The sequence below is a fragment of the Lysinibacillus sp. NPDC093216 genome (assembly GCF_050280325.1).
Lineage (GTDB): Bacteria > Bacillota > Bacilli > Bacillales_A > Planococcaceae > Lysinibacillus.
On record NZ_JBNNVB010000006.1, the window covers coordinates 118,757 to 176,427 of the forward strand.

Genomic DNA, 57,671 nt, shown 5'->3' on the forward strand with positions numbered 1-57,671 from the left:
GCTACTGGGGCTACTGGGGCTACTGGGGCTACTGGGGCTACTGGGGCTACTGGGGCTACTGGGGCTACTGGGGCTACTGGGGCTACTGGGGCTACTGGGGCTACTGGGGCTACCGGTTCTACTGGGGCTACTGGCTCTGCTGGTGCGACTGGGGCTACCGGCTCTACTGGTGTGACTGGTTCTACTGGTTCTACCGGGGCTCCTGGTGTTACTGGTGTTACTGGTGACACTGGAGCTACTGGTTCTTCCGGAGTTACCGGTTCTACCGGGGCTACCGGGGCTACCGGGGCTACGGGAGCTACTGGCTCTACTGGCGTTACTGGTGACACTGGAGCTACCGGCTCTACTGGGGCTACTGGGGCTACTGGAGCTACCGGCTCTACTGGGGCTACTGGTTCTACTGGCGTTACTGGTGACACTGGAACTACCGGCTCTACTGGGGCTACTGGGGCTACTGGGGCTACTGGTTCTTTCGGAGTTACCGGTTCTACTGGTTCTACCGGGGCTACTGGAGTTACTGGCTCTACTGGCGTTACTGGAGCTACTGGTTCTACCGGAGTTACCGGTTCTACTGGAGCTACTGGTTCTACCGGAGTTACCGGTTCTACTGGTTCTTCCGGGGCTACGGGAACTACTGGCTCTACTGGCGTTACTGGTGACACTGGAGCTACCGGCTCTACTGGGGCTACTGGTTCTACCGGAGTTACCGGTTCTACTGGAGCTACTGGTTCTTCCGGGGCTACGGGAACTACTGGCTCTACTGGCGTTACTGGTGACACTGGAGCTACCGGCTCTACTGGGGCTACTGGTTCTTCCGGAGTTACCGGTTCTACTGGAGCTACTGGTTCTTCCGGGGCTACGGGAGCTACTGGCTCTACTGGCGTTACTGGCTCTACTGGGGCTACTGGTTCTTCCGGAGTTACCGGTTCTACTGGCGTTACTGGATCTACTGGCGTTACTGGTGACACTGGAGCTACTGGAGCTACTGGTGTGACTGGTTCTACTGGCTCTACTGGCGTTACAGGTTCTACCGGGGCTACTGGAGCAACAGGCTCTACCGGAGCAACGGGCGCTACGGGAACAACAGGCTCTACTGGAGCAACAGGCTCTACTGGTGCTACTGGCTCTACTGGAGCAACAGGTACTACTGGAGCAACTGGGGCTACTGGAGCAACAGGTACTACTGGAGCTACTGGGGCTACTGGGGCTACTGGAGCAACAGGTGTTACTGGTGTTACTGGTTTCACTGGTGTTACTGGTTTCACTGGTGTTACCGGCTCTACCGGACCAGCATTTACAGAAGGTTTCTCAGCATTTGCTAATGCTTTAACAGTAAGTGCTTCTACCACAATTACTAACTGGAGTGTTGCAGCTCCATATTTCACAACGCCAGCATTCAATCCAACGACCGGAATTTTCACTGTTCCAACGACTGGAAGATATGCTTTTGAAGCTACAATCAACTACTCAACTACTGCAGCGATTACCATAAGCTTAGGTGCCGGTATCAATCCATCATTTGCTATTCGCCAAAACACTACCACAGATTTAATAAGTGGTTTATTCCCTGTATTAAATATAGCTGTAACCCTGTTAACCTTACGTGCTGTCCTTGGTAATGGGACAGTAACATTAGCTGGGGAAGCCGATTTAAATGCAGGTGATGTTATTGATTTATTCTACAATGCTAACGGTTTAACGTTAGGACTTACTCTTGGAGGAGCTAACTCCGGCGGTATTGTATGGTCATGTCACCGAATTTCATAGCATTAAGATCTTTACTGGGAAAGTAGAAACTTACTTTCCCAGTTTTTAATTTGAGTTATCTAACTTGTGCAATTTGTACTTTGTCCTATCAAATTTCAAAATAAAAAAGTAGTACAAACATTGATCTTCAAGTTTGTACTACTTACTGATAACCATTTATCCTTAAAAATCGCCAAACATTTCCTTTAATGTTTCGTCAGCAATATTTTTACCTTGCTCAACGCACTCAGGTATTGATATTCCTTCGAAGGAACTCCCCGAGAGCTTAACAGTCGGAAAATGTTCACGTAATTCTTGTTTTACTCGCTCTACCTTCGTTTCATGTCCTACCGTATACTGTGGCATAGCATTTTTCCAGCGGGAAACTACAGTCATTAACGGTTCTCCATTTACACCAATTGTTTTCATTAAATCCTGCAATACAGTCTTTTCAATTTCTGTATCAGATAACGCTACAATTGCCTCGTCACCGACTCGGCCAATATAACTGCGTAACAGCACATAATCATCTGGTGTTGTGCCTGGCCATTTGCGGTTAATCCAAGTACAAGAAGTTATTGAAAAATCACTATTTCGGGAGACAAAAAATGATAACGCATCTAGATCACCTAACTGATCTTTTTTAAATGCCATTGTCACAGTAGCAATAGTTGCTGCCTTCATCGTACTCAATTCATTTAATAGCTGGTGTTTACTGAACATTTTTCTTGCCACATTAAATGGTGTAGCAATAATAACAGCATCTGCTTTTAATTGTGTAAAATTGTTTAACACAACTTGGACTGTACCATCCTTACCATGTTCAATTTCCTCAACTTTAACACCCTTCATAACTGTCCCTGGAAGTAGTGATTCTTCAAGTTTTTCGATAAGTGACTCAAGACCATTATTAAATGTTTGAAAAATCCCCTTATCTTTCGTATTGAGTTTGTTACTTAAAAAATTCGCACCAGACTTTTTCATACCAATCAGTAGACTACGATATTTTTGCTCTAATCCATAGAGCTGTGGGAATGTTGAGCGCATGCTTAACTGCTCAATATCACCAGCAAATGTTCCTGCAAGTAATGGCTCTACTAGATTTTCTACAATTTCAGCACCGAATCTTCTTCTAAAAAATTGCCCTAATGGTTGGTCATCGTTCTGTGCAGACCGAGGGATGAAAAAATCCCCCGCCGCACGAACTTTCCCGCTAAGTGAAAACAAACCTGATGTAATAAATGACGAGACATGTGGTGTTGCTCCAGACAAAAGACTGCTCGGGATTGGATACAATTGACTACCAACGGCAACATAAGTCGGTCCTGTATTGCTTGTAATCATTTCCTGTTCAATGCCTAAATCCTTTGCCAAAGCATATACATAGTTCTCACGATCAAAAAAAGATTCTGGACCGCGCTCGATAATAAAGCCATCTTTTCTCAGTGTTTGTATTTTTCCGCCAAGACGTAATGACGACTCGACAAGTACGATATCTAACGGCAATTCTTTTGCGCTTGCTTCTTTTTGCAAATAGAACGCAGCTGTGAGGCCAGTAATGCCACCGCCTACAACAACTACCTTTCGTCTTTTTTGAGTCACCAACATCATCACTTTCTTTTCGCTTAGCTTAATTTTTTATGAATGGCATCAACCATTGCATCAATAAATAACGGGTGTGTATTTGGCATTGCTGGACGATAATATTTCGCGCCAAGTTCATCACAAACAACTTTACATTCATAATCGTTGTCATATAACACTTCTAAATGTTCTGTTACAAAGCCAACTGGTGTATAAACGAATGAACGGAAGCCCTTTTGCTCGTAAAGTTCACGCGTTAAGTCCTGAACATCTGGACCGATCCATGGCTCAGGTGTTTGACCTGCTGACTGCCAGCCAACTTCTACATTGTTTACACCTGTCGCTTCTTTAATTAATCGAGCCGTCTCAATTAATTGATCTTCATATGGATCGCCTAGCTCTTTAATTTTCTCTGGAAGTGAATGTGCAGACACGATTAAACATGCTTTTTCACGTTCTCCTTCAGACATTGCATTAAATGTTTCATTCACTTTCATTTTCCAATACTCAATGAACTTCGGCTCATCATACCAAGATTCTACAGAAGTAATTGTTAATCGATCTCCAGCCGCTTCTGTTGCACGACCATTATATGATTTAATAGAGAACGTTGAGAAGTGAGGAGCTAATACGATAGAAATCGCTTCTTTAATACCTTCCGCTACCATTCCTTCTACAGCATCTTCAATGAATGGGTGGATATGCTTTAATCCGATAAATAATTTATATTCCACATTATCTTGTACTTCATTTAAACGTGCACATAAAGCTTCAGCCTGCGCTTTAGTAGCAGCAGCAAGTGGCGATAAACCACCGATTGCTTCATAACGACTGCGTAAATCTTCTAAATGCTCTTCTGTTGGTTTGCGACCGTGGCGAATATGCGTATAGTAAGGTTCGATGTCTTCTTCTTTATAGGGTGTTCCGTATGCCATAACTAATAAGCCTTTAACTTCTTTCATTACCTTTTCACCTCTAAATAATAGTTAAATATATCTTTAATTATAGTATGTGACAAAAAGAAGCTGTCCAATTCATTAGGTTGGACAGCACCCTTTCTACGATGAAATCGAGATGTCATTCATAGAAAAGAAAATATTCTTGTTCATATCTATATTAAGAGCGTGCTTGGATTTGTTGAGCACTATACTCATGAATAAGAGCTGTTAAACGTTTTAACACTTCTGGGTCAACCTCTGGGAAGACACCATGACCTAAGTTAAAAATATGTCCTGGCATTTCTAAGCCTTGATCGATAATATCTTTCGTGCGTTTTTCAATAATTGACCAGTCAGCAAGTAATAGTGATGGATCTAAATTGCCTTGTACTGGTTTAGTTATACCGTTTGCACGCGCTTCTTTAATTGGTAAACGCCAATCTAAGCCAACTACATCAATCGGTAAATCATTCCATTCTTTTGCTAAATGACTTGCACCGACGCCAAACTGAATAAGTGGCACATTTTCTTTTTTCAGCTCAGCAAAAATACGTGTCATAATCGGTTTAATGAAAACACGATAGTCTTCAACATTTAAAGCACCTACCCAAGAGTCAAATATTTGGATAGCTTTTGCTCCCGCTTCGACTTGGGCAGAAACATCAGAAATAATCATGTCAGCTAATTTGTCCATTAATGCAAACCAAGCTTGAGGCTCTGATACCATAAATGACTTTGTTTTATTATAATTTCTTGAAGGACCACCTTCAATCATATAGCTTGCAAGGGTGAATGGCGCACCTGCAAAGCAGATTAAAGGTACATTTAGTTGTTCCTCTGTTAACATTTTTATCGTCTCTAAAACGTATGGTGTATGTTCTTTCGCATTAAATTCGCCTAATTTTTCTATATCAGCGACTGAGCGAATAGGATTTGAAATTACAGGACCTACGCCTGCTTTGATTTTCACATCTACCCCAATACCAGGGAGTGGAGTTACTATATCTTTGTATAAAATTGCCGCATCAACATTGTAATTTTCTACTGGTAATCGCGTTACATATGCACAAAGCTCAGGTTGAAGTGTAATTTCCTCTAAAGAATACTTTTCTTTAATCGCACGATATTCTGGCTGAGAGCGTCCTGCTTGTCGCATATACCATACTGGTGTATGCTCAGTTCTTTCTCCTCGTGCAGCACGTAGAAGAGTATCATTAAAAGTTGTCATGAATAGTTCCTTCCCCTCAATAAAATTCATATCGTAAAATTCTCTTGTTTATTCCGTTATTATTGATATCCGTTTTCAATAGTAAACGCTTCCTCTGTTATTGTATAGTTTTCATAGTGAAATGTCATAAAATTGTTCTTTCTAAGACATTTCTTTTTTGACAAAGCTTTAGACTTCCACTTAAATGGAGATAATCACGCTATATTACGAAAATTCATAAGGAGGTCAATTTTATGTATATTTATTTAACTTCTGGTACAGGTGATTTTTTAGAACAGATTAAGAATAAATATCCAAACGAGGCAATGATTTTAATACATGGAGAAGGGAACTCCGTGCTTATACACGAAACTGAAAGAAAATCAGTCTTTGCCACACCTCGTAAGTTTGAAGTGCTAGATTCAGTAAATGATTTAGAAGAACGCGGCTTCTTTGTATTCAACAATATTCCCGTTACAGATGAGGGTCGACCAGTTTTTGAACATCGCTTTTTAAATCGAGCAGGCGCTATAGAAGATGAGCCAGGCTTTGTAGCATTTCGACTACTTCGTCCATTAAATAGTGAAACATACATTGTCATGACACAATGGAACGGCCCTCATTCGTTTGAAGCATGGAAAAGCTCAAAGGCCTTTGCATCCGCACACGCTGAACGAAAAGAACCAACAGGTGTGAATCAACAAAATATTTTCTCAGCAGCTTCATATGTCACAACCTATAGCGCTGCTCCAAAGGAAGAAAATGAAGATTAGTTAGGGCGTGCAGGGATTCACTGCTTTCCACGGGTATCTCCCGGGTGCGAGGGTATTCGCTTTTCTTCCGCGAGTATTCGCTTCCCTTCCGCGAGTATTCTGCTCGGGTGCGCGAGTATCCACCAGGTGCGCGGGTATTCACTGCTCTTCCGCGAGTATTTCACTCAGATTCGCGAGTATTCGCTTCCCTTCCGCGAGTATTCTCCCCGGATTCGCGAGTATTCGCTTCTCTTCCGCGAGTATCCACCAGGTGCGGGGTACTCGATGTTCTTCCGCGGGTTTTCTACTCGGTTTCGCGGGTATTCACTGCTCTTCCGCGAGTATTCTCCGGGGGCGCGGGTATTCACTGCTCTTCCGCGAGTATTTCACTCAGATTCGCGAGTATTCGCTTCCCTTCCGCGAGTATTCTGCTCGGGTGCGCGAGTATCCACCAGGTGCAGGGTACTCGATGCTCTTCCGCGGGTATTCTCCCCGGATTCGCGGGTATCCACCGACCTTCCGGGGGCATTCTCCAGAACGCGGGGAATGCATTACTCTTGCCAAGAATATTCTTTTATGAGAAGTGCTGAACCGCTGTTTATCCAGTTTGTGAAACTATTATGTTACTAATAAAAATCTAGGATAATCTGTTTAAGGGGGTTTTACTGTGAACCAACGTTTACTTGAAAAGATTGATGCCCATTTTGATGAAATGGTGGCGATTCGTCGTCATCTACATATGCATCCGGAGCTGAGCTTTCTGGAGCAAGAAACCGCTAATTATATTATTCAATTTTATAAAAATCTAGGCATACCGGTTGAAGCTAATGTCAGTGGATACGGTTTAATTGCACGGATTAAGGGAAGCAAGCCTGGCAAAACGATTGCCTTACGAGCAGACTTTGATGCACTGCCTATACAAGATGAAAAAGACGTACCATACAAATCAACTGTATCTGGCGTTATGCATGCTTGCGGGCATGATGGTCATACAGCTACTTTGTTAATTGTCGGTAAGCTATTGTGGGAAATGCGCGATGAATTAGCAGGAGAATATGTACTGATTCATCAGCATGCTGAAGAGGCTGATCCAGGAGGAGCGATTGGGATGGTACAGGCTGGAGCTTTGGATGGCGTTGATGCTATTTTTGGTACACATCTATCTTCTAACCATCCAACAGGCATGATTGGCTACCGCGTCGGTCCAACGATGGCTGCTGTTGATAGTTTTGAAATGAAAATTCAAGGTCAAGGCGGTCACGGCGCTCATCCGGATCAAACAAAGGATGCAATCGTTATTGGCTCTCAGCTTGTTATGAATTTACAACAACTTGTCGCACGTCGAGTTGACCCAATCGAATCGGCTGTTTTATCAGTTGGTTCATTCGTAGCATCTAATGCTGACAATATTATTGCCGATACAGCCTATTTAAATGGTACAATTCGAACATTTGATAAGAATGTTCGTGAAACGATGGAGCGTGAGTTTAAACGGGTTATCCAAGGTACAGAAATTGCGCATGATTGTACAATTGAACTGAATTATCGTCGTGGCTACCCCGCAGTTGTAAATCATGAGAAAGAAACACTATTTGTGCGTGACATCGCACAGGATATTTGCGATGTTATGGAAGTTAAAGCAAGTATGGGGGCTGAAGATTTCGCTTACTACTTAGAAGAAAAACCAGGTACTTTCTTCTTTACTGGAGCCAGACCATCTGAATATGCACCACATCATCATCCAAAATTCGATATAGATGAAAAAGGTATGCTCATTGCTGCAAAGGTATTATTAACAGCAGCACTAGACTACCAATTAGTAGAATAGAAAATAAAGCTCATTTCTCCAATTCTTTTATCGGAGAAATGAGCTTTTGATTTCATTATCAAGATTTTGAGACCTTAGCAGTCAATTCACTTACAATCAGTATGATAATAAAAGTTACATAAAACATTGGCTGTGTGATACCACATAGACCAACTATAATAGCTTGAGTGATCATCGCAAGACGTACAATTTGATTGACTGCTACCTTACGTGCTTCATCAGGTAAAGGATAAAGCATGTCCATGCGGAACTCACCACTTGATAATAATGCCGACTTTAATTGTATAGTTGTAGCAAAGCTTAATGCACCTGCAACAATCCATGAAACGACTGGTATATCTACAAAGGCTGCAATAACAGCTGAAATCACTGTTAAACGGAACCATAAATAAAAATGATCATCTGTTCGGATGAATGTACGGTACACCAAGTATTTTTGAGTATTATCCTTGTTGTATGGAACAAATTTGTAAAGCCAGTCAAGCCAACCTCGACGACGGATGCTACCACGTAGATGTGGAACGTCTGTGAAATAATTAGCAAAACGATAGAAGCTCATCATGCGGTTTTGTTCAAGCTTTACGAAATGCTCGTATGGGACAGGTTCACCCGTGCATTTTTTTCTAAATATTACAATATACACACACCCAATTGCAGCAGCAACAATTGCTAAAATAAGCTGCATATGAAGCCCCATGTACACAGCAACACTAAAGATAACAGCTCGAATTAGCCTGTCCACCCATATCATTTGACCCCGTTCACTATAACGAAAGCTAAATTCGCCCTGAACGCTCAAATACTTCAATATAATAATAAGTAGGAACACTGACCAAATTTCAAATGTAGTTAATTCAGTAACAGCCTTTAGTAAAGGGATACTAACGATATAAACAATTGCCACAACCCACACCTGTGACCAAAACGTCCACGCTAACGCCTTTTTGAAATACTGCGACATTTTTGATTCTAAAGGTAATAAATACACTTGGTCTGGCTCTCTCAAAAGTGAAGTTGGACGACTAAATGCTAGTAAAATCCCTACAAATACTGCGATTAATACCTCTGCTGGAAAATCAGACTGTACAACTTTCAGCCATTCACTATATTGATAACCCCCTGCTCCGATAAGAAATACTAGTACAATCGCTAAATGCCCTGTAAAAATAAACCGCATATATTTTTGCACTTCACCTATATAGTGCATGAAGCGAGAGGACCATACATCACGCAAGTTCTTCATGGTCGCGCTCCTTTGTCATTGCAATATATAAATCATCCAATGTCGCATGTGGCATCGCAAATGCGTTGCGTAAATCCTCCATTGTTCCTTGTGCTCGCACACGTCCTTCATGCAATAAAATGATGCGGTCACAATGCTTTTCAGCGGTCGATAAAATATGCGTGGACATTAATATAGAAGCGCCCTCTTTTTTCTTTTCATCCATCTGATCAAGCAATGATTGAATCCCAAGTGGATCAAGACCCACAAAAGGCTCATCAATAATGTAAAGACTTGGATTGACTAAAAAGGCACACATAATCATAACCTTTTGACGCATTCCCTTTGAGAAATGCGAAGGGAACCAATTAAGTCGCTTTTCCATTCGAAATTCTTTTAATAATATTTCTGAACGAGCTGCGAGTGTTGCTTCATCTAAACCGTAAGCCATTGCGGTCAATTCTAAATGTTCACGTAATGTTAGCTCATCGTATAATACAGGTGTTTCAGGAATATAGGAAAATGCTGTACGATACTTGTCCGTATTTTCCTTTAACGTCACACCATTCAAACGAATGTCGCCTTCTTTCGGAAGCATTGTTCCGATGATATGCTTAATCGTTGTACTTTTCCCAGCGCCGTTCAAGCCTATTAAGCCAACAAGCTCTCCTTTTTCAATCGCAAATGATAAATCTTTAATAACAGGCTTTCTTGTATAACCACCTGTCACATGTTGTACTTCTAATACCGTCATGCCCTCACTCCTCTTCTAGTTTATATTTTATCAAAAATTAGCAAATGATACAGTTATGAGTGTGATAGAATGTACTTACATATAAAATAAGGAGGAATTTTCAAATGAGCGATTGCCTATTTTGCAAAATCATTGATGGATCTATTCCAAGCACAAAAATTTATGAAGACGAGCATGTCTATGCATTTACTGACATTTCGCCCGTTGCAAAAGGTCATACACTATTAATTCCAAAACATCACTGTAAGGATCTATTCGAAATGCCTGAGGATGTAGCTCGTAATTTATATGCAGTAGCACCGAAAATTGCAAATGCTATTAAAGCTGCTTTTAATCCAATCGGACTGAATACAATTAATAATAATGGTGCTGCAGCTGGACAAACTGTTTTCCACTATCACTTACATTTTATTCCACGTTACGATCAAAAAGAAGGCTTGGGCTTAATTTGGCAAACACAAAAATATACACCAGAGCAATTAACTGAAGTTGCTGAAAGCATTAAAGCTAACATTGAGACACTCTAATTGTCAGAATTGTGTGTTGCAATTTTTAAATTTATAGCGTACAATCACAAATAAGTTTCGCTAACGGTCATGAGGACACGTTAGGAGACAAAAAAGATTAGCATAGTCGAGGAGAGATTAGAAATGAATACAAAGAATTTAGTATTAATGGCACTTTTAGTTGGTGTTGGTGCTACCCTTTACGTGGTCACACCAGGTATGGTAAATGGCATGAAACCTGATTTCATGCTAACAATGATGTTTATTGGCATTTTATTGTTCCCTACTTTTAAAGAAACGTTCTTACTTTCTTTAGCAACAGGAGTACTTTCAGGATTGTTTACAACATTTCCAGCTGGCCTTGTTCCAAATATTATCGATAAAGCAGTAACAGGCTTTGTCTTTTTAGCTGTCTTAATGGTGCTAAAAAAATTGGCAAGCAATTTCGCAGTATCTGCTGGCTTAGTTGGTTTAGGAACAATTTTATCTGGAACGGTCTTTTTAGCAGTCGCACTTTTTGTTTTCAATGCAAATGTTGGTGCAACATTCGCTGTTCTATTTGTAGGCGTTGTATTACCTGCTGTAGTATTTAATGTTATTGCTTTTGCAATTATTTATCCTATAGTTGCAAAATTAGTGAAGCGTTCTAAATTCCAAACAGCTATTTCAATTTAATAAAAATACATGTTCATCTACAAAGGAAACTAAACAGTGATTCAAAATCACTCGTTTAGTTTCTTTTTTCTTTTTGTATTTGTACATTTCATGGTTTAATAGTAGGTAACACATGATCATTAAAGAAATGAGGTATTCAAAATGAAAGCAAAACCATTTTTATTTGGACTGGCAGCTGGGATTGTCGGCGGTACAATCGCTGTATTTTTTTCAACTCCTCAATCAGGACAACAATTACGTGCTAATTTGCGAGCAAATGCTGCAAGTACAAAGGACAAGCTTTTAGATGTAAAACAGCAAGCAGGCACAGTTAAACAATCCGTTAATTCACTCACAAATGAAATGAAAAATAATATACCACTAATAATAAATGATTTAAAACAAACTATTACTACATTTACTGAAGAAATCGAGCCGTCAAAAAATAACTTACAACAAGAAATAGAAGCATTACAGAATTCAATAAGCGAAATCGAGAAAAACGTTGCACAATTTACAGAAAAAAAGAAAAAACCGCAAGAAAAAGTTAGCGACTAAAGTCCTTGCACACTGATAAATAAACTGCATTTTTATCAATTTCAATCTATATAATGTTATTTTTCAACCACTTTTCAATTTTTTAATTTTTCTAACTTTAAACTTTTTTCCTTTATTGCTATAATATTTTTAAAATGTTAAAGAAAGCAGTAGGTGATGGCTTTGTCAGAGGAATTATACACTCAAAAAGAAGCGATGCTTTATAGTCAAAGAATTGCGCAATTATCAAAAGCCTTATGGAAAGCAGTGGAAAAAGATTGGCAGCAATGGATTAAACCCTACGATTTAAATATTAACGAACATCATATTTTATGGATTTCGTATCATTTAAAAGGGGCTTCAATTTCCGATGTGGCAAAATTCGGGGTTATGCACGTTTCTACAGCATTTAATTTTTCTAAAAAATTAGAAGAACGTGGATTCCTTAAGTTTTCAAAGCGGGATGACGATAAGCGTAATACGTATGTTGAGTTAACAGAAACAGGTACAGAACTTATTGTTGAAATGAATAGTAATTATCATAATACGTATCATTCTGTGCTAGAAGGCTCATTAGCTTTAAAAGACCTATACGGTCGCTTCCCAGAATTTTTAGACGTTATGGCTGTTATTCGCAATATATACGGTGAGGACTTCATCGACATTTTTGAGCGTTCCTTCCAACACTTCCGTGAGTCCTTTGATAAGGTAGAAGAACGTCCAACTGTAAAAGGATGAAAGTGAAAATAATAGGCTTTTAGGGTCGGTTGTTCGTAATCTGAGCTTAATGGCCTTAAAGCCTATAAATCATGCTAAAAGAGGTACTTCAGAAATTTTTCTGAGATACCTCCTTTTTCTTGCATTCTAGCAAAAATCAATTTACATTAGATAGGACCATTCATACTACGGAGTTGATAATCATGCATTGTTGGAAAATATTAAACCTTGAACATCATTACGGAAAAACGCGTATTATGATCATGGCTATATTTTCTTTTTTAACTGTATTCTCTCTTTCCTATGTAACATTTAATTTATTTAATGATGAGCACTATACAGATCGTTTGTTTTGGCTATTTGTAATTGCTGTATTTGCAATCTATCCAATCCACAAATGCTTACACTTTCTAGCATTGTATGATTTACGTCAACATTTAAAATTGCGTGTGCGTACCCAATTTTATGTTATTCCTGTGCTACACATGCGTATCCGTGAACCTTTATCGAAAAATCGTTATATTTTAGCTTTACTCACACCATTTATTGTTTTAAATACAAGCATTATATTAGGTACACTGCTATTCCCTGCGTATACACATTACGGCACTTTACTTTTAGCTTACCATTGTAGTCTATGTGTAATTGATATTCTATATGTGAAATATTTATTGAATTCACCTAAAGACTCCCAGGTTGAGGAGACGCCTAAGGGCTATGAAATTTTAGTGCCACCTACTATTCACTAAATTGCTTGTACTTGTGTTTTATTGACGTTTTTTGTTATGCTATTAATACTGAAAGAGGGGAGGAATAGACTTGCTGTTAATGATTGTAGTTCTATTCTCGGTGTTCTATTTATTTCAAATAAACCGCATGACTTATGCGCTGTGCATGCGACGTGAAATTCCCGAAGAAAAACAACCAAAAGTATTCCGAACTATAAATATACTTATAACAATATTACTTGTCTCATTTTATATTGAAGTTTTATATGCAGTATAGTAGATCAATTATGCCTCGGCATAATTCCGTGACATCCGCCGGAGGCTTTAACTTATTTCAGCGGATGTTTGGACACCTTTTGAAAGTTACTTAAATCCGCATTCATCTCGCCACCAATAGAGGTGGAAGATTTTTGTAGCTGGCGCTTCGCTTTCGCTACAAAAGTCATCTGCTGAAAGAAGTTAATAAGAAAAAGGCATCCACTTCCTTTTGGACACCTAATGTGATCACTTGGTCTGACCATATATTTGTGACGTGACCTCAAAACTGCGGTGTGGATGCCTTACATTGTAAAAAAAGCTAAGGACGTTAAACCCTTAGCTTTTCGTCATTTTTATTAATTAATATAGGAACGCTGCACCAACGATAATTAATAAAATAAACAACACAACTAATAAAGCAAAGCCTGAGCCGTAGCCACCGCCACCATATCCTCCGCTGCTCATAACTTCACCCCCTTTCTTTTCTATATCCTATGCGCTTGAAAGTTTGAAATATAGGCTATACTCAAGGGGGAACCATTTTGTTTTTAAAACGTTTATGTTATAGTAAAAAATGGACGAAACCATTGTAAGGAGAGAATATCCACTATGAAAAAGACAGTTTTATCTTTAACATTAGCTGCTTCGGTATTAGCGCTTGGTGCTTGTAGCGGAGGAGACAACAAAACGATTGCAACTTCAAAAGTAGGAGACATTACAGTTGCTGACTTTAACAAAACATCAAAAAATTTAGCAGGTTCTCAAATACTTTCACAAATGTTGACTGAAAAAGTATTAGCTGATAAATATAAAGTATCAGATAAAGAAGTCAAAGAGGCATATGACGCAACTGCTTCACAATTTGGTGATGACTTTGCCCAAGCACTTTCTGAGAACGGCCTAACTGAAGAAGGCTATAAAGATGCTTTACGTGTTCAACTTCTTTCTGAAAAGGCTTTAAAAGATAAAGCTTTTAAAGAAGCAGATATCAAAAAACATTATGAGCAAATGAAAACTGAGTTAAATGGTCGTCATATTTTAGTAGCAGATGAGAAAACAGCTCAAGAAGTCATTGCCAAAATTAAAGGTGGCGCTAAATTTGCTGATGTAGCAAAAGAATACTCAACTGATACTGGCTCTGCTCCAAAAGGCGGAGAGCTTGGTTGGTTCTCTGTTGGCGCAATGGTAGATGAATTTAATGATGCTGCTTATGCCCTTCCTGAAAACACTTTAAGTGAACCAGTTAAAACAAGCTTTGGTTACCACGTTATTGAAATTACGGACAAGCGTGATGTAAAAGGTGTTGGCTCATTCAAAGATGAAGAAGAAAACATCCGTTCACAGATGCTACAAAAATTAGGGCAGACAGGTGAGGACCAACAAGTTCTTAAAGATATCATTGCAAAAATGGCAAAAGATGCTGATATTAAAACATCTGATAAAGAATTAGAACCTGTTATCAAGTCCCTTACAACAACAAGTGAAGAGCAAGCTAAAGCTCAAGAAGAAGCAGCTAAAAAAGCTCAAGAAAACGCTGAAAAAGAAAGTAATAAAGATACTGACAAAAAATAATCTAAATTTGTTGTTATTTTACTATATGAAAAAGGGTTACGCTTATACAGGCGTAACCCTTTTTATACAAAAAGTATCTTGAAAACACTTATAAAAGACAAATGAAGAGGATTTATTTTGAATAAAGTTTAATCAAAATGAATCCTCTTTCCTTTTAAATGCTATTTCATTTTTTCACAAAGGCGCTATCACATGACTTTGCTTTTAGCCTTCTTCCTTTACTAAGAGGCTCATCTGTGACGCTTTCGCTCGGTCCTGAATCCAATTAACTTATAGACAGAGCATCCCCTCTGAAGCCTCAGATCTACATTTATTTAATAGACGGCTTATAAAACGATCGATTATCAAGCGGAAATAGTCGCTCAGTAAACTCACCTGGCGCTGTTTTACCTAATGCTCGTGCTAGCATGTTCATCTTTGCATCAATATTATCAATATAATGCAAGATTTCCGCTTCTTGAATCATCGGTTTTTTCGGGCTGCCCCATTCTTCTTTACCGTGGTGAGAAAGCACCATATGTTGCAATAGCATGACTTCCTCTCCCTCGATCTCTAGTTCACTAGCAATCTTGGCAATTTCATTGACCATAATCGTAATATGACCAAGTAAATTCCCTTCTACAGTATACATTGTTGCAACTGGCCCTGATAGCTCAACAACCTTACCGATATCATGCAGAATAATCCCTGCATATAACAGATCTCGATTTAATGTAGGATATAAATCAGCAATTGCTTTTCCTAGTCTTAACATTGACACCATATGATCCAAAAGACCAGATGCATAATCATGGTGATTTTTCGTTGCAGCTGGATATACTAAAATAGCATCTTGATGTTTTTTAATAGCTGCACGTGTAATTCGAGAAATATTTGGATTTTTAATATCAAAGAAAAATTGCGTCAATTCTTCATATAATTCTTCTTTTGGAGTTGCTGAGGAAGGAACTAAATCATTAATAGCAATTCCCTCCTCCGGTTTTGCTACACGGATTGATTTTATACGCAATTGGTTTTTGCCACGGTAGTCATGAATTTCTCCACCTACACGGACAATTGCCTCAGCGTGATACATTTTTTCATGATCATCATTTGTATCCCATAGCTTTGCCTCAATATCTCCACTTTTATCTTGTAATAACAGTGACATAAATGGCTTTCCAACTGTGGTAACTCCTTTTGTCGCCTGTTTAATTAATAAAAATTGATCAACTGATTCTCCAACCTGGAGCGTCGTAATACCCTTCATTTTGACGCCACTCCCCTTTCATTTGCTAGTGCTCCTACATTAACTATTTGGTCTTTCTGCCAATGTTCGAGCATCCCGTCATGGCAAGTAAAATATAAAATTTGACGTTCATACCCTACTTCTTTCATTAATTGTACCATTTTGTCTGTACGGTTTCGATCAAAATGGACAAAAGGGTCGTCCATAATAAATGGAAATGGAGCAGAAGTTGTCAGTGTTTTTGCTAGTGCCATGCGCAACGAAATATAAGCTTGCTCCTTCGTTGCCTGTGATAATTCTGCCATTTGATAACGTAATCCAGAAACATCCTGTGTAACAAAATAGCCTTCATCATTAATTAAAAGCTTCTCGTAACGTCCACCTGTTAATAAATTAAATATCGCATTAACCTCTGTCAAAACATATGGTAGTTTTTCTTCTCTTAGGCGGAACAATGTTTCATGAATTGCAGTAGCCAATGCCTTTTTTGTAGCCCATTGCCCTATTAGCTGTTGCAGCACTGATTTCTCCTCTTCAAACTGTTGAAGCAATTGACCATATTTCTCGTCATTTAGAAGATTCTCCTTCTGAATTTGTAGTGTCGCGCGTTGTTCTAAGCAATGATCTATAGCTACCTGCATTGCGCCACGCTCTTCTTCTAAAGTAAGTAGTTTTTCTTTAAGCTGTTCCTCGTCCATTAATGACTGTTCGTTTCCTACATTCAGCGAGGCTAGCTGACTCTGAATGGCTTGAAGTTCTGTTGTTATTTTTTGTTGTTGCTCAAATTGTTCATGAGTTTCGTAATAAGCCTTCTCTGATTGAACATTCGCAGCATTATATAACTGAGTAATTTCAGACTCATAGCTGTCTATATGTGATTGAACTCCTTGAATTTTGGTCTGAAGGCTAGTTAACTGCTCTTTTGCTTGTTGAGATATCTGTTGCTCCTGCTGTAAAGTAAGGAATGTATTACGTAAATGCATAAAGAGTTCTTGCTCACTATACTCTGCATGTAAGACTCGCTGTACTTGATCTAGAAGCTCAATTTTCTCCGCTTGTACCGTTTGTAGGAGTGTAAATGTACTCTTCTTTTTTGCTGCCAACTCTTGAGCACCACGAATGCGCATAAACAGCTCGGGTAATAATGTTTTCGGTATATTCCCCTCTAAGCGATAGCGCCCTAAAAAATGTTGAAGCGACTGAGTAGCCTCTTCACTCACCTGCTCAGCCCGCTGAATTTTATATTCAAGTTTCACATATTGATGTTCTTTTTCTTGCTGTTGCTCATTTACATGTAACAAGCGATCTTCAAGTTTTTGTTTTTTCAGCAGGATGGCTTGAGCAACATTTTCCTCCTGCTCTAACTCACGTATTTGCTGACTTTGTTGTTTACTCGGCGCTTCATGTGTTTGTCTAGCAAATTTCAAATATAAAATAATGATCAGCGACATAACCGCTCCTACAACGATGACAGCCATATTTTTTTCCATAACACCATAAATAAACGAAAGTATACTTATGGCTAACACAATAAATATAAAAACATTTGGTTGTTGTTGTTTCGAGCGCTGCGACCTTCCATAGCGCAATTGTTCAAGCTTTCGCTTTCGTTGAGGCCACTGTGCTAAAATATGTTCTTCCTCTGTAGATAATGACTCCTGTTGAAGCTGTTGTTTTAGTTGAGCAATTGTATCTAATTCTGCATGTAGTTGCTCCAACGAACGCAAATGAAATTTCAGTTCTTCTTCTGCTTCTTCTAATAGGCTTAATTGTTGTTGAAACTGTTCTTCTTGCTGTAATGACACTGTTTCCACAAGTAGAATATCCTGCGCTGTTTTTTCCTGAACACCTAACAAACGAAACTGCGCTTCTATTTCTTGCTCGATTAAAAACAGCTCATCCATTAAGTTCTGTTCCTTAACGACTAACTGATTCCATGTTGCTTCCCTATTTAAAAGCCGAGACATTTCAGTAATAGTTTGCTCGTCCACCGTTAATTGTAGCTTTTTTTGTAGTTCCTGATACTGCTCCCTCAGCTGCTGCATTTGTAGTGTTTCATGCATAAGCCGATCCTTTAATTGCTCATAACGTCGGATCCCTTCTGGTGGAAACTGCACATGTTCATAGCTTTTTTGCGTCTGTTCGAAAGCTTTTTGCTGTTTTAAAAGCGGCATAGCCTGCTGCAGAATTGTAAGCTGTTGCCAATTTCGTTGCTGTGTTTTTTGCTGATTATATAACCCTTCTAGCCTTTGATCGAGCTGTTGTAATTGTAATAATTTATCCTCAAAGGTCTGAATATTACCTTGTTCTTGTTTAATTGTGCGTTCTAGCTTTTTTACATGCTCCAATTTTTGATTAATGAGTGGCACTTTGCCTGTTTTTTTAAAAAGCTCACCAGATTCTTTGTCCATTTTCTTTTCTAGAGACGATAGCTGTTGAATCCCTGTTGTCCCAGAGGCAAGCAACAAATGTGTAAGCTCTTCCTCTGACATTTTTTCAATGCCCTGTAGTTCATGTAATGAAAAGGAGAAAATGGACTCAAAGGAAGCTTTTGAATAACCATATAATAGTTTTGCTAAAAGTTCCTCATGCCCAATTGTTCCGTCTTCTAGATAAACTGTGACATCTCCAGCGGCCTTGCCTTTAATGCGTTCTATCGTGCATTGCCCATACGTTGGATGCCCAATTGTAAGCTGACCACCGAATTTAGTCGATACTTTCGGCTCATATTTACGTTGTGTCTGCTGTCTCGTGGGAAATCCGAAAAGCATTTGTAAAATAAACTGTTGAATGGTTGTTTTACCCGCTTCATTCATACCATAAAAAATGGTAACACCTTCATGTAAAGTAATGGTGATGTTTTCATGCTTACCAAAACCATAAATTTGGATTTTTTGTATCGTTAGCATGTTATTCACACCCTTTGAATTTCTTCTGCTAATAATTCTTGCGCGTTGTGCATTAAATTTTTAATGTCCTGTTCTGTTAAAGGCTCGATCAGTCTTGCACCACCAGCATGTTGGTATAGTTCCTTTAAAATATCCTTCCATTCAGAAATGTCCCATTGCTCCATTAGATTCATAACCGATTCAGTCGCAGCAGTATGCTCATACAATACTGATGATTGATGTAACACAAGCTTTTGTACCCAGCACATCGGTTCAATCCCATCCTCAGCTTCTCGAATTGTTTCTAGCCATGCATCAACTGTAGCATGTTCAAATAAAGATTGTGATTGTTCATCTATATTTTTCAAATGCAGTTCAACAACAGATGCCCCATACTCTTGACGATTAAGCATCAGTGCTTCCTCACATTTTTTTAGGAGTTCATTTGCATGAAACACATTCGTACAATCCATCTCTACCGTGTTATAAACAACAGCAGATGTCGGTACAAATTCCAAATCAGTAGAGGTTTGTGACAAGGTTACGTCATAGAAGCCCTTTATCCCCTGCTCTTTCCGATGTCGGCTTTGAATATTGCCTGGATAAACAATCGGTGGATTTTGATGTAAAAGTTGTCGTTTATGAATATGCCCTAAAGCCCAGTAATGATAGTTTTTTTCAAGAAGTTGATCTTTTGTGAACGGTGCATAAACAGCATGTGTGGTATCACTAGCCTCACTACCATGAAGCATACCAATATGAATAGCATGCTCGTCCTGTGCAATAGGATAACTATCAATCATTGATTTCGTTATATGACGGTCACTATAGCTGAAACCATAAATATTAACTTGCTGACCACGTATTTTTAATTGCACAACACTTGTTTCAGCTGGTAATTCATAAACGTTGCTCGGTAAAGCAAAGCGGGTCCAAGCACCATTTAAGTGATCGTGATTACCATAACTTAAAATGACCGGGATATTATGCTGAAAGAGTTTCTCCATAGCTTCTTGAAATCGTCTTTGTGCCTGCAGGCTACGATTTTCACCATCATATATATCACCGACAATCAGTAAAAAATCAGGTTTCTCCTGAATAGCTTTTTGAATAATTTTATCAAAAGCTTCAAAAGTACTTGTTCGAATCTTTTTGAAATTTTGCTCTGGTAAACCAAATAAGCCCTTAAATGGACTATCTAAATGTAAATCCGCCATATGGAAAAAACGAATTGCTGACATCCAATCACCTCAAGTAATAAATAATCTATACCTTGTCGTCATTCTTTCATCACTCGCAGTGCAGTAATTAATTCAGTACATCGGAATTGCTACTTCAATAATTTACTAACTGCTATTTGTCTCATTTCTATAATGAGACATTCGTGAATCACGCCGAAACCGAATATTTGTTCTATTTTATCATACTTCCCGCTAGTTGAGAAATGTATTCAAAGAATGTTCATTATTAGTATTGCCTCAAATTTTCCACAACTTTCATAATTTATCGAAATTTTCGCTAGTTTTACCGTGAAGTTTATAAATCTTCTATGTATAATAGATATATATTTAAGTAAAGGGTGGGGTTTGTATGGAGAATTATCGTTTTACAGCTTTTGAAAAAACTGGGGAAACGTTGTTTGATGAAACATGGACTTTCGAAAACGATGAGACTGCAAAAATCAGCGGTCTACAGCAGATCGAAGAAAAAGGTGTTGCCAACAAAACTCATCGCCTTGTTAACTCTTCGGGTAAATTAATCTTATTTCATGTCTAAAAATGGCTAGTAAAAGGCACGTAGTACACCTTACTACGTGCCTTTAGGCCTACATGATGTTGGTCACTCAGTCGTTGCCACAGGACGTGGCGTTCTTAGACTGAGTTCCTCTATATCAACGGGTGTTTGGACACCCAATGAAAGAGGTTACATTTATTTTCCTACAAAGGCAGGTGCTCTTTTCTCTACAAACGCATGGATTCCCTCTAAATGATCGGCCGTTTTACGCATCGCTGCTTGCCCAGCTGCTTCCATCGATAAAATACTCTCTAATTGCGGTAAATTTTGAGCATGGAGAATTTTTTTAGTCGTAATCATCGAGGCAATTGGAGAAGCAAGCATTTTTCCAATTAGTTGGTCAGTAATCGCAAAAACAGTTCCTTCTGGTGCAACGTAGTCAATTAACCCTTCATCATGCGCTTCCGATGCAGTTAATACCTTACCTTCCCAAATCATTTGTTTAGCTTTGACAGTACCCACACGTTCCTTCATAAAGAAATGACCGCCACCATCAGGGATGAGTCCTATACCTATGAAATTCATAGCGAGCTTACTATTTTCACATGCCACAACGATGTCAGCCCCTAACGCTAGACTAAAGCCTAATCCAGCTGACGCTCCATGAACTGCCGCAATGACGATCATTGGTAGCTGATAATATGCCTTGACAATACGTGTTAAATAAACCATTGCATCATTTATTTCAAGTGGCTTATTTGAATCTAGCATCGCTTTAATATCGCCACCTGCAGAAAATACTTTTCCTTCCCCGCGAATAACGAGAACTTGTATTTCTTGCTCTTGATGTAGCGCTTCAAAGCATTCTGCTAGTTCACGCATCATCACATCATCCATGGCGTTCATGGCATGTGGTCGATTTAATGTTAATGTTGCGCGGCGATCTAATTTTTCTAATGTAATTGTTGAAAATTCCATCCCAACACCCCCAAATATGAATAGTCATTCACTATAACTATTCGTGTTTTTTTAGAAAACTCCTTCTCTCCTACGCAAAATAGCACTTGATATGCTATATTTAAGGACGAATATTGATTTAAAGGTGGTTAATAATTGTGACACAGAAAGACTATCGTGTATTACTTTATTATAAATATATAGCTATTGAAGACCCTGTAGCATTCGCAGAGGAACATTTAGCAGTTTGTAAAGAAATCGGGCTTCTTGGTCGTATTTTAGTTGGATATGAGGGCATTAATGGAACGGTTTCAGGTACAGTCGAGCAAACTGATGCTTACATGAATCATATGAAGGCAGACCCTCGTTTTAGCGATATTATGTGGAAAATTGATGAAGTTGAAGGGCATGCCTTTAAAAAAATGCATGTGCGCCCTCGTAAAGAGGTTGTACACCTTGGTTTGAACGATGATATCAATCCTTTAGAAATAACAGGTGATTATTTATCTCCAAAGGAATTTATGGAACGTATGCAGGAGGATAATACGGTAGTTATTGATGCTCGTAATGATTATGAATATGACCTCGGACATTTCCGTGGTGCGGTGCGTCCAGATATTGAAAACTTCCGTGATCTACCAGCTTGGATGGAGGCTCATAAAGAAGATTTTGCTGATAAGAAAATTTTAACTTACTGCACAGGTGGTATTCGCTGCGAAAAATTCTCTGGCTGGTTAAAACGTGAAGGCTATGGAGAAAGTGTTGGTCAGTTACACGGTGGAATTGCCACGTATGCCAAAGACCCTGAAGTAAAAGGTCAACTATGGGATGGACAAATGTTTGTCTTTGATCGACGTCGTAGTGTACCGATTAATCAGGTGGAACATGTGATTGTCGGCAAGGATTTTTTCACTGGTGCACCGACAGAACGTTATACAAACTGCGCAAACCCTGAATGCCATAAATTAATGCTTTGCGAGGAAAAGCATGAGGCTTTCTATATGCGTAGCTGTTCAGACGAATGCCGCCGCGCAGAACGCAACTTTTTTGTTGAAGAGAATGGTTGGACAAAAGAGCAGATTGAGGAACAAATCGCGAAAATCGCTGAAGTTCAAAATCCTTCTTTATAAGTAAAAGGAGCATCATCCATTTGTGGTGATGCTCTTTCATATCCCAAAATATTTTAATATTTTACACTGGATCATCATCGAAAATTGGAGATAGCATTTTTAAACATAGTTGATTGGAGTGGAGGCTGGGCGACTCCTTGGGGATCAGCGATTTAGAGGAACGAAGGCTAAAACCATCACGTCCTGTGATAACGCCTTCGTGACCAACATCCTGTTGGCCCGAGACCCTGGAGCGAGCAACGCGAGTGAAGCGGCTCATCGGACGCCCCCAGGAAGCTCTGCTCTGCGCGAAAGCGAAGCGTCAGCGGCAAAGCGCCCAGCCGGAACGGAAATCAACCCCACGTTCGATGAGAGAAGTACTCTTTTTCGCCTGAGTAATCGTACATTTAAGCGAGCATTTCCCTCTCTCTAGAGCTTGCTAAATCTCACTTAAATTTGTCTTCATTCCTCTCTAGCCAAGTAACGCCCTACCTGTCTGCCACTAAATAAACAACCACCAACAAATGTCCCTTCTAAAGCACGGTAACCGTGTACACCGCCACCGCCAAAACCACTAACTTCCCCAGCTGCAAATAAACCCGGTATAGGCTGACTATCAATTCCTAACACTGCACCATTCAAATTTGTCTGTAAGCCTCCTAATGTTTTACGCGTTAAAATATTTAAACGTACCGCAATAAGTGGCCAATTGTGGGGATCTAATATTTTATGGGGCTTCGCAACGCGCACAAATTTATCACCAACATAGTTTCTTGCGCCATGAATAGCATTAACCTGTAAGTCCTTTGTAAATTTATTGTCCATTTCACGATCCCTTGCTAAAATTTGTTCTTTTATTTTGATAAAATCAAGAAGATCATTGCCAGCCAACTTGTTCATCCCTTCAACTAACTCTTTTAAATCATTAGCAATCACAAAATCCTCACCATGATTTTTAAATGCCTGAATTGGACCCGGTGCTCCTGGCAAAACACGTTTCAGAACATCACTAATACTTTTATTTGTTAAATCAGGGTTTTGTTCAGAGCCTGATAATGCAAATTCTTTTTCAATAATTTTTTCAGTTAAAATAAACCACGAATAATCATAACCTGTTTTTTGAATTGCCTCTAATGTGCTTAACGTATCGAAACCCGGAAAATTTGGTGCTCCAAATCGATTGCCTTCTGCATCAAACCATAATGATGAAGGGCCAGGCAAAATTCGAATGCCGTGATTTGGCCAAATAGGGTCCCAATTTTTCAAGCCTTCTGTATAATGCCACATGCGGTCTCGATTAACGATACGTCCCCCCGCATGCTCAGTAATTTCTAACATTCTGCCATCTACATAAGCAGGGACACCACTGACCATATTTTTTGGTGGTGTACCAAGTCGAGCAGGCCAATTTTTTCTGATTAAATCAAAATTTGCCCCTATCCCACCGCTCGCCACAATAACCGCTCCCGCTTCATAAGAAAATTCGCCAATCCCTAGCCTAGAGCTTTTTTCACCGCGAATTGCATAGCTTTCAGCCAACACAGTTCCACTAATCCCTGTAATCCTGCCGTCTTGTTGAATAAACTCATCTACACGATGTCTTGGTTTAAAATCTATATATCCATCCTTTATGGCCTTTTTCACTTTTTCAGCAAAAGGCTTTACAATGCCTGGTCCAGTTCCCCAAACAATATGAAATCTAGGAACTGAATTTCCGTGGCCGCCTGCTAATGATCCACCACGTTCTGCCCAACCGACGACAGGGAAAAACTTAATACCTATAGACTTTAACCAACTATATTTTTCACCAGCTGCAAAATCTACATAAGCCTTGGCCCATTTATACGCCCACGAATCTTCATCCTCCAAGCGATCAAAGCCAGCCGTTCCTTGCCAATCTTGCCATGCAAGTTCTTTACTATCCTTAATACCAAGCCTTCTTTGCTCTGGTGAATTTACTAAAAATATACCGCCAAAGGACCAGAATGCCTGTCCTCCCATTGAATTTTCAGGTTCTTGATCTACTAAAACAATTTTTTTCTTTGCATCCGCTAACTCACAGGCAGCTACTAATCCTGCCAGTCCTGCACCGACAATTGCTACATCATACATCATTCTATACCCCCTAAAAATCAATCTTTCATTACTTACATTCTTCTCTAAAGGATCGTTTACCTTCTACACATTATAAATTTGACGAAATTGTGACAAGAAAAAAATGTTCGCTTTCTTCCACTAAACCAAGAAAGTTTCCATTCACGTAGTCCATTTAATCCCAATATATTTCCGTATAATTTTCGACCTCAAATATTTGTTAAACGCCCATGTAATCTGACTTAGCATCTATCGGTAGCGCTTTCATTGTCCTTTCCGAAAAGACGAACGATAATCGAATGAAAATAGTATAAAGTTCGTTTTTAGTTACTTTTCAGACTTTTAAAGTCAAGTTTTTTAATCTTTTTCAGAAATATTGTTGACAAAGGTGAACAATAAGGATTATGATGTTAACAAATTTAATCACACGAAAATATAACGACGGAGACATGCTAGTCGCAAGAAAATCCAAAGAGAGCTGATGGTTGGTGTAAATCAGCGATTTCTACGATAATAGTTCCACTCCTGAATAGATAAGCCGAACATCTCCAAAGTAAGCTTATCCGTCACATGCACGTTACGCATATAGCTAAGACTGCTAGAAATCTTTCAAGCAGTGATTAAGGGTGGTACCGCGAACCAAATTTATTCAGCCTTTCGCCCCTTACAACACAATCTTTGTGTTTGTAAGGCGCGGAAGGCTTTTTTATTGTTTTTTATTCTAGAAAGGAGATTGTTTGCATGCTGTAAGATATTTAGTTTTACAAATTTCAGACTGTTTCGTATATAAAGAACACTAAAAAATTTTTATTAAAAGGAGCTAATTACAAATGACTACTGCAACTAAAACAATTAACGTATTTATCGCTGACCCACTAAGTGAAGATGGTATTTTCCCACTACGACAAGAACAAGATTTAGACTTAAATATCATTGTTGATACTGGTCTTGCACCAGAAGAATTAATCGCAAAAATTGCGGATGTAGATGTTTTACTAGTACGTTCTCAAACAACGGTAACACGTGAAGTAATTGAAGCGGCTAAAAACTTAAAACTTATCGGTCGTGCTGGAGTAGGTGTAGACAACATTGATCTAACTGCTGCAACTGAACATGGCATTATCGTCGTGAATGCACCAGACGGTAACACGAACTCTGCTGCTGAGCACACTATTGCCATGATGACTTCACTTGCTCGTCACATCCCACAAGCATTCAATACACTTAAAAACGGTAAATGGGATCGTAAATCTTATGTTGGGGTTGAGCTTAAAAATAAAACGCTAGGTGTTGTAGGCTTCGGTCGTATCGGTGTTGAAGTTGCTTATCGTGCAAAAGGTCAACGCATGAACGTTATGGCATACGATCCATTCCTAACAGATGAACGCGCTAAAGAGTTAGGGGTAACAAAATCAACAGTTGAAGAAATTTGTGCAGCTGCAGATTTCATTACAGTACACACACCACTTCTTCCTGAAACACGCAACCTTATTAACAAAGAAAAATTCGCTATGATGAAAGACGGCGTGCGAATCATCAACTGTGCACGTGGCGGTATTATCAATGAGGATGATTTATACGATGCAATCGTAGAAGGTAAAGTAGCAGGTGCTGCTCTTGACGTATTCGTATCTGAGCCAGCAACAGATCACAAGCTACTTACTTTACCACAAGTAATCGCAACACCTCACTTAGGTGCATCTACAATTGAAGCACAAGAGTCTGTAGCTGTGGACGTTTCAAACGACATCATTAAATTCTATAAAACAGGTACTGTAACTAACCCAGTAAACATGCCATCTATTCCTAAAGAGTTACTTGCACAAGTCGAGCCTTTCTTTGAATTAGCTGAAAAACTAGGTTCATTCTTATCTCAACTTACAACTGAGCCTGTAAAAGAAATCAACTTATCTTATGCTGGTGAAGTAGCAAATTATGATGTACGTCCATTAACGTCAAACGCTTTAAAAGGCTTATTAGCTAAAAACCACGGTAATCATGTGAATGACGTAAATGCTCGCTACTTATCTGAACGTATCGGTATGAAAATTAATGAGCATAAAACTACAACTGCTAAAGGCTTCACTAGCTTAATTACAATTGAAATTAAAACAGTGAACGAAACACACACAGTTGCTGGTACATTATTAAATGGTTTAGGTGCACGTATTGTTAAAGTTGAAGACTATGTTGTTGACGTTATTCCACAAGGTCACCTTCTTTACATTAAAAATACTGACAAACCAGGTGCGATCGGCCGTGTAGCAACAAAGCTAGCAGAAAAAGATGTGAACATCGCAACAATGCAAGTTGGTCGTGCACAAGTTGGCGGTACAGCTGTCATGATGCTAACAATTGACAATACTGTAACAGAAGAAGATCTAACATTCGTTGCAAAGCTTGAAAATATTGATGAAGTAAAAGCGATTAACCTATAATATTGATAATTTAATATATTGTATTAAATGACCTGAGTTCAACAGCTCAGGTCATTTTTTATTCACCTCGAAAAAAAATTTTATAAAAATCAAAACTATTTAAAAGAACTTTACGAATATATAAATGAGGCGATGAAAGTGATGTGATAATGGATGGATTTTGAAAGCCGATGGATAAGGCGTGTGCAGCAATCAGCTCATGAAGAGAGTGCTAATTTACTTGTTAAAAAATATTATAAAGAAATTTTCTCATTTGTTTATAAGCAAGTTTTGGACGAACAATTAGCTTTAGATTTGACACAGGAAATTTTCATACGCATGCTGCAGGCTATTACTAACTTTAATAAGAAGAAAGCCGCTTTTCGCACATGGCTTTATCGTATAGCTTCCAATCATTGCATCGATTATTTTCGCTCGAAATCGTATCAAGCTGGCCAGCTAACAAACTATGTAGAGGATCTTGAACTTATCGATGCAGTAGATATAGTAAATTACCTTATTAAAAAGGAAGATTTAGAGGAAGTAAATCTTTTACTTTATAAGTATGAAGTACAGACCCAGCAAATTCTTCGTTACAAACTGTTTTTAGAGCTGACTTTTCAAGAGATTGCAGGGCTTTTGAATTTGTCAGAATCGACGGTCAAGACAAGATATTATGCAGTGTTAAAAAAACTTAGAGAGGAAATGGAGGCTAACTTAAATGGAAAACAAAAAATGGGCAATTCCGTATCCAACAGATGAAGAGATTGAACAGCAAGTTGCTTCTATTATCAAGCAAGGACTACCAGTAAAACAAACCTTCATACATTTATTGCTTGACTTAAAGCGTCAAATTGGCTGGAAATATGTTTTCCTTAGCTATGGTGAGGCATTGTTTAGCGGACTTATAACGTTAATGATCTTCGGCTATATATGGCTAATAGCTGATGACATAGCAACGGAGTCTTTTATGTTGAATGGTATGTTCTTTATGCTCTCACCACTTGTTTTCCTAAGCTTAACAGCATATGCATATTATCAAAAACGGTCGAATAATACGTTTGAATTAGAAATGACGATGAAGTATACGGTCTTTCAGTTACTCGTATGCCGCATGCTTTTCTTTAGTGGAATAGCTATTTTAGTTAATATGTCATTTATCTTAATCTTATCATTTAAGGTGGAGATTGATATATTCCGACTGTTACTTCTATCTTTAACAGGGTTATTTCTATTCTCAACAGGCTTACTATTATCACTTTACAATGGACAGGTCTTCAATCGAAGCTTGGTATTTATCATAGCTTGGATATTAGGAAATACACTTTTACTTTTAACAGTAGGTCAACAGTATGCACGAATTTTAGACAACTTACCGATTGCAGTGTACAGTGTCTTACTTATTGGAGTACTAGCACTATACCTTTATTCATTTAAACGTTTAATGACAAAAAATCAGGAGGGAGTTTTTGAATGTTAGTCGTACAAGATGTAGGAAAAAAGTACGGGGATTTTACAGCATTGCATAATATAAATTTACAGTTTGACAATGGTATATACGGTTTACTCGCTCCAAATGGTGCTGGTAAGACAACTCTTATCAAAATGCTTGTAACATTGATTAGTCCAACAACTGGCGACATTTTTTATCAAGGACAACCTATTCAAATGCTTGGTCAATCATATCGTGAGCATGTTGGCTATTTACCTCAGCATTTTGGTTATTACAAACATTCTACACCAAAGCAATATTTAAGTTATTTGGCAACATTAAAAGGGATGGACAAGCAAACCGTAGCCAGTCGAATTGATGAAGTACTCGATATGGTAGCACTTAGTGATGTGAAGAATAAAAAAATGCGAAAATTTTCAGGTGGGATGATTCAACGGGTTGGCATTGCACAGGCACTTTTAAGTGATCCCAAAATAATAGTGCTTGATGAACCAACAGCAGGGCTTGACCCAAAGGAACGTGCTCGCTTTAGACATTTGTTGTCAGAGCTTGCGCGTAACCGAATTATTATCATTTCGACCCATATTGTATCAGACATCGAATCTATTGCGAATGAAATTATCATGATAAAAAACAACGTCATTTCTTATAAAGATTCTGTTGCTAATATTTGCGCAACACTCTCAGGAAAAGTGTTTGAAACAACAATGACGTATGAGGACTTTACCGAATTCCGTAAAAGTTATGTGACACTGGCAGAAAAGCAAGAGCAAGGAAAGATGATTGTACGCTTTGTCGCTGATGAAAAAGCAGAATCATTCTGGAAGTCAGTTGAACCACAGCTCGAGGATGTATTTCTAGTGGAATATGCACATGAAAATACAAGTGGTGGTAACACATGAATATTACTTGGCTTGAAATGAAAAAAGCATTATTTTCACCAACCATTTTAATACTACTCGTGTTGTTTTCTATTTTTAATATTTTCACGATTATTAGTAATTCCTATGTAAGAGACGAATTAAAAATAGCAAATGACATTATTAAAAAGTACGGTGAAACCTTTAATGATGAAATCTTGAGTAAAATGCAGAAAGACTTGAATGCAGATGTTAAAAAACGTAATCCACAGTTTCAAGATGCCAATGTTTTTATCAATTCCATGAATGATGAAAAATATCAAAATTCTACTTTAGCTGAGCAACATGAAATTGATCGAATACATTTGATGCAATTATATATTAATCTTGGAAAGAGTTTAGATGAACGTTACGCTAAGCTTAATATCGAGACACTAAAGGAAGGAACAATTGCTGATTTCGGCTTAACAAACTGGGCGGCTGGCTTTGTATCGAGGGAATTCGATAAATTAAATAATCGCTTCACAGAAATGAAGGAAACTAAAGAATATAATAAGTGGTTTTTTGCAAGTGACTATCGAATGCATAGTGAATTATTTAAAAATCTTATAAAGAAAATCGCTATGGAAGGTGTAATACTAGTCGTACTTCTCACAGCTCTTATTACAAATTTTGAATTTGAACATCGAACACAGCTTGTAACATACGCAACGAAAAAAGGACGTCTATTGATGCGGCATAAACTAATAGCAAGCCTTTTAACGACTCTCCTTACCTTATTGCCGCTGTTCGGAATATCATTAATAACCTTTTTCATGGTATATGATTATTCTGGCGTTTGGACAGCACCTATTACCAGTGGCTTGAACTGGGAATATACGTGGCCACATATAACATGGTGGCCAATTGAGCTCTGGAAGTATTTATTATTAACAATTACTATACTTGTTATCACTTTACTTATTATCTCGCTCCTTACATTTTGCATAAGTACATTTTTAAGAAATAGTTATCTCTCTTGGATACTCTGTATATTAATTCTTGTGAGTATGTTTGTTGTACCTATGTTCTTCAGTGGTATGCCTACGTTATTGCTACTTATGCATTTTAATTTAACACTACTTTTACTCAATCCCCATATGTATTTTTCAGGTGTGTCCAATTTGATGATGTTTGAATATCATGAGGTTTGGACTTTAGTTTTATGGTGTCTCATTAGTTTACTTTGTGTAACATACGTACTCAGACGATTTAATAGAAAGGATATTGTGTAATATGCAGCTATTTTGGATGGAAATGAGGAAAATATTTTCGTGGAAGATTGTAGCGTTAATTGTATTTGTGAATGTACTTCTCTATTGGCTAGTGTTTGAGTTTAATATAACCTACTTTCCCAATGGTCGTCCTGCGGGAGATACATTTGCGATTGAGCAGCAACTGATTCCAAAGTATGGGGCAGAAATAGACGAAAAAGAATATAAAGAAATAGTAGCCATGTACGAGCAGGAGAAAAAGAAGGCAGATACATTTTTAGAACATGATCCGAAAGCTGTGGCGTTAGGTATTACAACATATGAAGCATTTAGTGATCCGGAGAATGAACAGCAGTCAGAGTATTTTAATGCTATTACTTTTCACAGCGAAGAGGATTTTCCATGGGTACTGCAAGCATGGGAACGTTTAATTGAAAGTTACCAACACCATGAAATATCACTTCAAGCAGAAATGGAACGCACATCCGGGGCACATCAGCAGCGCTTTAAGCAGTTATTGAATGACAGAAAGCATACGATATACTCTAACATTGTATTAGACAATTTCCAGAGAATTGCACAAAATTTATCTATTATTATCTTATTCAGCATCTCAATTCTGCTATCTCCTATTTATCTTAGGGACAAGGTAACATCTATTATTCCATTGCAATATACATCGAAAAAAGGACGAAGAATATTTTGGATAAAATGGCTTGCAGGGCTCGTCAGTGCAGTGTTTATAACAATTGTATTAATGATTATTTATTTAACTATGTATGCAACAAATAACACTTCTTCCCATTTCGACTTACCATTGTCTTCATTTTGCTGGGACTATTACTGGTACGATATGACGTTTTTCCAATATATCATTTTATCAATCGTGGCAATCTTTATAGCAGCTGTATTCTTAGGTATATTATCGATGGCAATTTCAACATTTGCTCGTAATACAATTGCATTGATTGGTATTCAGATTATTGTTATGTTCGGCATGATTGCTGGTGTCACGAATTATATGATTTCAGACATCATTTCGATTTGGCATCCAAAGTGGTTAACACCGATAGGATACATTTTCCTCATCGGTCTTACAATAATACTTACATTTTATGCTTGGCGACGTGAATCACGTAAAGATATTGTATAAACCTTGCTACTTTGCTACTGCTGAATTTTAATGCAAAATAAAAATAGCGTACTTTGCCATTTACGGCAAGTACGTTTTTTTTATTTTTTGGTAAAATGATACTTTTCAGAAAGTCACTCGTCTTTAAGAGAAAGGAGGTGCACATTTTGACGATTGAAGAGCTGTTTTACTTACATAATCAAACTATTTTTAAATACCTATATTACTTACTCAATGATGAGAAATTAGCGGAGGATTTCACACAAGAGACATTTGCCCGCTATTTAAAATATCAGCAGACAATCAAAGAAGATGCAGAGCTCGCTTGGCTTAGGAGTACTGCACGTAATCTAGCTTACGATCATTACCGCCGGAAAAGACTTATTCAATTTGTACCATTTTTAAACGTCCATGAAGAACTTGAGCTAACTTCACCACACCAATGGCTCATCCAGCAAGAAGATGCAAAGTCACTTTATCTTGCAATTAGTAGACTTAAGCTCACCTATCGAGATGTCATTATTTTACGTAAAATCGAGGGTTTATCCATTCAGGAAACTTGTGATGTTCTAGGCTGGAATGAAGGAAAAGTAAAAAACACATTAAAACGTGCACTTGTCGCATTGAAAAAGCAGCTTGGAGGTGAATTTGATGAAGAACAATGAGGAATCCTGGCAACATTTACGCGATCTCAAATTAACTAAGCAGCAGCAGGAAAAAATACTGCACAATATTACTACACCTACTACAATAGAAAAACGACCAATTAAAAAGTCTTGGAAAATTCCTGCAGTGTCCTTGCTATTTATCACAGTTCTTTCTATTTTAATGTTGTCCTTTATCCAAGGACCGGCTAACTCTCTACTGACAACAGATACAAACAAAACAATTGCTAAAGTCTATGTACACAGTAATGAAAACAAAGAAACTTTTATTGCAAAAGCTTCATGCCTTTATGTACCTCAGGAATGCTATACAAATAAGCAACTTTTAAGTCAGCTACAAGAACAAATGGGACATGCACCTTCCGTTGCAGTAACAGCTCAACAGTGGGAAGCTAATGGTTACTTTAAACCTCAAGATGTGTTGATTGTCTATTCTGATGGAACTCAAGAGAAATGGAAGGTGCTTAATAATGATACTTTCTTTAATGTCGTAACAAAACAAGCAATTCAATTCGACAATGCATTTAATTCATTTGAATACTACTATGATGATAAACGTTCAATCAAGATTATTTTTGGAAATATCTTTGTCTTGCTTACGCATTTCACGCTATGGCTTGCAAAAAAAAGAATGCCTCATATTAAACGGCGTTTTGTTGCGGCTACAGTCGAACATGCCATCGCCAATGCTATTATGCTAGTCTTGTTTGCAGGTATTTTATTTGCTATCTATTTACTAATGCATTCCATACACACTACGATTATATATGGCTTATTTACGCTCTACTCTATTATGCAAATTTATTATCGTAAAAAAGCAGGTGAACCCCGAGGATACCTAGTAGCAAGTGCCGTTGTTCAACTATGTATTGCATTAGCTTTTTCATTGCTATATCTTGCATATTATATACACTACTAGCTGTTCAATAAGTTATTGGACAGCTTTTTTCACAAAAAAAGTATCCCAGAACATTTCTGAGATACCACCTCCGAATCAGGCCAACGCTAGCCCTCACTTCAACGCTATACAAATATTTTTCGCTTCCGTGAAGAATTCTAAGCTATGGTGACCGCCCTCACGCCCTATGCCACTCTTTTTAAATCCTCCAAACGGAGCACGTAAGTCACGTACAAACCAGCAATTTACCCAAATCGTACCTGCACGTACATCATGTGAAATACGGTGTGCACGCTGTAAGTTTTCGGTCCAGACAATAGCATTTAAACCGTACTCTGTTCCATTTGCTATCGCAAGTGCCTCTTCCTCCGTATCAAACGGAATAATTGTAACGATAGGACCGAAAATCTCCTCTTGGCAAATGCGGGCTTGCGGATTTTCTTGTAAATAGATAGTCGGTTTTAAATAATAACCCGTACTTAAATTCGCCGGTAACTCAGGACGTTCACCACCGTAAATAAGCGTAGAATTTTCATATTCCGCTATACTTAAATAGCTTGTCACCTTGTTATAATGTGTTTCACTTACGACAGGTCCCATATTCGTTTTTGAGTCTTGAGGATCACCAACGACTAATGTGGCAGCCGCTTCTTTAAAACGTGTAAGGAATTCATCTAAAATCGTACGTTGCACTAAAATACGTGACCCTGCTAGACAAACTTGACCGGAATTCATAAATGCTGCTTGAATCGATACCGGGATGGCTTTTTCTAAATTCGCATCTTCAAAAATAATGTTCGCTGCCTTACCACCTAATTCAAAGGAAACTTTTTTCAATGAATCGGCACCGTTTTTCATGATTGCTTTCCCTGTCGTCGTTTCCCCCGTGAAGGAAATTAAATCGACTTCAGGATGTGTCGTCATAAATTCCCCTGCTGATTGTACTCCAAAGCCATGAACAACGTTAACGACACCGTCTGGAATACCCGCTTGTTGTGCAATCTCACCAAGTAACGATACAGTTAAAGGTGTAATTTCTGCAGGTTTTATGACCGCTGTATTCCCTGATGCTAAGCATGGACCAAGCTTCCACGTTGTTAGCATAAACGGTAAATTCCAAGGGGTAATTAACGCTGCAACTCCCACTGGTTCATAGCGCGTATAATTTAAATAAGCATCATCCATCGGGTATACTTCGCCGCCTTGTTGTTCCATAAAATCAGCAAAAAACTTTAAATTTTCTGCGGCTCGAGGAATTTCGCGTTCTAATGCTACTTGATAAGGCTTACCTACATCTAATGCTTCTAGGCGCGCTAACTCCTCTTTGCGTTCTAGAATAATTTCTGCCATCCGACGAATTTTCGCCAAACGCTCAGATAAAGGCATTGTACGCCATGGCCCTTCTTCAAAAGCTCGCCGTGCTGCCTCACATGCCCGATCCACATCTTCAAAGCTTGCTTCATGGACTTTTGCAATAATCTCCTGGGTCGCAGGATTTTTTACCTCGAACAATGTTTGAGAAGAAGATTCAACATATTCCCCATTAATAAATAGCTTAACTTCTTTCAATTTCGTTTGTGTATTCCCCATAGTAGACACTCCTTATTATTCATTTTGTCGACGTTGGATGGACTTCCCTGCAATTCCCCAATGAGCGCTTGGGATTTCATTTAAGCACACACGAACCGTTTCAAGCGGTGAGTCTAATACAGAAGACACGGTTTTGCTTACTTCTTCAATTAACCGCTCCTTTTGTTCTGGTGTACGTCCTTCAACTAATGTTACTTGAATAAATGGCATTTCACCTTCCTCCTTCTCTATTGCTCTACTTCAACTGTTAATGACTCCATTCCATCAAAGCTTACAGTAAAGCAATCTCCTGCATGCATTGTTGCAGCGCCTGTTAACGCGCCACTTAGCACAACATCTCCAGCTCGAATGTGTTGTCCACGAGCGATTATTTTATTTGCCATCCATGCAATGGCACGTGCTGGATGCCCCATTACTGAGCCTGCTGTACTCGTCGCAAAGATTTCATCATTGTGCGTGAAAATACAGCCCATATTCACAAGATCCACTTCGTTCACCGCATACTTTTGTGAACTTACTATGTAGCGCGAAGAAGAAGAGTTATCAGCAATCACATCTGGTAAGGTAAAATTGAAATTTAAATAACGACTATCGATCATTTCCATGGCAGGTGCAATATAATCAGTTGCTTTCAAAACTTGCGCAATGGTTACAATCGGACCGTGTAAATCCTCCTTAAATACAAAGGCAATCTCTGGCTCAATTTTCGGATGAATTAAAGATTTTAACGAAATCGGCCTCTGTGCATTTAACTCCATATTCGCTAAAAGAACGCCGTAAGATGGCTCATGTACACCCATCATTTGTTGTTTTGCCTTACTCGTTAAGCCAAGCTTTAGCCCTGAAATGGTTGTTTGCTCATGCATGCGCTTTAGTTCAATTAATTTGTCTTGAATATCATAGGCTGTTTCTACCGTCAGCTCTGGATATTGATCAACAAACTTCGTGACCTCAGACACATCTCGCTCTGCTTTATACAACTCATACGCAATTTGATCTAGCGTATCTGTTTTCATCATCGCTCATCCCTCCCTTTCTCCTAGACTGTCTTGGCTATCTTACGAGCAATTTCTGCTATTAAATCTTCTTGCCCGCCTACCGCTTTCATCTTACCGAGCTCCAGTAAAATTTCACGTTCATCTACGTTATATTTTTTCGCTGCTTCCTGCGTAAATAATAAAAAGCTAGAGTAGACACCAGCGTAGCCCATCATTAAGCTAGAGCCTGTTATTTCTTGCGGACGTGGCATAATTGGTGCCACTACTTCATTAGCAACATCGATTACACTATATAAATCAATACCCGTTTCATAGCCAAGACGATCAAAAACTGCAACCATTACTTCCGTTTGTGCATTACCACTACCAGCACCTAAACAGCGTAAACTACCATCTACATACGTAGCACCTGCTTCGATAGCAGCTAACGTATTTGCCATGGCCAGTGATAAATTATTATGGGCATGGAAACCAATTTCGCAAGAAACATGTGACTTTAATGTGGCTATACGTTCCTTGACCTCATGAGGTAGCATGGCACCTGCTGAATCCGTCACATAAATAATTTCAGCGCCGTAGCTCTCAAATAACTTCGCTTGTTCTACTATTACAGACGTTGGAGCCATATGCGCCATCATTAAAAATCCGACTGTTTTCAATCCTAGCTCTCGACTTAAGTAAATATGTTGTCCAGCAACATCGGCCTCAGTAACATGTGTTGCCACACGGGCCATTTTAGCTCCAGCCTTCACTGCATTTTTTAAATCTTCCTTTACACCTATACCAGGTAAAATTAAGACTGAAATAGCCGATTCACCACATTCTTCTCGCGCTGCTTCGATTAACTTCAGTTCATCTACTTTTGAAAAGCCATACTGTAAAGAAGAGCCCCCTAATCCATCTCCATGGGATACCTCAAAATATTTCACCTTTGCTTTCTTTAAACCACGAGCCACATTTCTCACTTGTTGCTCTGTAAATGCATGGCGCATTGAATGACTACCGTCACGCAATGTCACATCTAAAACTGTTAATTTTGTCATTTACTCACCTCCGCTTAGTTCGCCTTCACTGTTTCAAGGTGCTGTTTAGCGATTTCATTCCCTACTTGTACTGCTGCAGCCGTCATAATATCGAGATTTCCTGAATAGGTTGGGAAAAAATCTCCTGCTCCCTCTACTTCTAAAAAGATAGATACTTGTTTACCATTAAAAATAGGCGCGCTCGTCATGCGATATCCGGGTACATATTGCTGAACAGCTAGCACTATATCTTCAATTGCTTCGATAATTTCTTGTTCCTTGTCACCTTCATTTACTAAAACATGCACAGTATCACGCATGATAATCGGCGGATCAGCTGGATTTAAAATGATAATAGCCTTTCCTCTATTCGCTCCGCCTACGTCCTCTATTGCATTGGCTGTTGTTCGTGTAAATTCATCTATATTAGCCCGTGTTCCAGGTCCTGCGCTTTTACTCGCTACCGTTGCAACGATTTCCGCATATTCAACATCTGCTACTTGGTTAATAGCATAGACAATTGGAATAGTCGCTTGGCCACCACATGTCACCATATTGACATTATCGGCCGTCGCGAATTTTTCCAAATTAGCACACGGCACAACGAATGGTCCAATAGCAGCTGGCGTTAAATCAATGATCTTTTTGCCAAGAGCAAGTACTCTCTCACTGTGCATAGAATGTGCCTTTGCCGTTGTGGCATCAAACACAATATCAAAAAGCTCAGGACATGCCACTAAGCCATCTATTCCATTCGTGATTGTACGATAGCCACGAGCCTTTGCACGTTGAATTCCCTCAGAAGCAAGGTCAATTCCTACCATGATACTCATTGTTAAGTAATCACTACGCTCAATTTTGTACATTAAATCTGTACCGATATTACCGGAGCCTAAAATCGCAACTTTCAACTTTGCCATCTTCACTTCTCCTCCTTCAGCCTAAACGTAGCGGACACAGCACCTAGATGGGCAAACTCTGCCGTAAACGTATCTCCATCCTCAATTGTGACTGCCGCTGTCAATGCACCTGCTAACACCAATTCACCCGCCTGCAAACCGATTTGATATTTACTAAGTTTATTAGCTAACCATGCAACTGCACGTAATGGATCACCCATGACAGTGGCTGCGGCTGCACTATCAAACAATTCACCATTGCGGTAAACATTCATGCCAATATGCGGTAAATCTACATCAAGCAATTTAGTAGGCGTTCCACCAATAATCACCATGGCAGAGGAACCATTGTCTGCGACTGTATCTTCAAAACGAATTTTCCAATCCTCTATGCGACTATCAATTACTTCTAGTGCGGGTACAATGTAATCTGTCGCCTCCAGGACATCCTCCACTGTAATATTTGGTCCATATAAGTCCTTCTTCAAAACAAACGCAATCTCAAATTCCAACTTTGGTTGAATGAAATGATTGAGTGAGATCGTTGCACCGTCAACTTCCACCATATCCGATAAAATATGTCCGTAGTCTGGCTCCGTAACTTTAAATTGCTGCTGCATCGCTTTACTCGTTAAACCAATCTTCTTACCGACAATTTGTTTCCCCTCTTGTTGCTTTGTAGCAATTTGAAGTAATTGAATAGCATAAGCGTCATCTACAGTTATGTCTGGAACAGTAGATGTTAGCGGATCGATTGGTTGCTTCGTTGCCTGAGCTTCCTGTAATTTCTCTGCATATAGTTGTCTATCCATATCTAACCTCCTAGACCTGTAGCGTTGTTTCTGCTGATAATGCACCGTACTGTCCATTAAAGAACAGCAATGGCTCCCCATCTTCTAGATGAATGTTTTTCACTCGTCCGATAAATAACATATGATCACCTTCAATATAGGTGCTAGCTACCTCACAGCTCACCTGTGCAATAGCACCTTCAATTGTAGGTGCACCTTGTAAATCACCGAATTTTACTTGATGCTTTTCTTTTATTTGTCCGGCAAATAGCATGGATAGCTCTTGCTGCTGTGCTGATAAAAAATTGACAGTAAATGTTCCGCTTTGTTGGATATGCTTCAGCATCGAAGCTTTTTCACCGATAGAGATGACAACTAATTTTGGATCAAGTGAAACAGACATGAACGCATTTGCTGTCATACCATGGATACTGCCATTTACATTTGTTGTAATTACTGTGACACCTGTTGCAAATTTCCCCATTGCATTTCTAAACAGACGATCCTCCATTACATAACCTCCTCATGATATTGTGCTGTCTCAAATACTATGAAGTAGTATTTAAGACAGCGATTTGGATTTTTTTACAGATAAAAATACTGACTAGCTTATCACCATAACGTAGGGTTGATTTCCGTTCCGACTGGGCGCTTTGTAGCTGCCGCTTTGCTTTCGCTACAGAAAACATTTGTTGCTGTCGCTTCGCTTTCGCACAGAGCAAAGCTTCCTAGGGGCGTCGGGCTAACACGATGTTAGTCACGAAGGCGTTGTCACAGGACGTGATGCTTTTAGCCTTCGTTTCCCTAATCGCTTCGCTGCAGGGTCTCGGGCCAACAGATGTCTTTTGCGCGAAAGCGTAGTGCTAACGAAGCGTCAGCAGCACCGATGTTGGTCACGAAGGCGTTATCACAGGATGTGATGCTCTTAGCCTTCGTTCCTCTATTGCTAATCCCCAAGGAGTCGCCCAGTCTCCACTCCAATCAACTTATATAAATTGCATACGTTTTAACAAATGTCATCGCTAACTTTTGGTGATGAGCCCTACTATTGTTTATTTCACAGGAACCTTTACTGCTCGATCTGGGGTACCATATAAGAAATACTCATTAGGTAGTGGAGAGCCATACCAAATAATCGCTTCATCTAACTCATTTTCACGCCATGTTATTGGCTTCCAATCGGGATCGAAAATGAGGTAACCTGAATCACCAAATAATTCAACTCGGTTGCCACCAGGCTCCATCACGTACATGAAGTACGCTTGACTCACACCATGCTTACCAGGCCCCGCTTCTATTTGAATACCGTTTTCTACAAAAATATCAGCTGTATCCATTAGGTGCTGTGGATAGCCGTACCAAAATGCAATATGATGGAAGCGGCCACTGTTGCCAGTTTGATCGTTCATTAACGCTACCTCATGTACAAGTGGGCTAACACTCATCCATGCACCAATTTCTTCATCATTGTTTAAAACAATTTGTTCACGCAATTTGAAGCCTAAATGCTCGGACATAAACTCACGGTTTTTTGCCACATCCCTACACATTAAGTTGATATGATCTAAACGGCGTGCCGGAACACCCATTATTGGCCGCTTTTGTGGACGACTTTTTAATAATGTTTTTTGGTCTTCAGCTGGCTGGAAATAATCTACTTCCCACAAAATCTCTTGATTATGTCCATCTGGTGTGAAGAATTGGTAAGCACGACCATGACCTAAATCACCATCAATCCAACCTTTTCCGTAACCGCTTTTTTCTAAAGATGCGACACGACGCTCTAGCGCTTCAGGTGAACTTGCTCGCCATGCAGAATGTCCAAGACCAGCTTCTTTTCCTTCCGTAAGCTTTAATGTGTGATGATAAAAATCTTCATAGCCTCGTAAATAAACAGATTGCCCCTCGCGTGCAGTAATTTGTAGTCCCATATAATCTGTGAAGAACTTTAAAGATTCCTCTGGCTTTGGTGTAAAAAGCTCCACATGCGCTAATTGTGCTACATCAAAATTTGACATCAAACATTCCTCCTAATTGTTTTCATTATTTATTTGTAAAATAATTCACATCATCTGGATTAACCCACGTAGGGTCTGTCCACCCCGTTAAATCGTAATCTGCCATACATTGCTCAGCAAACGCGATAAACTCATCAGTTTTACCGCTACCTTGCGCTCCGAACAATGTTTGTAATCGAATATCTTCATGGTTTCCAGCATAATTACGTTCGTATAATTCACTGCGGCCACCATATTCAGTACCAATCGCATCCCAAAGAAGCTTAATTGTTTTAATTTTTTCAAGGGCTTCAATACCATTTGAACCACGGTAAAGCTTATCTAATGTCGGACGGAATTCCTCGTTTAAAAAATCTCTTGCACTAGATGGTTGGACAATTAAATTCCCCGCTACAATCTGTTGAATGATGCCTTTAATCTTTGGCCAACCTTCCTGTAAAAATACGCGATATGCTAATCCACCATTTAAATTCGGAATTACGATGCCGTTTTCTTTTTTCTCAGGATTCAGTGCCATCGCATCGCTTAATGACCAGAACATATGACGCCAAGCTATAATTTCACCAATATGCACCTGTACACCACGGAATTGATCAGTGCCCGCTGTCTTTAATGCCTTCAATAATACGCCAATAATAAAATCTAATTTCACAGCTAAGCGTGTGACACCTTGGAAAGTAAAGCGATTAATGAAACCGCTTTCTACAAAGAATGAAGTTGTCTTTTGCATATCTTCATAAATTAAAATATTTTCCCATGGGATAAGTGCTTGCTCGAATACAAGTACCGCATCATTTTCATCGAAACGGCTACTTAGAGGGTAATCAAATGGGCTCCCCATAACTGCAGACGTCATTTCATACGAAGCACGACTAATAAGCTTCACACCGGGTGCATCCATTGGTGCAATAAAGACAACTGCAAATTTTTTATCTTTAATCGGTAATCCATACGTACCAACAAAATTGTAATTAGTAATAGCTGAACCTGTAGCCACCATCTTTGAACCACTAATAATCAAGCCCTCGTCCGTTTCACGTTCCACTTGGATAAAAACATCCCCTACTTCATGGACATCTTTATGTCGATCAACAGGTGGATTCACAATTGCATGATTGAAAAACCAATTACGTTCTTGTGATTCTTTGTACCAACGCTTTGCATTTTCTTGGTAAGGTGAATAATATTCAGGGTTTCCGCCAAGTGTTGCAAGGAATGAAGCTTTGTAGTCTGGTGTTCGCCCCATCTGCCCATATGTAAGGCGAGCCCAAGCAACAATTGCATCTCGTCCTTTAATTAAATCATCCGCGCTACGTGCTGCTCGGAAATAACTATGGGTATAACCACCACTACCCGTATCCGTTTCACAAGTTAAAATATCTTTGTATTTTGGGTCATGCATGGCATCATATAGACGTGAAATTGATCGTGCTGAATTTCGAAAAGCTGGGTGGGTCGTGACATCCTTTACACGTTCACCATGTAACCAAATTTCCCGACTATCCTTTAAACTCTCTAAATATTCCTGCCCTGTCAAAGGCTTCGTACCTTGCTTTACAACCATTCCCTTCCCTCCTACAATTATTTTTTCTTGTTTGACATGTCTATTTAAATGTAATGCTTTTTGAATTTTTAGATAATTTATAAAAAGTATAGTATTCCGTTCCTTTTCTTTAAAATTTGAAAGAGATATCTGTGAAAAATAAAAAAAAGCCAGCAAATTCGCTGACTTCTCTTACTTTTCATTTTCTAACGCTTTAATTACATAATAGATTTTCAAAGCTAACTGGCATCGGAAACGTACATCTCCTGTCCGCAAATCTTCTTGTAATAAAGACTCGATTTTATCCATTCGATAACGAAAACCAGGAATAGATAAATTCAAAGCCTTCGCTGTTTTATTAACATTCCCACTGTTGTTTAAGAAAACCTCTAACGTATGAACAAGTGTTGCATTATTTTGCTCATCATAACTTAATAGATGACCAAGTACCTCTTCGTAAAACTGTAAAAGCTCACTTGGGTTTGTCGTCTTTAAAAATAGCATAATATGCTGAAAGTTTTCGTAAATAGCAGATTGTGTCTGTCTAGGTGCTGCATATCGTAAAAATTGACAAATCAGTCTTGCCTCGTTGTGACTATTGCCAATTTCCTCTAACTTCTCAGAATTTTTCCCAACACCAATTTGAAATTTAGATTGTTTGAAGCGCTCTTTTAATCGTTTCGTTAATACGCTAACAAAGTCCGACATATATTCGATATTTTTCTCACAATCCTCTAGAATAAGTAGGACCTCTTGATTTTTAATAAAGCACTCCACATTTAAATACTCTGTCATTAAAAAGCTGAGCAATATTTCCGGGTCCTCATGCTCAGTTGTTATGACAATTACACGATTGTTTTTACTCGGATCAAAGTAGAAAATACTACGTGCCTTTTTAATGAGTTCCTCCGGGGAAGATTGATTACTCATGACTTCATCTAAAAAATCAGATTTTCGTTGCCACTGTGATTGAGCAATTTGCATCTGTGTATATAAATATATTGAGAAGACCGTCACAGCGCGTTCAATAATCATTTCCTGCTCGCGCGTTAGATCATTATGACTAAGTATCACTAAAGTCCCCAATTGTTTTTTCATGGTCATAATCCCATATTCATGTCGAAACTCTTTTTTCTTACGACTTCCTTCTATATAAAGTTGCTCATCATCCTTATGCATAAAATAATAGCCAATTGGCTTCATTAAATATCTACGTTCTATCGTTACACTACATTGCAAAGCATCACTTAAAAGATGTAACAGTTGATTCAACGTATAGCCTTCAAGCATGGCATGTGTCATTTGCTTATGGATGGTGTCAGAATGTAGGATCGAATTATTCAACGTTTTTAACTCATTGTACGTAGCATCTAACTCGTCAGCTAAGGACGTTTCTTGAAAATATCGTAATATATCTAGTTGCTCAGCTGTGGCATGCTCCTTTGTTCGAACAACAAATTTACAATAGTCATCGCATTTACCACGACAATTTTCTTCAAATACGACAATCTCCTTTGGATAGGTTTTTGCTAAAAAACCTGCTACATAGCCGATTAATGTCCAACATACACTTTCGTCACTAAAACCAAAATGGCGGACATGCTCCTCCGCCTCGTAAGAATGAAACCACTTACCTTCCATTTCAAATTTATCGTCACTTATTTCCAACACATCAATTTCTACACTAACAACGCCCTCTAATGTATGAATCGCCGCTCCAGCTCTTATCAACTCTTTTAACTCTTTCCAATTGTACATCTTCTCAATAGAGCCACCAGCACTATAACCACATGCCCAACCATAGCGTAATAAAAAGCCTTTTGCTCGCTCCATATTCAACGTTTGAATAATATCACGCCTAAAAAAACCAAGTGCCTCAGCCGATTTTAAGATCATTCGATTCCCATTGAACTTGATGATGCCTGAACGTGGATTAATATCAATTGAATTTTCAAACACTAAACGATTTGCTTTCATCATATACACCCCTATAATCATGAAGTCTTATATATTTTTTCTTACAACAACAAGGCTTGTACATTTTCTCCAAATCGAAATCACTAGATTGAAAGTATTTACTTTTTACTTTTATTTGCAATAATAGTATAAAATATTTTTTCTGATAATTCACTTAATTGTAACAACAAAATGTTTCGACATTTTTCTTCGATAAAATAAAAAAAATGTACTGATCCTTTGATGAATCAGTACATTTCAGACTGTAGACAAACACTATTTTGTTGGTATAAAACTGTAGAGAAAATTAATTGAAAGACACCGTTTAGCATTATTTTACTCCAGAAGTCTATGCAGTGAAGCCTGTCTTGCGTAGTATTTTAATCATAGCTATTATACTATTTTGTTCAGCTTGTCTTCTCACACTAATGATGAGGAACCGTTGATTTTTCACGGAGAGTGGCGACTCCTGCGGGATGAGCTTGAGCTGAAAGCCCCGCAGGAACGTAGTGACGAGGAGATTGAAGCCAAGCCCGCGGAAAGCGCCAACTCGAAGTGAAAATCAACCCTTGTTTATTGATACGCCTTAATTTATATATATCCTTTTGCTTATAGCTTATTTACAAGTTCTAATAATGCAGTTAAAGAATCAACCTCATATGTTGGAGTGACAACGCCATTCGGTACATTATTTTCACGATTTATCCAAACGTTGCGCATACCAACACGGGATGAGCCTAAAATATCAGTATTTAAGTTATCTCCAACCATGATTGCATCATCTGCAGTAATACCTGCTTTCTCCATTACATGTTCGAAAATAGAGGCATCTGGTTTCCCTTTACCAAAGTCTCCAGAGATGATAATATGGTCAAAATATGGCGCGATTTCTGGTGTTATTTCTAGCTTTAAATTTTGTAAACTTGGTGCTCCATTTGTCAGTAATACGAGTTGATACTTTCCTTTCAGCTTATCTAGCACATCAAAAGTATCTTCATATAAGAATGGTGATACTTTTCGCTCTGCGACAAAGCGCTCCCCTAGCTCCGCCCCTAGTTGTGCATCATCAATGCCAAGAGCTGCTAAACCTTTTGTCCATGCTTCTGTACGATAGCCTGGTACGATATTTTTCATTTTTTGGAAAGAATCTGTTGGATCATCAAATGTTCCCCAAAGTCCTTCGAATGGGTTAATGCCGATTAACACCGTATAATCATATGTTTCATAGCCTTCGTAAAGTACACGTGCTTCTTTACGCACAGATTCCTCTAGCTCAGCTGGATTTACATTATGTATAGTTGCTGCATATTCACACGTTTTCTCAAATGCTGTTTTGACGGATTTTTTATCCCATAATAGCGTATCGTCTAAATCAAAAATAATTGTGTTAATTGACATTGTGTCAGCTCCTAGCTTCCTATTAGTATAATTATTTTAGCATATATTCAAAATATTTAGCATAGCGTTTTAGGCTTTTCTCATCCCATAACGTACGGTTGATTTCCGTTGCGGCTGGGCACTTTGTTGCTGTCGCTTCGCTTTCGCGCAGAGCAGAGCTTCCTGGGGGCGTCCGATGAGCCCCAAGGAGTCGCCCAGCCTCCACTCCAATCAACATATTACATGGTATCCATTTTAACAAATGCCATCCGCCACTTTTATTGATTAGCCTAATCCTAGCCTATTCTTCATTCTATAACTATTGATTTTTCTTACGTAATCTATCCATTAAGCTTTGTATTTCGGCCCTTTTCTGCTCAGTTTCTTCTTTTAAAATTTCAATTTGATAGATGCCATCAATTTCTTCAATTAGCACGCGATCACCAACCTGTACTGGTTTATTCATGGCAGACTGTAAAATGATTAACTGTTCCTCTTCCTCTGGGTACTTCAAAAAAACTGCATATCCATCTTCAATACGGTCTAAGGTGTATTTAGTCGAGTTCACTAACGATATCCCCTTTCGCATTACGTAATTGCGCAGCATCCCCATCATTCAGCCAAATCTGTTTCTTTGTCCATTTTAAATAGTTTTGACCGTCTCGTGCATTTGAGCCACTTGTGACATAAATCGTTTTCCCTGGCTGCAATGTCACATTGGGAAAGTTAAAAACTTGATTCCCTTCAATCGATATAAGCTGCCAATCTTTTAAGGACACTGCTTCTTTACCATTATTTTTAATGCCTACAACTTCTTCTATTAAGTCCTTACTAACAATCTCAACACTTGTACTAGTTGTTGCTGGTGCTGAGGCACTTGTTTGTGGTGTTGAGACACTTGGTGGAGACCATTCCTTCGAATTCACGTCATAGTCTACCCCATCTGTTGATACGATAACAGTTCCCGCTTCTGCAGTAGAGTAAATTTCACTGCCAATTGCTTGTAATCGCTCAACTACTTCAGCATGAGGATGACCGTACTTATTGCCCTCTCCATAGCTTAAAATTGTCACTTCAGGATGTACTTTCTGAATGAACTCCGCAGAGCTACTCGTGTTAGAGCCATGATGACCTGCCTTTAAGATCGTTGCTTTCACATCGTCCTGCATCATCTCTTTTTCTAACGCTACTCCCGCGTCGGCTGTTAATAAAAATGATACATTACCATAAGCAAGCTTTAAGACAATGGAAGCATCATTATTATCTGTTGCATTTTCATTGGCGTTTAACACCTTCACATTAATATCATCATCAAACGCTATACTATCACCTGTTTTTGGAACATTATAAGGAATATTCTTCGTATCAATAAGTGTCAGCATCTCTTCAAAGGTTTGAGATGTATGTACCTTCCCTGAATCATAAAATTGTCCGATATCTATCGAATTTAACACAGGAATTAAACCACCAATATGGTCTGCATCAGGATGGGTAGCGACCACTATATCGAGCTTGTTCACGCCAAGCTCCTTCAAATAAGAAACAACCTTTTGACCAGCACCTTTAACGCCCCCATCAACAAGCATTGTCTTGCCGATTGGTGATTCAATAAAAATCGAATCTCCTTGTCCTACATCAATAAAATGTACACGCATTTCATGTCCTGCAGTGACGGATACTTTCTCCGTATTTAATGTCTCCGTACAGCCTGCTAATAAAAAAATACAAAGGAGCACTACTATTAATTTTTTCATTTACTAACTTCCTTTCTATTTTTCTATTATACAAAAAAGAGAGCTACCCATGGGCTGCTCTCTATGTCTAATCAATTATGCCTCGGCACAATTGCGTTCAGATTCGGTTTTGTACTTGCACATTGAGATACCCGCTGAAAATTAATTTAAAATCTGATTCATCTCACCACCTAAAGAGATGGGAGATTTCTATATCTGTCGCTTTTGCTTTCGTTATATAAAAAATTGCTGAAAGAAGTTAAACTAAAATCCACCATAAGATCATTGTTACGACAATAGTGACTAGCCCTTGTAGTAAGGTTGCAACTGTTTGCGCTTTGTATGCTTGTGTCACTTCCATTCCGCTATACTGTGTAATCACCCAGAAGAAACTATCATTGACATGGCTAACTGTCATTGCCCCAACACCTATCGCCATGACTACTAATGCTAACGGTATCGCTCCTCCAATTCCAAGTGTGGCTAGCATTGGTGCTACAAGTGTAGATGTAATAACAAGTGCTGTCGTTGAAGACCCCTGAGCTGTTTTCAATGCTGCTGCTACGATAAATGGCACAATGAGGAATAGGCTTCCTGAAGCAAACATGCCTAAATCCATTTCTTGCAGCATTTCACCAACACCAGCATTTTTTATTACTGTACCAAATGAACCACCTGCTCCAGTAATTAATAAAATAGGAGCTGCTTCTTTTAAACTTTCACCAATCCAACCAGTTAACGTATTTTCACTAATTTCTGGTAATAACAAAGATGCTGCTAAGACACCTAAAAATAAAGCAACTGTTGGAGATCCTAGAAATCTGAAAATCGCATTTAATGTTGATTCTGGATCACCAACTAATGCAGCAATCGAACCAATACCAATTAATACGATAGGTAGTACAATAGGTAAAAATGCTTTAAACGTTGATGGCATTTTACCAAAAGATTTTATGACTTCCTCATAATCTAATGCTTCTACTTCATCTTCTGGTACGCGAATTTTTGTCGCTACTTTCACCGACCATAAATACCCTACAAATGTTGCTGGAATCGCTACTATCAACCCGATAACAATAACTGTTCCTAAATAATCTGATGCACCGATATTTCCAGCTGCTGCAATTGGCCCTGGTGTTGGCGGTACTAATACATGAGTAGCGAAAAGCCCTGTCGCTAAAGCTACAGCCATCGAGGCAATTGTTACATTAGCACGCTTAGCTAAAGATTTCTGTAAGCTCGATAAAATAATAAAGCCTGAATCACAAAAGACTGGGATAGAGACGATATAACCGATTAATGACATTGCTAATTGAGGACGCTTTGGACCAACAACTCGTAATACCACTTCTGCCATTCGATAAGCGGCCCCTGATTTTTCTAATATTAAACCAATTATTGTACCTGCTATAATAACTAAACCGATGCTTGTCATTAACCCACCAAAGCCGGTGTTAATGCTTTCAACCACTGTTAATAAAGGCATACCCGAAACAATTCCAACAAAGAATGCGCTTATTAATAATGCCAAAAATGGATGAAGCTTTAACTTTGCTGTTCCAAATACAACAAACAATACCCCTATTAAAATAATGATGAACAACATTTACTCATCCCCCATTTGTACGTAATACTCAAATATCCTTTTTGTTTTTAGACGAATAAATTCATAAGGCTTTTGCATTGCCTGCTGAACACTAATCTTCTCATCTACTAATGACTCAACAACATTAAAGTAGTTTAGTAGCGCAGGTTTATCAATTTCATCAATAGCCCCTGACAACAAAATAGCCTGTGCATTTGCTAATTTTGCTACCTTCGCTACCCCTAAAGGCGCCTTTCCATGCAATGTTTGACAATCTGATTTGCCTTCACCTGTAATAACAAACCCAGCACCTTCTAAATGTTTTTTTAGCTGCACTGCATCAATTACAATATCAATACCCGCATGAAAACTACCGTTTAAAAAGGCTACTAATGCACCTCCCATTCCCCCTGCCGCACCCGCCCCTTTGAAGTCATGTAGTCGAATGCAAAACTGTTTTTCAATAATATCTGCAAACCGCTTTAGACAGCTATCAAAATAAGCTATTTGATGCTCCTTCACACCTTTTTGAGGTCCAAAAATAGCCGTTGCCCCACGATCTCCAATTAGTGGATTGTCTACATCACATGCAATAATAAATTGCGTTTCATTCAATCGAGCATCTAGCTGACTAGCATCAATTAAAGCTAAATCTAATAGTGATGACACCCCCTCGGAAATTAAAGTGCCGTCTTCTTTTTTTAATTGGAGTCCAAGTGCCTTTAACATACCTACACCAGCATCATTTGTAGCACTGCCGCCAATTCCGATAATAAACTTTCTAAATCCTGCATCAAGAGCAGCCTTTATAAGCTGTCCCGTTCCATATGTTGATGCAAGTTCAGGATTTTTTTCGTTGTCCTGTAACAGCATAATACCGGATGCTTGAGCCATTTCAATTACACATGTTTCATTATCACCAAGTACACCATATCTTGCTTCAATCTCTCTCCCCAATGGGTCAAGTACATATTGTGAAATATATCGACCATCCGTTGAGGCGATAAGTGATACTAGTGTACCTTCTCCACCGTCTGCAACGGGGAGAATAATTGTTTCAATCGATTGATCAACGTCCATGATTCCTGCCTGCATTGCATTAGCCACCTCGATGGCCGATAAAGTGCCCTTATAGGAATCTGGACTAATAACGACTTTCATTTTATACCTCCATAGTTCTTTCTGTAACACAATTAAGTTAAGCGCTTACATTTATTATAATGACAATAAATTCAGAAAACATTATAATGAATGTATAAATTAGCTGTAATATAACAGATGTTTATTATGCGAGGTGTATAAACATATTAACGAAAAAATTAGCAGAAGATATCGTACATCAAACAATGTTACGATTACGTCGCAACATTAATGTCATTAGTCCAACCGGTGTCATTTTAGCTTCTGGCGATAAAATGAGAGTTGAGAATATTCATGAAGGCGCACTCTATGTTGCCAAAAACAAGGAGACGCTTATTATTAATGAGGACAATATAGACCAGTATCCAAACACTAGGCCTGGCATTAATATGCCTATCATGTATCAGGATGATGTCATTGGTGTTATTGGGATTACAGGGGATTCTGAGGACATACTAGAAATCGCCAACCTTGTCCAATTAACGACAGAAATCATGGCACATCAAGCCATTATCGAATCAAAAAGTGAATGGCATAGAAAAAATAATGACTACATATTTGAAGCACTAGTTCATGGTAGCAAGCTAGATGCGGCATTACAGGAACGGATCCATAAGCTGCCATTTCCACTAGTAGCACCTTTTCAAATCCTACTAGTAAGCTTAGATGAACCCTTATACACAGAGAATAGCATCCCTTTCTTTCTAGAAGATCTATTTTATAAGCAGCCTATACTTTCAGGTTATAGTCAGCTACATGAATACTATATTCTGTTAACAAGTTGTGAGGACAATACACAGCAGCAAATAATGAAGGCATTGCGAAAAAAGCAACAAAAACTACATTCCTTACAAATCGGAGTTGGTCCAACCGTCCAACATTTATCTCAGTTACCTCATAGCTATCATGGTGCTAAAACGGCACTAAAGTTTGCCTTGATTAATAAAGAAATCACTTATTTTGAAGATATAGAGTTATTCTCTCTTTTTAAAAATCAAGATTCGGAGGCGATTCGAGCATTCCATCAACGTGTTCTCAAAAGCATGAATGCAAAGCAACTTGAAACATTACAAGCTTTTTTTAATTGTAATTTACAGCTTAAGCTCTGCTCCCAACAGTTAAATATTCATCGCCATACGCTCACCTATAGACTAAATAAAATTAGAGAGCTAACAGGCTACGATCCTCAATATTTTGAAGATGCTGTTATATTAAAAATGGCGTGTGATTTAAGAAAATTATAACGAGATTTTATCGGAATGTTTTTTAATTTTATCGGAACATTTTGTGGTTTTATCTTTATCGAAACATTATCGCGATTTATCGGAATAAAAGAGGCAATCTGAACACCACGTCAGATTGCCATCATTTTTTATGCCTTATATAATTCGTCTAAAAACTCTATTTTTTTACCAATTGCCTCTTCAAATGTCATGATGTAGGCAGCAGGATCTTTTGGATTGTGGAACTGCGTAATCTTCCCTGTTTCAGGATGTACAAATTTAGAGGATGCTCCGCAGCCAATCCCTAATATTGTCTGTACTTCTTCCATTATGACAATATTATAGATACTTTCTTCACCAGCTTTACTGTAGCCGACATTTTCTAAATTACCTAAAATGTTTTTTTGACGATATAAATAGTATGGTACATAATCATTTTCCTTCGTCCATACTTGTGCCATATGCATCATTTGTGCAACAGTATCACGGTCTGCTACCTTGTACTTATCCTTATTACGTGTCATTTCCGATGCACGTTTAAATGATAATGTGTGAACTGTTAGCGATTCTGGCTGCATTTTTGCAGATTCATCTAATGAATGCTGGAACTCTTCAATTCCTTCATTCGGTAAACCAATAATTAAATCCATATTAATGTTATTCATGCCTGATTCACGTGCTAACCAAAACTTATCAATTGTTTCCTGTACCGTATGATGACGACCAATTGCTTTAAGTGTTTCATCTGTATACGATTGTGGATTAACACTTATACGGTCAATGCCCCATTTTTTTAACACGTCTAGTTTTTCAGGTGTAATCGTATCAGGTCTGCCCGCTTCAACAGTTACTTCACGGATTGTTTCAGAATGCGGGAAGGACTCATGCATCGTTTGATACAATGCATCCATTTCATGGGCCTCAATAGATGTCGGTGTACCACCACCCCAATAAATGGACGTGATTTTCATATTATTTTCCTTCAGCCATTTCCCCATTTCACGTAATTCAATATGCAGCCCATCTAAAAATGTAGCAACACGCCCTTGTTTTCGATTGCTGCCAATCGCATAGGCTGGGAACGTGCAATAGGCACATTTAGTCGGGCAGAAAGGAATGCCTATATAAATGCTTATTTCTTTACCGATTTCATCTATATCAGGAATCGTCACTAACTGACGAGCCACTATTTCTTTTAGTAGCGCTACCTTTTCTTCTGACAGACGGAAATCACGAATAAGAATATCTGCAATTTCTTCCTCACTCTTCCCGGCTTTTCGGAATTTATGGTAAAGCTTAGTTGGACGCACACCCGTTAAAATTCCCCATTGCTGATGCATTCCAGTATGTTGCTCTAATACATCTAAAAATACGTGAGACAAAGCACGCTTCATACGAATATTTAGCTCACGTCCTTCAGCCTCAGTTTCATATTGAATACGGTAATCATTCGTATAACGCTTACTTTCTACTTCTAAAACGGCTTTTGTAGATATTGAGAAATCAACCCCTACGTTATATTCGAATGACACTGTCATATCTGTTCCTTCAGACTCTACTCTTAACTTAGAATCCTCAAAAAATAAATTCGCAATATGATTTAATACGCGAATCCAATCTTCAGGATATTTTTGATCTATGTGAATAATTTTCATTTTCTTCGCTCTTTTCTCTCAAAATTACAGTACCAATAGTTTAACAAATTTTTATAACGTTAAGCAAAGCCAGAAATAATAACAGAACATTCTGTCTAATGATACAAAAAATCCATTTTGAAAAAATTAATCAAAATGGATTCTTATCTTTTAATTATCTATAGCCGCATTTGTTTTGAATTTTTCTTCTTTTAGTTTAAGAATTTTTCTTAATTCCATACTTACTTTCTCCAAGCCTTCCATATCGGGTATAAAATAAGAAACTTTACCGATATACTGATCTTCTCCTTTTATTTCTAACGTTTTCGTAGTTATGTTTTTGGAATTCAAATATTGCTTTTGGAGTGCGTAAATTTCATTAGTGTTTAAATCTGTTTCTACGTTTTTTCCTAAAATATCTGCTATTTGACCAATTTTGAATATTGTATTCGTCGATTTTGCTTGATTAATCGTTTCAGTCAAAAATTGTCTTTGTCTCTCTTCGCGTGAGTATGAAGCATTAACAGGTCTATATCTCATTCTTACAAATGCAAGTGCCTCTTCCCCATTTAAATGTGCCTCTCCTTTATGAAATTCTATCCTTTGTTTTCTATCGTAAATATTATCTTCCCAGAAATCCTCTTTTACATCTATTGTAACTCCACCTAAAGCATCGACAATATCTCTAAAGCCATCAAAGTTTACTGCAATAAAGTTATCTATCGGTATATTAAGGAATTTTTCAACTGTCTCTAATTGCAGTTTAATTGCCCCATAGCCTGTAATTGATCCGTAATTATAAGCGGCATTGATTTTATGTATACCTGTATATTCCCCAGCATTCTCTATTTTAACTCTTGCATCCCGAGGTACTGTAATTAAGTTTATTTCAGATTTATCCGGATCCAAAGTAATGACCATTTGAGTGTCCGCTCGACCATCCTTCTCCTTACTTGAATAATTTTCAACACCTAATAATAGAATTGAGATTGGATCTTTCGTAAAGGAAACATCCTCTTCCCTAAGTTCTGATTTATTTCCTGCTCTATTTAAATCAACCTTTGAACTATCATAGGCATTTTTAAATTTAACAAACGCATAAGCTCCGTAACTAGTGACGGTTAATAGTGAAATTACAATTACTAGGAAGGTTATTTTTATAACTTTATTTTTAGGTTTCGCTTTTTTAGAGCTTCTTGTTTTTCTTTCCAAATTAAATCCTCTCTTCTATTTGAATTCCTGAAGTAAAGTCATTCTCTCCGTTAATTAAGACGCTGTTTGTCCTTTCAAGTTTCCTATAATGAATATTTTTGGAAATTAAATTCTAAAAATCCCCATAAAGGTAAATCTACCTTTATGGGGATTTTTTAAAATTATTTTAAGTATTCCTCTACAAATTCAACTGGTACATATGTTTTATTACCTCCTAACAAAGCAGGGGCTTCATTAAGTGAGCGTAATGCTTTGTTATAACCAAACATTTTTTCTCCACGAGTAATTGTGTAAGATAAATTGCCTTTAGATACAATTGCACCTTTACCTGTTGAATCCACTGTATAACCAAGCTTTTCGGCAATCAAACGCAACGGAACCATCTTTGTTCCATCAACTTCATAATAATCTGTCGCGATTATTTCTGCTATTTCTGCATCTATAGTATTTTCTGTTGTATTTCCTGATTCGTCATCAAGAACAATTACTTTAGAAGGGGTTGTTTGAGCGGGGATACTTTTTGTTGAAGCTGTATAAAAAACTACTAAGTTCTTCTCTACTAAATCTTTAGCTGCAACTTTCTCTCCCTTCGTATTTAAAAGCTCCGTGTTTTCACCAATGCTTAATTTTAACATATCATAAGTATTTGTTAGGTTTTCAAAGAAGTAATCAACTTCAACAAATCCAGCTTCTTTAGTTTCAATAATGACAACTTCGGGATTGAATTGTGGTGGATAAATTAATTTTTGTGGCTTGTTCGCAAATGTATAAGCTACTATTTTATCCCCTTCTTTAAGATCCACTTTTTTACCTGTATTATCGAAAACAAGTGTATCTTTTGTTATCTCTAAAATGTTCGTTTGATCGCCATCTTTCACTGTGAAATATGTAATTTTTTCACTAGAATTGACTTTTTCAACTGTTCCATAAGTAGTATTAAAAATGTGAACAGGATCAATTTGAATTTGTGGTAGTTGTTGTTCCGTCTTTGTCGGATTATCTTTTGCCGAAGCGACTGGCATTACTACACTTCCAAATAATAATGCTGTCATTGCTACAGGTGCAAATTTTTTCATGTTCATAAAATCTCTCCTTATTATTAGGTTCATAGTAGTAGTAGTTTTAGAATGGTAAAAGTTTCATTAAAAGCAGGAAAATTTGTGACGAAAGCCATTTATTGGTAAATATCTATTATAATTAGCAATAACGAATGCAACGTAGCGACAGCAACAGTTGTTTTTTGTGCGAAAGCGTAGTGCAACGTAGCGGCAGCAACAGTTGTTTTTTGTGCGAAGTGGTAAGATCCTTGATCATGAATTTTCACATAAGAAAAGTGCGAGAAATCAATGTTTCGAAAATTGATTTCTCGCACTTTTTAAAGTTTTGACTAGTTTTGTCCTAGCCACTTTTCTTTTGGAGTATCTAATACCTACTCCTTTACCATTTCCCTTAATCCTGTAATATCGATACCGTTTAATGCTTGAGTTGCAAGACGATCGGCTTCAGAATTTTCTTTACGTGATATAAGCTTGTACTCTGGCTGGATACTGAGCTTCTCTAGCTTTGCATCAATTTTATCTGCCCAGCTAGATAAATTCTTTTCAAGTGCTGGCCATTCTCCGCTTAATTGATTGATAACAACTTGGGAATCACCTGTGAAGCAAACGGGCAAATGGTGAACATTCAATAGCTCAAGCTCGACTAATCCCAAATATAGCGCTGCGTATTCTGCCTCATTGTTGGATTTAAGCTCGGACGAAAAAGAATTTTGTCGCAATCGATATGGCTTGCCATTTTGCTCATAATAAACCACACAGCCTAGTCCTGATTGATTTGTTGCACGATCAAAGCCCCCATCAAAATAGACTGTAATATTGTGTGGCTCAGTGTCAATTTCCTTTAAATATGCCTTGAGTTCCTTTAAAGACCAGTTTGTATCCTGTCGATCGACACAATGCAGTGATTTTACTCTCCCTGTTCGCTCCATGTCCTCCGCAAGTAGTAATGCTTGGGCTGCTGGCATTTCTTCTGAACGTAAAACAGTTTCCGCATCTTTTTTCGCTTTATAGGTCCATTCAATGATTACATGCATAATAAAACCTCCAATAGATATTGAGCCATAAATTGAAAACGTGCTCCTGCTTGCGGAAACACGTTTTTCTTCTTACTTGTTATATGTGCAACTATTAGTATTTTTATGCCTAAGAAAGCTTTTTGATCAGATCGACGATAGCATCTGTTTTTTCAGAACTCTCGTTTGCGACGTTAGAACTTGTTGTTATGCTGCTTGGTCGTTGAACATCGCCGCTAAATGATGCTTTTCCGCCGCCTGGATGCTGATCTCCGCCGCTTTGATGTTTTTCTTCGCTGTTAAAATTCTTCATACAATGCTTGAATAGGTTTTATTAAAATGCGGTTTACCTCTTCAATGATCTTACTTAGCTTCATTTCTGCCTCAAGCATTGCAGAAATTTTTGCATTTTGCTGTGCAAGCTGTGCTGCTTTTTGCGCGTATACAAGTTCATCTTCCAAAATATCTTCGCCAGTTAACTGCTTTTTCTGTAGGTCAATTTGAACCTTACGGAAATTTTTGAATAAATTTACTGCCTCTTCATCTTCCTTAACAGCTGTCACTGCTTCTTTTAACACTTCAAATTCAGGTGTTTTACGTAAAGCTGCCTCTAACGCATTAATTTCATTATAAATATTAATCATAAACATAATTCTCCTTTTTAAATAAAGTAAACAATTAACCCTTGCACAATCCCAATCAATCCACCAAGAACTGCACCAAGTACTGTAATCATTTTAAACTCACGCTTTGAAATACCTAGTACAAGTTCCTCTAATTTCTCTACAGGGAAAGAATCAACCTGCTCACGTACTACTTCTTGTAAATTTAAGCGTTTCAACACATCTTCTAATTTCTCTTCAGCTTTTACAAAAGCTTTTTCAATGGCTTGTGGAATCACAGTTTCCTTCATCCATGAATTACCTTCTGGCCAGTAATGCGAAATCGGATAATTCAAGCGCTCTTCAAGTGCTAATTGTTCTTTTACGTAAGTTTGCAACTTCGATAATATTTGTTCAAAATGAATATCCTGTAAGAAATCCATTGCTGGGCGATCTTTTAATTTCTCTAATTCCTGAGTAAAAATTTTCGTTAATAATGCTGATGTTCCTGGTTTCTGTAAAAATTTTATAAGCTCACGCTGAACCTTTGACATGAGCGACGAAGAATCACCTAAAAACATATTAA

At 38.3% G+C, this 57,671-nt stretch carries 53 protein-coding genes and 1 other annotated feature (1 of these 54 cut by a window edge); of the genes, 20 read left to right on the forward strand and 33 right to left on the reverse strand.

Annotated elements, in window-relative coordinates; all coding sequences use genetic code 11:
- Positions 1-1,767 (forward strand): beta strand repeat-containing protein (locus tag ACQKOG_RS09460; protein WP_427446153.1); only part of this gene is annotated, 1,767 nt, incomplete at its 5' end.
- A gap of 162 nt (positions 1,768-1,929) precedes the next feature.
- Here ACQKOG_RS09460 and hemY read toward each other — a convergent pair.
- The 3 genes from hemY to hemE all read right to left on the reverse strand — a co-directional run bounded on the left by hemY (position 1,930) and on the right by hemE (position 5,496).
- Positions 1,930-3,357, reverse strand: coding sequence for a protoporphyrinogen oxidase (gene hemY, locus ACQKOG_RS09465; protein WP_402871024.1), 1,428 nt, complete (start codon positions 3,355-3,357; stop codon positions 1,930-1,932).
- Positions 3,358-3,371: 14 nt separating this feature from the next.
- Positions 3,372-4,292 (reverse strand): ferrochelatase, encoded by a 921-nt coding sequence (hemH, locus tag ACQKOG_RS09470; protein ID WP_427446155.1) that lies wholly within the window; start codon positions 4,290-4,292, stop codon positions 3,372-3,374.
- A gap of 154 nt (positions 4,293-4,446) precedes the next feature.
- On the reverse strand, positions 4,447-5,496 hold the full coding sequence (gene hemE / locus ACQKOG_RS09475) for a uroporphyrinogen decarboxylase (RefSeq protein WP_402870961.1): 1,050 nt from the start codon (positions 5,494-5,496) through the stop codon (positions 4,447-4,449).
- Positions 5,497-5,729: 233 nt separating this feature from the next.
- Between hemE and ACQKOG_RS09480 the strand changes: the two genes are divergently transcribed.
- Both ACQKOG_RS09480 and ACQKOG_RS09485 read left to right on the forward strand, forming a co-directional pair.
- Complete coding sequence (locus ACQKOG_RS09480) at positions 5,730-6,248, forward strand: antibiotic biosynthesis monooxygenase family protein (protein ID WP_402870959.1); 519 nt, start codon at positions 5,730-5,732, stop codon at positions 6,246-6,248.
- A gap of 646 nt (positions 6,249-6,894) precedes the next feature.
- Positions 6,895-8,055, forward strand: coding sequence for an amidohydrolase (locus tag ACQKOG_RS09485; RefSeq protein WP_427446157.1), 1,161 nt, complete (start codon positions 6,895-6,897; stop codon positions 8,053-8,055).
- Between the two features lie 58 nt (positions 8,056-8,113).
- Here ACQKOG_RS09485 and ACQKOG_RS09490 read toward each other — a convergent pair whose 3' ends face one another.
- Both ACQKOG_RS09490 and ACQKOG_RS09495 read right to left on the reverse strand, forming a co-directional pair.
- Positions 8,114-9,298: an ABC transporter permease gene (locus tag ACQKOG_RS09490; RefSeq protein WP_370080898.1), complete on the reverse strand. Its 1,185-nt coding sequence runs from the start codon at positions 9,296-9,298 to the stop codon at positions 8,114-8,116.
- Positions 9,282-10,031, reverse strand: coding sequence for an ABC transporter ATP-binding protein (locus ACQKOG_RS09495; protein ID WP_370080899.1), 750 nt, complete (start codon positions 10,029-10,031; stop codon positions 9,282-9,284). The genes ACQKOG_RS09490 and ACQKOG_RS09495 overlap by 17 nt, the downstream gene beginning before the upstream one ends.
- 104 nt (positions 10,032-10,135) lie before the next feature.
- Between ACQKOG_RS09495 and ACQKOG_RS09500 the strand changes: the two genes are divergently transcribed.
- The 5 genes from ACQKOG_RS09500 (at position 10,136) to ACQKOG_RS09520 (ending at position 13,194) form a co-directional block, all read left to right on the forward strand.
- Entirely contained in the window at positions 10,136-10,558 is a 423-nt protein-coding gene (locus ACQKOG_RS09500; protein ID WP_402870954.1) for an HIT family protein, read from the forward strand.
- Between the two features lie 123 nt (positions 10,559-10,681).
- Complete coding sequence (locus ACQKOG_RS09505; protein WP_370080903.1) at positions 10,682-11,212, forward strand: tryptophan transporter; 531 nt, start codon at positions 10,682-10,684, stop codon at positions 11,210-11,212.
- Between the two features lie 141 nt (positions 11,213-11,353).
- Positions 11,354-11,749: a YtxH domain-containing protein gene (locus ACQKOG_RS09510; protein ID WP_370080905.1), complete on the forward strand. Its 396-nt coding sequence runs from the start codon at positions 11,354-11,356 to the stop codon at positions 11,747-11,749.
- A gap of 156 nt (positions 11,750-11,905) precedes the next feature.
- On the forward strand, positions 11,906-12,466 hold the full coding sequence (locus ACQKOG_RS09515; RefSeq protein WP_370081047.1) for an HTH-type transcriptional regulator Hpr: 561 nt from the start codon (positions 11,906-11,908) through the stop codon (positions 12,464-12,466).
- A gap of 182 nt (positions 12,467-12,648) precedes the next feature.
- On the forward strand, positions 12,649-13,194 hold the full coding sequence (locus tag ACQKOG_RS09520) for a DUF3267 domain-containing protein (RefSeq protein WP_370080907.1): 546 nt from the start codon (positions 12,649-12,651) through the stop codon (positions 13,192-13,194).
- Positions 13,195-13,791: 597 nt separating this feature from the next.
- Here the strand turns inward: ACQKOG_RS09520 and ACQKOG_RS09525 are convergent.
- Positions 13,792-13,896, reverse strand: a complete 105-nt coding sequence (locus ACQKOG_RS09525) for a YjcZ family sporulation protein (RefSeq protein ID WP_082337661.1) — start codon at positions 13,894-13,896, stop codon at positions 13,792-13,794.
- Between the two features lie 144 nt (positions 13,897-14,040).
- Here ACQKOG_RS09525 and ACQKOG_RS09530 point away from each other — a divergent pair, with 144 nt between their 5' ends.
- Complete coding sequence (locus ACQKOG_RS09530; RefSeq protein WP_370080909.1) at positions 14,041-15,003, forward strand: peptidylprolyl isomerase; 963 nt, start codon at positions 14,041-14,043, stop codon at positions 15,001-15,003.
- Between the two features lie 310 nt (positions 15,004-15,313).
- Here the strand turns inward: ACQKOG_RS09530 and yhaM are convergent, their stop codons facing one another.
- Genes yhaM through ACQKOG_RS09545 form a run of 3 tightly spaced genes read right to left on the reverse strand, consistent with a single transcriptional unit; the run spans position 15,314 to position 20,360 of the window.
- Positions 15,314-16,252, reverse strand: a complete 939-nt coding sequence (yhaM, locus tag ACQKOG_RS09535) for a 3'-5' exoribonuclease YhaM (protein WP_370080911.1) — start codon at positions 16,250-16,252, stop codon at positions 15,314-15,316.
- The gene (locus tag ACQKOG_RS09540; protein ID WP_402870948.1) at positions 16,249-19,140 is read right to left on the reverse strand and encodes an ATP-binding protein; all 2,892 of its coding nucleotides are present in this window, start codon (positions 19,138-19,140) and stop codon (positions 16,249-16,251) included. Before ACQKOG_RS09540 ends, yhaM begins: the two co-directional genes overlap by 4 nt.
- Positions 19,141-19,145: 5 nt before the next feature.
- Entirely contained in the window at positions 19,146-20,360 is a 1,215-nt protein-coding gene (locus tag ACQKOG_RS09545) for a metallophosphoesterase family protein (RefSeq protein WP_402870945.1), read from the reverse strand.
- Positions 20,361-20,709: 349 nt separating this feature from the next.
- Here ACQKOG_RS09545 and ACQKOG_RS09550 point away from each other — a divergent pair, with 349 nt between their 5' ends.
- Positions 20,710-20,895, forward strand: coding sequence for a YhzD family protein (locus ACQKOG_RS09550; protein WP_370080917.1), 186 nt, complete (start codon positions 20,710-20,712; stop codon positions 20,893-20,895).
- Positions 20,896-21,048: 153 nt separating this feature from the next.
- Here ACQKOG_RS09550 and ACQKOG_RS09555 read toward each other — a convergent pair whose 3' ends face one another.
- Positions 21,049-21,831, reverse strand: coding sequence for an enoyl-CoA hydratase (locus tag ACQKOG_RS09555; RefSeq protein ID WP_402870941.1), 783 nt, complete (start codon positions 21,829-21,831; stop codon positions 21,049-21,051).
- A gap of 137 nt (positions 21,832-21,968) precedes the next feature.
- Here ACQKOG_RS09555 and ACQKOG_RS09560 point away from each other — a divergent pair, with 137 nt between their 5' ends.
- Complete coding sequence (locus ACQKOG_RS09560; RefSeq protein WP_402870938.1) at positions 21,969-22,940, forward strand: rhodanese-related sulfurtransferase; 972 nt, start codon at positions 21,969-21,971, stop codon at positions 22,938-22,940.
- A gap of 61 nt (positions 22,941-23,001) precedes the next feature.
- Here the strand turns inward: ACQKOG_RS09560 and ACQKOG_RS09565 are convergent, their stop codons facing one another.
- Complete coding sequence (locus ACQKOG_RS09565) at positions 23,002-23,199, reverse strand: hypothetical protein (protein ID WP_370080923.1); 198 nt, start codon at positions 23,197-23,199, stop codon at positions 23,002-23,004.
- A 182-nt stretch (positions 23,200-23,381) separates the two neighbouring features.
- Positions 23,382-25,034, reverse strand: coding sequence for an FAD-binding dehydrogenase (locus ACQKOG_RS09570; RefSeq protein ID WP_402870935.1), 1,653 nt, complete (start codon positions 25,032-25,034; stop codon positions 23,382-23,384).
- A gap of 408 nt (positions 25,035-25,442) precedes the next feature.
- Positions 25,443-25,681, forward strand: a binding site (T-box leader).
- A gap of 162 nt (positions 25,682-25,843) precedes the next feature.
- Here ACQKOG_RS09570 and serA point away from each other — a divergent pair.
- The 8 genes from serA to ACQKOG_RS09610 all read left to right on the forward strand — a co-directional run bounded on the left by serA (position 25,844) and on the right by ACQKOG_RS09610 (position 33,712).
- Positions 25,844-27,451: a phosphoglycerate dehydrogenase gene (gene serA / locus ACQKOG_RS09575; RefSeq protein ID WP_370080927.1), complete on the forward strand. Its 1,608-nt coding sequence runs from the start codon at positions 25,844-25,846 to the stop codon at positions 27,449-27,451.
- A 153-nt stretch (positions 27,452-27,604) separates the two neighbouring features.
- The gene (locus ACQKOG_RS09580) at positions 27,605-28,192 is read left to right on the forward strand and encodes an RNA polymerase sigma factor (RefSeq protein WP_402870933.1); all 588 of its coding nucleotides are present in this window, start codon (positions 27,605-27,607) and stop codon (positions 28,190-28,192) included.
- The gene (locus tag ACQKOG_RS09585; RefSeq protein ID WP_402870931.1) at positions 28,152-28,910 is read left to right on the forward strand and encodes a hypothetical protein; all 759 of its coding nucleotides are present in this window, start codon (positions 28,152-28,154) and stop codon (positions 28,908-28,910) included. The genes ACQKOG_RS09580 and ACQKOG_RS09585 overlap by 41 nt, the downstream gene beginning before the upstream one ends.
- The gene (locus tag ACQKOG_RS09590) at positions 28,904-29,785 is read left to right on the forward strand and encodes an ABC transporter ATP-binding protein (protein ID WP_402870928.1); all 882 of its coding nucleotides are present in this window, start codon (positions 28,904-28,906) and stop codon (positions 29,783-29,785) included. Before ACQKOG_RS09585 ends, ACQKOG_RS09590 begins: the two co-directional genes overlap by 7 nt.
- Positions 29,782-31,017, forward strand: coding sequence for an ABC transporter permease subunit (locus ACQKOG_RS09595; RefSeq protein ID WP_370080935.1), 1,236 nt, complete (start codon positions 29,782-29,784; stop codon positions 31,015-31,017). The genes ACQKOG_RS09590 and ACQKOG_RS09595 overlap by 4 nt, the downstream gene beginning before the upstream one ends.
- A gap of 1 nt (position 31,018) precedes the next feature.
- Positions 31,019-32,149, forward strand: coding sequence for an ABC transporter permease (locus ACQKOG_RS09600; RefSeq protein ID WP_370080937.1), 1,131 nt, complete (start codon positions 31,019-31,021; stop codon positions 32,147-32,149).
- 146 nt (positions 32,150-32,295) lie between these two features.
- The gene (locus tag ACQKOG_RS09605) at positions 32,296-32,793 is read left to right on the forward strand and encodes an RNA polymerase sigma factor (RefSeq protein WP_370080939.1); all 498 of its coding nucleotides are present in this window, start codon (positions 32,296-32,298) and stop codon (positions 32,791-32,793) included.
- Positions 32,780-33,712, forward strand: a complete 933-nt coding sequence (locus ACQKOG_RS09610; RefSeq protein ID WP_427446166.1) for a hypothetical protein — start codon at positions 32,780-32,782, stop codon at positions 33,710-33,712. Before ACQKOG_RS09605 ends, ACQKOG_RS09610 begins: the two co-directional genes overlap by 14 nt.
- Before the next feature lie 93 nt (positions 33,713-33,805).
- On the opposite strand, the gene ACQKOG_RS09615 is transcribed toward ACQKOG_RS09610, so the two are convergent.
- The 15 genes from ACQKOG_RS09615 to ACQKOG_RS09685 all read right to left on the reverse strand — a co-directional run bounded on the left by ACQKOG_RS09615 (position 33,806) and on the right by ACQKOG_RS09685 (position 50,364).
- Positions 33,806-35,281: an aldehyde dehydrogenase gene (locus ACQKOG_RS09615; RefSeq protein ID WP_427446168.1), complete on the reverse strand. Its 1,476-nt coding sequence runs from the start codon at positions 35,279-35,281 to the stop codon at positions 33,806-33,808.
- A gap of 15 nt (positions 35,282-35,296) precedes the next feature.
- Positions 35,297-35,491, reverse strand: coding sequence for a 4-oxalocrotonate tautomerase (locus tag ACQKOG_RS09620; protein ID WP_427446170.1), 195 nt, complete (start codon positions 35,489-35,491; stop codon positions 35,297-35,299).
- 17 nt (positions 35,492-35,508) lie between these two features.
- A complete protein-coding gene (locus ACQKOG_RS09625; protein ID WP_427446172.1) occupies positions 35,509-36,300 on the reverse strand; it encodes a 2-keto-4-pentenoate hydratase in 792 nt (263 codons plus the stop codon).
- Positions 36,301-36,320: 20 nt separating this feature from the next.
- The gene (dmpG, locus tag ACQKOG_RS09630) at positions 36,321-37,322 is read right to left on the reverse strand and encodes a 4-hydroxy-2-oxovalerate aldolase (RefSeq protein WP_427446174.1); all 1,002 of its coding nucleotides are present in this window, start codon (positions 37,320-37,322) and stop codon (positions 36,321-36,323) included.
- A 14-nt stretch (positions 37,323-37,336) separates the two neighbouring features.
- Positions 37,337-38,221, reverse strand: a complete 885-nt coding sequence (locus tag ACQKOG_RS09635; protein WP_427446176.1) for an acetaldehyde dehydrogenase (acetylating) — start codon at positions 38,219-38,221, stop codon at positions 37,337-37,339.
- Positions 38,222-38,223: 2 nt separating this feature from the next.
- On the reverse strand, positions 38,224-39,012 hold the full coding sequence (locus tag ACQKOG_RS09640; protein WP_427446178.1) for a 2-keto-4-pentenoate hydratase: 789 nt from the start codon (positions 39,010-39,012) through the stop codon (positions 38,224-38,226).
- A gap of 10 nt (positions 39,013-39,022) precedes the next feature.
- Positions 39,023-39,502, reverse strand: coding sequence for a flavin reductase family protein (locus ACQKOG_RS09645; protein WP_427446180.1), 480 nt, complete (start codon positions 39,500-39,502; stop codon positions 39,023-39,025).
- Between the two features lie 541 nt (positions 39,503-40,043).
- Positions 40,044-41,009: a catechol 2,3-dioxygenase gene (locus tag ACQKOG_RS09650; RefSeq protein ID WP_427446182.1), complete on the reverse strand. Its 966-nt coding sequence runs from the start codon at positions 41,007-41,009 to the stop codon at positions 40,044-40,046.
- 25 nt (positions 41,010-41,034) lie between these two features.
- Positions 41,035-42,573 carry a 4-hydroxyphenylacetate 3-hydroxylase N-terminal domain-containing protein gene (locus ACQKOG_RS09655; protein ID WP_427446184.1) on the reverse strand — a complete coding sequence of 513 codons (1,539 nt, stop codon included), beginning with the start codon at positions 42,571-42,573 and terminating at the stop codon, positions 41,035-41,037.
- Between the two features lie 171 nt (positions 42,574-42,744).
- Positions 42,745-44,529: a XylR N-terminal domain-containing protein gene (locus ACQKOG_RS09660; RefSeq protein WP_427446186.1), complete on the reverse strand. Its 1,785-nt coding sequence runs from the start codon at positions 44,527-44,529 to the stop codon at positions 42,745-42,747.
- Positions 44,530-45,117: 588 nt separating this feature from the next.
- Positions 45,118-45,906 (reverse strand): HAD family hydrolase, encoded by a 789-nt coding sequence (locus ACQKOG_RS09665; protein ID WP_370080943.1) that lies wholly within the window; start codon positions 45,904-45,906, stop codon positions 45,118-45,120.
- A gap of 298 nt (positions 45,907-46,204) precedes the next feature.
- Entirely contained in the window at positions 46,205-46,453 is a 249-nt protein-coding gene (locus ACQKOG_RS09670) for a DUF3006 domain-containing protein (RefSeq protein ID WP_370080945.1), read from the reverse strand.
- Positions 46,440-47,639, reverse strand: a complete 1,200-nt coding sequence (locus ACQKOG_RS09675; RefSeq protein ID WP_427446189.1) for an MBL fold metallo-hydrolase — start codon at positions 47,637-47,639, stop codon at positions 46,440-46,442. The genes ACQKOG_RS09670 and ACQKOG_RS09675 overlap by 14 nt, the downstream gene beginning before the upstream one ends.
- A gap of 238 nt (positions 47,640-47,877) precedes the next feature.
- Entirely contained in the window at positions 47,878-49,224 is a 1,347-nt protein-coding gene (locus ACQKOG_RS09680; RefSeq protein WP_427446191.1) for a GntP family permease, read from the reverse strand.
- Entirely contained in the window at positions 49,225-50,364 is a 1,140-nt protein-coding gene (locus ACQKOG_RS09685; RefSeq protein WP_370080951.1) for a glycerate kinase, read from the reverse strand. It lies immediately after the preceding gene.
- Positions 50,365-50,507: 143 nt separating this feature from the next.
- Between ACQKOG_RS09685 and ACQKOG_RS09690 the strand changes: the two genes are divergently transcribed.
- A complete protein-coding gene (locus ACQKOG_RS09690; protein WP_427446228.1) occupies positions 50,508-51,587 on the forward strand; it encodes a CdaR family transcriptional regulator in 1,080 nt (359 codons plus the stop codon).
- Positions 51,588-51,715: 128 nt separating this feature from the next.
- On the opposite strand, the gene ACQKOG_RS09695 is transcribed toward ACQKOG_RS09690, so the two are convergent.
- The 6 genes from ACQKOG_RS09695 to ACQKOG_RS09720 form a co-directional block, all read right to left on the reverse strand.
- Entirely contained in the window at positions 51,716-53,221 is a 1,506-nt protein-coding gene (locus ACQKOG_RS09695) for a coproporphyrinogen III oxidase (protein ID WP_402870915.1), read from the reverse strand.
- Between the two features lie 150 nt (positions 53,222-53,371).
- The gene (locus tag ACQKOG_RS09700) at positions 53,372-54,412 is read right to left on the reverse strand and encodes an LCP family protein (RefSeq protein WP_370080954.1); all 1,041 of its coding nucleotides are present in this window, start codon (positions 54,410-54,412) and stop codon (positions 53,372-53,374) included.
- A gap of 161 nt (positions 54,413-54,573) precedes the next feature.
- Entirely contained in the window at positions 54,574-55,494 is a 921-nt protein-coding gene (locus ACQKOG_RS09705) for a stalk domain-containing protein (RefSeq protein WP_427446194.1), read from the reverse strand.
- 347 nt (positions 55,495-55,841) lie between these two features.
- Complete coding sequence (locus ACQKOG_RS09710) at positions 55,842-56,504, reverse strand: ribonuclease H family protein (RefSeq protein WP_427446196.1); 663 nt, start codon at positions 56,502-56,504, stop codon at positions 55,842-55,844.
- Between the two features lie 278 nt (positions 56,505-56,782).
- A complete protein-coding gene (locus tag ACQKOG_RS09715) occupies positions 56,783-57,127 on the reverse strand; it encodes a YlbF family regulator (RefSeq protein ID WP_370080960.1) in 345 nt (114 codons plus the stop codon).
- A gap of 17 nt (positions 57,128-57,144) precedes the next feature.
- Positions 57,145-57,671 carry the end of a DUF445 domain-containing protein gene (locus ACQKOG_RS09720; protein ID WP_370080962.1) on the reverse strand. 616 nt of this gene lie beyond the right edge of the window, so the window shows 527 of its 1,143 coding nt (coding positions 617-1,143); the start codon falls outside the window, past its right edge; its stop codon occupies positions 57,145-57,147.

Excerpts from the sequence above, each read along its gene's own strand:
- hemY (WP_402871024.1), bottom strand. The coding sequence starts at position 3,357 with ATGATGTTGGTGACTCAAAAAAGACGAAAGGTAGTTGTTGTAGGCGGT.
- hemH (WP_427446155.1), bottom strand. The coding sequence starts at position 4,292 with ATGAAAGAAGTTAAAGGCTTATTAGTTATGGCATACGGAACACCCTAT.
- hemE (WP_402870961.1), bottom strand. The coding sequence starts at position 5,496 with ATGACAACTTTTAATGATACTCTTCTACGTGCTGCACGAGGAGAAAGA.
- ACQKOG_RS09480 (WP_402870959.1), top strand. The coding sequence starts at position 5,730 with ATGTATATTTATTTAACTTCTGGTACAGGTGATTTTTTAGAACAGATT.
- ACQKOG_RS09490 (WP_370080898.1), bottom strand. The coding sequence starts at position 9,298 with ATGAAGAACTTGCGTGATGTATGGTCCTCTCGCTTCATGCACTATATA.
- ACQKOG_RS09495 (WP_370080899.1), bottom strand. The coding sequence starts at position 10,031 with ATGACGGTATTAGAAGTACAACATGTGACAGGTGGTTATACAAGAAAG.
- ACQKOG_RS09500 (WP_402870954.1), top strand. The coding sequence starts at position 10,136 with ATGAGCGATTGCCTATTTTGCAAAATCATTGATGGATCTATTCCAAGC.
- ACQKOG_RS09505 (WP_370080903.1), top strand. The coding sequence starts at position 10,682 with ATGAATACAAAGAATTTAGTATTAATGGCACTTTTAGTTGGTGTTGGT.
- ACQKOG_RS09510 (WP_370080905.1), top strand. The coding sequence starts at position 11,354 with ATGAAAGCAAAACCATTTTTATTTGGACTGGCAGCTGGGATTGTCGGC.
- ACQKOG_RS09515 (WP_370081047.1), top strand. The coding sequence starts at position 11,906 with ATGGCTTTGTCAGAGGAATTATACACTCAAAAAGAAGCGATGCTTTAT.
- ACQKOG_RS09520 (WP_370080907.1), top strand. The coding sequence starts at position 12,649 with ATGCATTGTTGGAAAATATTAAACCTTGAACATCATTACGGAAAAACG.
- ACQKOG_RS09525 (WP_082337661.1), bottom strand. The coding sequence starts at position 13,896 with ATGAGCAGCGGAGGATATGGTGGCGGTGGCTACGGCTCAGGCTTTGCT.
- ACQKOG_RS09530 (WP_370080909.1), top strand. The coding sequence starts at position 14,041 with ATGAAAAAGACAGTTTTATCTTTAACATTAGCTGCTTCGGTATTAGCG.
- yhaM (WP_370080911.1), bottom strand. The coding sequence starts at position 16,252 with ATGAAGGGTATTACGACGCTCCAGGTTGGAGAATCAGTTGATCAATTT.
- ACQKOG_RS09540 (WP_402870948.1), bottom strand. The coding sequence starts at position 19,140 with ATGCTAACGATACAAAAAATCCAAATTTATGGTTTTGGTAAGCATGAA.
- ACQKOG_RS09545 (WP_402870945.1), bottom strand. The coding sequence starts at position 20,360 with ATGTCAGCAATTCGTTTTTTCCATATGGCGGATTTACATTTAGATAGT.
- ACQKOG_RS09550 (WP_370080917.1), top strand. The coding sequence starts at position 20,710 with ATGGAGAATTATCGTTTTACAGCTTTTGAAAAAACTGGGGAAACGTTG.
- ACQKOG_RS09555 (WP_402870941.1), bottom strand. The coding sequence starts at position 21,831 with ATGGAATTTTCAACAATTACATTAGAAAAATTAGATCGCCGCGCAACA.
- ACQKOG_RS09565 (WP_370080923.1), bottom strand. The coding sequence starts at position 23,199 with ATGAGCCGCTTCACTCGCGTTGCTCGCTCCAGGGTCTCGGGCCAACAG.
- ACQKOG_RS09570 (WP_402870935.1), bottom strand. The coding sequence starts at position 25,034 with ATGATGTATGATGTAGCAATTGTCGGTGCAGGACTGGCAGGATTAGTA.
- serA (WP_370080927.1), top strand. The coding sequence starts at position 25,844 with ATGACTACTGCAACTAAAACAATTAACGTATTTATCGCTGACCCACTA.
- ACQKOG_RS09580 (WP_402870933.1), top strand. The coding sequence starts at position 27,605 with ATGGATTTTGAAAGCCGATGGATAAGGCGTGTGCAGCAATCAGCTCAT.
- ACQKOG_RS09585 (WP_402870931.1), top strand. The coding sequence starts at position 28,152 with ATGGAAAACAAAAAATGGGCAATTCCGTATCCAACAGATGAAGAGATT.
- ACQKOG_RS09590 (WP_402870928.1), top strand. The coding sequence starts at position 28,904 with ATGTTAGTCGTACAAGATGTAGGAAAAAAGTACGGGGATTTTACAGCA.
- ACQKOG_RS09595 (WP_370080935.1), top strand. The coding sequence starts at position 29,782 with ATGAATATTACTTGGCTTGAAATGAAAAAAGCATTATTTTCACCAACC.
- ACQKOG_RS09600 (WP_370080937.1), top strand. The coding sequence starts at position 31,019 with ATGCAGCTATTTTGGATGGAAATGAGGAAAATATTTTCGTGGAAGATT.
- ACQKOG_RS09610 (WP_427446166.1), top strand. The coding sequence starts at position 32,780 with ATGAAGAACAATGAGGAATCCTGGCAACATTTACGCGATCTCAAATTA.
- ACQKOG_RS09615 (WP_427446168.1), bottom strand. The coding sequence starts at position 35,281 with ATGGGGAATACACAAACGAAATTGAAAGAAGTTAAGCTATTTATTAAT.
- ACQKOG_RS09620 (WP_427446170.1), bottom strand. The coding sequence starts at position 35,491 with ATGCCATTTATTCAAGTAACATTAGTTGAAGGACGTACACCAGAACAA.
- ACQKOG_RS09625 (WP_427446172.1), bottom strand. The coding sequence starts at position 36,300 with ATGATGAAAACAGATACGCTAGATCAAATTGCGTATGAGTTGTATAAA.
- dmpG (WP_427446174.1), bottom strand. The coding sequence starts at position 37,322 with ATGACAAAATTAACAGTTTTAGATGTGACATTGCGTGACGGTAGTCAT.
- ACQKOG_RS09635 (WP_427446176.1), bottom strand. The coding sequence starts at position 38,221 with ATGGCAAAGTTGAAAGTTGCGATTTTAGGCTCCGGTAATATCGGTACA.
- ACQKOG_RS09640 (WP_427446178.1), bottom strand. The coding sequence starts at position 39,012 with ATGGATAGACAACTATATGCAGAGAAATTACAGGAAGCTCAGGCAACG.
- ACQKOG_RS09645 (WP_427446180.1), bottom strand. The coding sequence starts at position 39,502 with ATGGAGGATCGTCTGTTTAGAAATGCAATGGGGAAATTTGCAACAGGT.
- ACQKOG_RS09650 (WP_427446182.1), bottom strand. The coding sequence starts at position 41,009 with ATGTCAAATTTTGATGTAGCACAATTAGCGCATGTGGAGCTTTTTACA.
- ACQKOG_RS09655 (WP_427446184.1), bottom strand. The coding sequence starts at position 42,573 with ATGGTTGTAAAGCAAGGTACGAAGCCTTTGACAGGGCAGGAATATTTA.
- ACQKOG_RS09660 (WP_427446186.1), bottom strand. The coding sequence starts at position 44,529 with ATGAAAGCAAATCGTTTAGTGTTTGAAAATTCAATTGATATTAATCCA.
- ACQKOG_RS09665 (WP_370080943.1), bottom strand. The coding sequence starts at position 45,906 with ATGTCAATTAACACAATTATTTTTGATTTAGACGATACGCTATTATGG.
- ACQKOG_RS09675 (WP_427446189.1), bottom strand. The coding sequence starts at position 47,639 with ATGAAAAAATTAATAGTAGTGCTCCTTTGTATTTTTTTATTAGCAGGC.
- ACQKOG_RS09680 (WP_427446191.1), bottom strand. The coding sequence starts at position 49,224 with ATGTTGTTCATCATTATTTTAATAGGGGTATTGTTTGTTGTATTTGGA.
- ACQKOG_RS09685 (WP_370080951.1), bottom strand. The coding sequence starts at position 50,364 with ATGAAAGTCGTTATTAGTCCAGATTCCTATAAGGGCACTTTATCGGCC.
- ACQKOG_RS09695 (WP_402870915.1), bottom strand. The coding sequence starts at position 53,221 with ATGAAAATTATTCACATAGATCAAAAATATCCTGAAGATTGGATTCGC.
- ACQKOG_RS09705 (WP_427446194.1), bottom strand. The coding sequence starts at position 55,494 with ATGAACATGAAAAAATTTGCACCTGTAGCAATGACAGCATTATTATTT.
- ACQKOG_RS09710 (WP_427446196.1), bottom strand. The coding sequence starts at position 56,504 with ATGCATGTAATCATTGAATGGACCTATAAAGCGAAAAAAGATGCGGAA.
- ACQKOG_RS09715 (WP_370080960.1), bottom strand. The coding sequence starts at position 57,127 with ATGATTAATATTTATAATGAAATTAATGCGTTAGAGGCAGCTTTACGT.